Origin of the sequence: Ralstonia chuxiongensis, assembly GCF_024158925.1 — a bacterium.
GTDB classification, from domain to species: domain Bacteria; phylum Pseudomonadota; class Gammaproteobacteria; order Burkholderiales; family Burkholderiaceae; genus Ralstonia; species Ralstonia chuxiongensis.
In genome coordinates this window covers 973,145-1,029,055 of sequence record NZ_JAMYWC010000001.1, presented here as the reverse complement: position 1 = coordinate 1,029,055, position 55,911 = coordinate 973,145, and the positions used below count along the sequence as shown (strand labels likewise).

The 55,911-nt window shown below is 64.8% G+C and carries 54 protein-coding genes (2 of these 54 only partly in view); 24 read left to right on the top strand and 30 right to left on the bottom strand.

Features of this window, described 5'->3' with window-relative positions:
- On the top strand, nt 1-339 hold the 3' portion of the coding sequence (locus tag NKG59_RS04470) for a helix-turn-helix transcriptional regulator (protein ID WP_045205547.1). 189 nt of this gene lie to the left of the window's left edge; the window shows 339 of its 528 coding nt (coding positions 190-528); its start codon lies beyond the left edge, outside the window; it ends in the stop codon at nt 337-339.
- A gap of 163 nt (nt 340-502) precedes the next feature.
- On the opposite strand, the gene NKG59_RS04465 is transcribed toward NKG59_RS04470, so the two are convergent.
- The 15 genes from NKG59_RS04465 to sctU form a co-directional block, all read right to left on the bottom strand.
- The gene (locus NKG59_RS04465; protein WP_253535605.1) at nt 503-1,240 is read right to left on the bottom strand and encodes a response regulator transcription factor; all 738 of its coding nucleotides are present in this window, start codon (nt 1,238-1,240) and stop codon (nt 503-505) included.
- A 278-nt stretch (nt 1,241-1,518) separates the two neighbouring features.
- Complete coding sequence (locus NKG59_RS04460) at nt 1,519-5,241, bottom strand: hypothetical protein (protein ID WP_253535603.1); 3,723 nt, start codon at nt 5,239-5,241, stop codon at nt 1,519-1,521.
- A 133-nt stretch (nt 5,242-5,374) separates the two neighbouring features.
- On the bottom strand, nt 5,375-5,779 hold the full coding sequence (locus tag NKG59_RS04455) for a type III secretion system chaperone family protein (protein WP_253535601.1): 405 nt from the start codon (nt 5,777-5,779) through the stop codon (nt 5,375-5,377).
- A 176-nt stretch (nt 5,780-5,955) separates the two neighbouring features.
- On the bottom strand, nt 5,956-6,411 hold the full coding sequence (locus NKG59_RS04450; protein ID WP_045205543.1) for a type III secretion system chaperone family protein: 456 nt from the start codon (nt 6,409-6,411) through the stop codon (nt 5,956-5,958).
- Nucleotides 6,412-6,414: 3 nt separating this feature from the next.
- Nucleotides 6,415-6,657, bottom strand: coding sequence for a hypothetical protein (locus NKG59_RS04445; RefSeq protein ID WP_253535599.1), 243 nt, complete (start codon nt 6,655-6,657; stop codon nt 6,415-6,417).
- A 170-nt stretch (nt 6,658-6,827) separates the two neighbouring features.
- Nucleotides 6,828-7,028 (bottom strand): serine kinase/phosphatase, encoded by a 201-nt coding sequence (locus NKG59_RS04440; RefSeq protein WP_253535597.1) that lies wholly within the window; start codon nt 7,026-7,028, stop codon nt 6,828-6,830.
- Between the two features lie 208 nt (nt 7,029-7,236).
- The gene (locus NKG59_RS04435; protein ID WP_253535595.1) at nt 7,237-7,482 is read right to left on the bottom strand and encodes a type III secretion protein HrpX; all 246 of its coding nucleotides are present in this window, start codon (nt 7,480-7,482) and stop codon (nt 7,237-7,239) included.
- Between the two features lie 42 nt (nt 7,483-7,524).
- On the bottom strand, nt 7,525-8,499 hold the full coding sequence (hrpD5, locus tag NKG59_RS04430) for an HrpD5 family protein (RefSeq protein WP_253535592.1): 975 nt from the start codon (nt 8,497-8,499) through the stop codon (nt 7,525-7,527).
- Nucleotides 8,496-9,425, bottom strand: coding sequence for a type III secretion protein HrpV (locus NKG59_RS04425; protein ID WP_253535590.1), 930 nt, complete (start codon nt 9,423-9,425; stop codon nt 8,496-8,498). Before NKG59_RS04425 ends, hrpD5 begins: the two co-directional genes overlap by 4 nt.
- Nucleotides 9,426-9,434: 9 nt before the next feature.
- Nucleotides 9,435-9,695, bottom strand: a complete 261-nt coding sequence (gene sctS, locus NKG59_RS04420) for a type III secretion system export apparatus subunit SctS (RefSeq protein WP_024978147.1) — start codon at nt 9,693-9,695, stop codon at nt 9,435-9,437.
- Nucleotides 9,696-9,705: 10 nt separating this feature from the next.
- On the bottom strand, nt 9,706-10,356 hold the full coding sequence (gene sctR / locus NKG59_RS04415) for a type III secretion system export apparatus subunit SctR (protein ID WP_045205537.1): 651 nt from the start codon (nt 10,354-10,356) through the stop codon (nt 9,706-9,708).
- Nucleotides 10,343-11,386 (bottom strand): type III secretion system cytoplasmic ring protein SctQ, encoded by a 1,044-nt coding sequence (gene sctQ, locus NKG59_RS04410; protein ID WP_253535588.1) that lies wholly within the window; start codon nt 11,384-11,386, stop codon nt 10,343-10,345. The genes sctR and sctQ overlap by 14 nt, the downstream gene beginning before the upstream one ends.
- A 40-nt stretch (nt 11,387-11,426) precedes the next feature.
- Complete coding sequence (gene sctP, locus NKG59_RS04405) at nt 11,427-12,023, bottom strand: type III secretion system protein SctP (RefSeq protein WP_253535586.1); 597 nt, start codon at nt 12,021-12,023, stop codon at nt 11,427-11,429.
- 6 nt (nt 12,024-12,029) lie between these two features.
- The gene (locus NKG59_RS04400; RefSeq protein ID WP_253535584.1) at nt 12,030-14,042 is read right to left on the bottom strand and encodes an FHIPEP family type III secretion protein; all 2,013 of its coding nucleotides are present in this window, start codon (nt 14,040-14,042) and stop codon (nt 12,030-12,032) included.
- Nucleotides 14,043-14,052: 10 nt separating this feature from the next.
- Nucleotides 14,053-15,144 carry a type III secretion system export apparatus subunit SctU gene (gene sctU / locus NKG59_RS04395; protein ID WP_024978152.1) on the bottom strand — a complete coding sequence of 364 codons (1,092 nt, stop codon included), beginning with the start codon at nt 15,142-15,144 and terminating at the stop codon, nt 14,053-14,055.
- Between the two features lie 343 nt (nt 15,145-15,487).
- Between sctU and NKG59_RS04390 the strand changes: the two genes are divergently transcribed.
- From NKG59_RS04390 to sctC, 10 genes are all read left to right on the top strand, one after another.
- Nucleotides 15,488-15,973 carry an HrpB1 family type III secretion system apparatus protein gene (locus NKG59_RS04390; protein ID WP_045205532.1) on the top strand — a complete coding sequence of 162 codons (486 nt, stop codon included), beginning with the start codon at nt 15,488-15,490 and terminating at the stop codon, nt 15,971-15,973.
- Between the two features lie 20 nt (nt 15,974-15,993).
- Nucleotides 15,994-16,380, top strand: coding sequence for a type III secretion protein HrpB2 (locus tag NKG59_RS04385; protein WP_253535582.1), 387 nt, complete (start codon nt 15,994-15,996; stop codon nt 16,378-16,380).
- Nucleotides 16,380-17,189: a type III secretion system inner membrane ring lipoprotein SctJ gene (sctJ, locus tag NKG59_RS04380; RefSeq protein WP_420804015.1), complete on the top strand. Its 810-nt coding sequence runs from the start codon at nt 16,380-16,382 to the stop codon at nt 17,187-17,189. The genes NKG59_RS04385 and sctJ overlap by 1 nt, the downstream gene beginning before the upstream one ends.
- Nucleotides 17,186-17,824, top strand: coding sequence for a type III secretion protein HrpB4 (locus tag NKG59_RS04375; protein WP_253535578.1), 639 nt, complete (start codon nt 17,186-17,188; stop codon nt 17,822-17,824). The genes sctJ and NKG59_RS04375 overlap by 4 nt, the downstream gene beginning before the upstream one ends.
- On the top strand, nt 17,809-18,552 hold the full coding sequence (sctL, locus tag NKG59_RS04370) for a type III secretion system stator protein SctL (protein WP_253535576.1): 744 nt from the start codon (nt 17,809-17,811) through the stop codon (nt 18,550-18,552). Before NKG59_RS04375 ends, sctL begins: the two co-directional genes overlap by 16 nt.
- The gene (gene sctN / locus NKG59_RS04365) at nt 18,549-19,868 is read left to right on the top strand and encodes a type III secretion system ATPase SctN (protein WP_045205528.1); all 1,320 of its coding nucleotides are present in this window, start codon (nt 18,549-18,551) and stop codon (nt 19,866-19,868) included. Before sctL ends, sctN begins: the two co-directional genes overlap by 4 nt.
- Complete coding sequence (locus NKG59_RS04360) at nt 19,865-20,362, top strand: type III secretion protein HrpB7 (protein ID WP_253535573.1); 498 nt, start codon at nt 19,865-19,867, stop codon at nt 20,360-20,362. The genes sctN and NKG59_RS04360 overlap by 4 nt, the downstream gene beginning before the upstream one ends.
- A gap of 34 nt (nt 20,363-20,396) precedes the next feature.
- Complete coding sequence (gene sctT / locus NKG59_RS04355) at nt 20,397-21,245, top strand: type III secretion system export apparatus subunit SctT (RefSeq protein ID WP_253535571.1); 849 nt, start codon at nt 20,397-20,399, stop codon at nt 21,243-21,245.
- A gap of 130 nt (nt 21,246-21,375) precedes the next feature.
- Nucleotides 21,376-22,812 (top strand): transcriptional regulator HrpB, encoded by a 1,437-nt coding sequence (gene hrpB, locus NKG59_RS04350; protein ID WP_253535569.1) that lies wholly within the window; start codon nt 21,376-21,378, stop codon nt 22,810-22,812.
- Between the two features lie 69 nt (nt 22,813-22,881).
- Complete coding sequence (sctC, locus tag NKG59_RS04345) at nt 22,882-24,666, top strand: type III secretion system outer membrane ring subunit SctC (RefSeq protein ID WP_253535566.1); 1,785 nt, start codon at nt 22,882-22,884, stop codon at nt 24,664-24,666.
- 73 nt (nt 24,667-24,739) lie between these two features.
- Here the strand turns inward: sctC and NKG59_RS04340 are convergent, their stop codons facing one another.
- The 4 genes from NKG59_RS04340 to NKG59_RS04325 all read right to left on the bottom strand — a co-directional run bounded on the left by NKG59_RS04340 (nt 24,740) and on the right by NKG59_RS04325 (nt 32,225).
- Complete coding sequence (locus NKG59_RS04340; protein ID WP_253535564.1) at nt 24,740-26,827, bottom strand: leucine-rich repeat domain-containing protein; 2,088 nt, start codon at nt 26,825-26,827, stop codon at nt 24,740-24,742.
- Between the two features lie 109 nt (nt 26,828-26,936).
- On the bottom strand, nt 26,937-28,127 hold the full coding sequence (locus tag NKG59_RS04335; RefSeq protein ID WP_045205524.1) for a hypothetical protein: 1,191 nt from the start codon (nt 28,125-28,127) through the stop codon (nt 26,937-26,939).
- Nucleotides 28,128-28,197: 70 nt separating this feature from the next.
- Nucleotides 28,198-29,505: a hypothetical protein gene (locus NKG59_RS04330; protein WP_253535562.1), complete on the bottom strand. Its 1,308-nt coding sequence runs from the start codon at nt 29,503-29,505 to the stop codon at nt 28,198-28,200.
- A gap of 413 nt (nt 29,506-29,918) precedes the next feature.
- On the bottom strand, nt 29,919-32,225 hold the full coding sequence (locus tag NKG59_RS04325; RefSeq protein ID WP_253535560.1) for a TonB-dependent siderophore receptor: 2,307 nt from the start codon (nt 32,223-32,225) through the stop codon (nt 29,919-29,921).
- 668 nt (nt 32,226-32,893) lie between these two features.
- Between NKG59_RS04325 and NKG59_RS04320 the strand changes: the two genes are divergently transcribed.
- Complete coding sequence (locus tag NKG59_RS04320) at nt 32,894-33,796, top strand: SET domain-containing protein (protein WP_253535557.1); 903 nt, start codon at nt 32,894-32,896, stop codon at nt 33,794-33,796.
- Nucleotides 33,797-33,984: 188 nt separating this feature from the next.
- Here NKG59_RS04320 and NKG59_RS04315 read toward each other — a convergent pair whose 3' ends face one another.
- The 4 genes from NKG59_RS04315 to NKG59_RS04300 form a co-directional block, all read right to left on the bottom strand.
- The gene (locus NKG59_RS04315; RefSeq protein ID WP_045205521.1) at nt 33,985-35,289 is read right to left on the bottom strand and encodes an MFS family transporter; all 1,305 of its coding nucleotides are present in this window, start codon (nt 35,287-35,289) and stop codon (nt 33,985-33,987) included.
- Between the two features lie 191 nt (nt 35,290-35,480).
- A complete protein-coding gene (locus tag NKG59_RS04310; RefSeq protein ID WP_253535555.1) occupies nt 35,481-36,704 on the bottom strand; it encodes an MFS transporter in 1,224 nt (407 codons plus the stop codon).
- Nucleotides 36,705-36,804: 100 nt separating this feature from the next.
- Nucleotides 36,805-37,641, bottom strand: coding sequence for a GntR family transcriptional regulator (locus NKG59_RS04305; protein ID WP_253535552.1), 837 nt, complete (start codon nt 37,639-37,641; stop codon nt 36,805-36,807).
- A gap of 171 nt (nt 37,642-37,812) precedes the next feature.
- The gene (locus NKG59_RS04300; protein WP_253535550.1) at nt 37,813-38,355 is read right to left on the bottom strand and encodes a winged helix-turn-helix transcriptional regulator; all 543 of its coding nucleotides are present in this window, start codon (nt 38,353-38,355) and stop codon (nt 37,813-37,815) included.
- Nucleotides 38,356-38,489: 134 nt separating this feature from the next.
- On the opposite strand from NKG59_RS04300, the gene NKG59_RS04295 reads away from it, so the two are divergent.
- From NKG59_RS04295 to NKG59_RS04285, 3 genes are all read left to right on the top strand, one after another.
- Entirely contained in the window at nt 38,490-39,068 is a 579-nt protein-coding gene (locus NKG59_RS04295; RefSeq protein ID WP_253535547.1) for a GNAT family N-acetyltransferase, read from the top strand.
- Nucleotides 39,069-39,309: 241 nt separating this feature from the next.
- Nucleotides 39,310-39,744, top strand: a complete 435-nt coding sequence (locus tag NKG59_RS04290; RefSeq protein ID WP_024978174.1) for a VOC family protein — start codon at nt 39,310-39,312, stop codon at nt 39,742-39,744.
- A gap of 50 nt (nt 39,745-39,794) precedes the next feature.
- A complete protein-coding gene (locus NKG59_RS04285; RefSeq protein ID WP_253535545.1) occupies nt 39,795-40,670 on the top strand; it encodes a LysR family transcriptional regulator in 876 nt (291 codons plus the stop codon).
- Nucleotides 40,671-40,697: 27 nt separating this feature from the next.
- Here NKG59_RS04285 and NKG59_RS04280 read toward each other — a convergent pair whose 3' ends face one another.
- The 4 genes from NKG59_RS04280 to NKG59_RS04265 form a co-directional block, all read right to left on the bottom strand.
- Nucleotides 40,698-41,057: a hypothetical protein gene (locus NKG59_RS04280; RefSeq protein WP_045205514.1), complete on the bottom strand. Its 360-nt coding sequence runs from the start codon at nt 41,055-41,057 to the stop codon at nt 40,698-40,700.
- Nucleotides 41,058-41,124: 67 nt separating this feature from the next.
- Nucleotides 41,125-41,553, bottom strand: a complete 429-nt coding sequence (locus tag NKG59_RS04275) for a roadblock/LC7 domain-containing protein (protein ID WP_052672855.1) — start codon at nt 41,551-41,553, stop codon at nt 41,125-41,127.
- Nucleotides 41,550-42,065 (bottom strand): GTP-binding protein, encoded by a 516-nt coding sequence (locus NKG59_RS04270; RefSeq protein WP_045205513.1) that lies wholly within the window; start codon nt 42,063-42,065, stop codon nt 41,550-41,552. Before NKG59_RS04270 ends, NKG59_RS04275 begins: the two co-directional genes overlap by 4 nt.
- The gene (locus NKG59_RS04265) at nt 42,066-42,788 is read right to left on the bottom strand and encodes a hypothetical protein (RefSeq protein ID WP_045205512.1); all 723 of its coding nucleotides are present in this window, start codon (nt 42,786-42,788) and stop codon (nt 42,066-42,068) included.
- Between NKG59_RS04265 and NKG59_RS04260 the strand changes: the two genes are divergently transcribed.
- Nucleotides 42,787-43,005, top strand: a complete 219-nt coding sequence (locus NKG59_RS04260) for a hypothetical protein (RefSeq protein ID WP_253535543.1) — start codon at nt 42,787-42,789, stop codon at nt 43,003-43,005. The two genes, NKG59_RS04265 and NKG59_RS04260, sit on opposite strands and share 2 nt — an antisense overlap.
- Nucleotides 43,006-43,174: 169 nt before the next feature.
- The gene (gene modA / locus NKG59_RS04255) at nt 43,175-43,948 is read left to right on the top strand and encodes a molybdate ABC transporter substrate-binding protein (protein ID WP_253535534.1); all 774 of its coding nucleotides are present in this window, start codon (nt 43,175-43,177) and stop codon (nt 43,946-43,948) included.
- Here modA and NKG59_RS04250 read toward each other — a convergent pair whose 3' ends face one another.
- Complete coding sequence (locus NKG59_RS04250; RefSeq protein ID WP_045205510.1) at nt 43,949-45,247, bottom strand: MFS transporter; 1,299 nt, start codon at nt 45,245-45,247, stop codon at nt 43,949-43,951. It abuts the gene before it with no gap.
- A 171-nt stretch (nt 45,248-45,418) separates the two neighbouring features.
- Between NKG59_RS04250 and NKG59_RS04245 the strand changes: the two genes are divergently transcribed.
- From NKG59_RS04245 to NKG59_RS04215, 7 genes are all read left to right on the top strand, one after another.
- The gene (locus NKG59_RS04245) at nt 45,419-46,078 is read left to right on the top strand and encodes a TetR/AcrR family transcriptional regulator (RefSeq protein WP_045205509.1); all 660 of its coding nucleotides are present in this window, start codon (nt 45,419-45,421) and stop codon (nt 46,076-46,078) included.
- Between the two features lie 93 nt (nt 46,079-46,171).
- Nucleotides 46,172-47,134, top strand: coding sequence for an AAA family ATPase (locus NKG59_RS04240; RefSeq protein WP_253535533.1), 963 nt, complete (start codon nt 46,172-46,174; stop codon nt 47,132-47,134).
- Nucleotides 47,135-47,144: 10 nt separating this feature from the next.
- Nucleotides 47,145-48,227: a DUF58 domain-containing protein gene (locus NKG59_RS04235; RefSeq protein ID WP_253535532.1), complete on the top strand. Its 1,083-nt coding sequence runs from the start codon at nt 47,145-47,147 to the stop codon at nt 48,225-48,227.
- Complete coding sequence (locus NKG59_RS04230) at nt 48,224-50,257, top strand: transglutaminase TgpA family protein (protein WP_253535531.1); 2,034 nt, start codon at nt 48,224-48,226, stop codon at nt 50,255-50,257. Before NKG59_RS04235 ends, NKG59_RS04230 begins: the two co-directional genes overlap by 4 nt.
- Nucleotides 50,258-50,640: 383 nt before the next feature.
- On the top strand, nt 50,641-51,285 hold the full coding sequence (locus NKG59_RS04225; protein WP_253535530.1) for a carbonic anhydrase: 645 nt from the start codon (nt 50,641-50,643) through the stop codon (nt 51,283-51,285).
- A gap of 127 nt (nt 51,286-51,412) precedes the next feature.
- Entirely contained in the window at nt 51,413-52,990 is a 1,578-nt protein-coding gene (locus NKG59_RS04220; RefSeq protein WP_253535529.1) for a SulP family inorganic anion transporter, read from the top strand.
- A 285-nt stretch (nt 52,991-53,275) separates the two neighbouring features.
- The gene (locus tag NKG59_RS04215; protein WP_253535526.1) at nt 53,276-54,391 is read left to right on the top strand and encodes a collagen-like triple helix repeat-containing protein; all 1,116 of its coding nucleotides are present in this window, start codon (nt 53,276-53,278) and stop codon (nt 54,389-54,391) included.
- Nucleotides 54,392-54,489: 98 nt separating this feature from the next.
- Here NKG59_RS04215 and prpF read toward each other — a convergent pair whose 3' ends face one another.
- Nucleotides 54,490-55,677: a 2-methylaconitate cis-trans isomerase PrpF gene (prpF, locus tag NKG59_RS04210; protein WP_253535524.1), complete on the bottom strand. Its 1,188-nt coding sequence runs from the start codon at nt 55,675-55,677 to the stop codon at nt 54,490-54,492.
- On the bottom strand, nt 55,674-55,911 hold the end of the coding sequence (gene acnD / locus NKG59_RS04205; protein ID WP_253535522.1) for a Fe/S-dependent 2-methylisocitrate dehydratase AcnD. The gene runs 2,360 nt beyond the window's last position; 238 of the gene's 2,598 nt are visible here — the last part of the coding sequence; its start codon lies off the right edge, out of view — the gene reads right to left on this strand; it ends in the stop codon at nt 55,674-55,676. The genes prpF and acnD overlap by 4 nt, the downstream gene beginning before the upstream one ends.

The window sequence follows — 55,911 nt, the reverse complement described above, 5'->3', positions numbered from 1 at the left end:
GCGGCCGCCGGCGAAGCGCCGCCCGCCCAGCCCGTTACGCTGGAGCAGGCGCACGCGATGCTTGGGCGGATGTTGGAGTCCAGGCGGAAGGCCCCCGCCCGTTCGTCCGGCAAGGGGGCTTTGCTCTCCGCTCTGACGCCACGCCAACGCGACATCCTGCGAGAGGCGGCATCGGGAAAGTCCAATGTGGAAATCGCGCAGGCGTTGCATATCGGCGTAGAAACCGTGAAATCGCACGTGCGCCAAATTCTGATGCGCTTACAAGCACGCAATCGGACCGAATTGGCAGCGCTATATCAGCAATGTGCGGGTGAAATCCGCTCGCACGAAAGTCACTAACGCGATAACCATTAACAAGGCAATATTTTTTAAACCGGCACTGAATTTATTAAGCCGATACTGAAATTATCTGCCTTGAGGCGTTTTATTAAGAATTGCTAAAAGAATTTGCCGTGGGCGCAGCGGGCCCTGCGGCGAGCAATCGTTTGCGCAAAAAGGCCGCTTAAGCGGCCAGAATGGTGCGCGCCTGGGGGCCTGCGGGCTCGTTGCTGGCGGCTTGCACGGCGAGTTGATAGCCGCGTGCGTAGACGGTCTTGAGTTCCACGCCGGTCTCGGGGCCGAACTGCAGTTTCTTGCGCAGCTTGTAGATGTGCTGCTCGATCGAGCGCTCGACGATGCTGGCGTCTGCGCCCCACACGGCGGATGCGATCTGCTGGCGCGAGAGGAACGACCCCGGCGAAGAGAACAGCAGCCATGCCGTCGCAAACTCCCGAGCGGTCATGCGAATGGGGATGCTGTTGACCGTAGCCGTGCGGGTCAGGCGGCACAGGCGATACGGCCCCACCACGACGTGGACGCCGGCATTCTGGCGCACTGGCTCGGCACGGCGCAGTGCTCGTTGCACGCGGGCCTGCAGCTCTTCAGCGCTGAAGTGTCCGGTCAGCACGTCGTCCACGCCGGCATCGAAGGCCGACGCCATGTCTCCGCGGTCGACAAACTGCCCGAACACCAGGGTGGGCCAGCACATGTCGGCATTGCATTCGCGCCACGACAGCACAAGCTGCCCCGCTGTACGGAAATGCTGGGCATCGATCATCAACAGATCAAACGTTTCCGTGCGGCGCGCACGCAGCAACGACAGGGCGTCGTCAAAGCGGACGCACTCCGCCTCTTCACTGGATAGGCAGCTTGCCACGTAGGCAAAGCTGGATGGGTTTGAGGTCAATACGGCGAACTTCATGGCGCTCCCCTTCTTTCAAGCCACTGCGCTAAAGAATTGAATCGCTGCAGATGGCGCTTCAAACTGGGGCCAAGCATAACGTTCACGATTTGCTCACACATCCCTATAAAGAGTGAAATCGAGTTTAGATCTGATTGAGTTTTTTTTGTTGACTATGCAATTTTCATTTTGAGCATGCGAATGCCGCATTCTGCGTGAACGATTATGCGCATAAGCGCATAAAAAACCGGCGAAACAATTAATTTGCCGGCTTATATGACAATTTGATGAAATGATCTTCAGCCGAACTTGATGGCAGCGAGTTCGCGCGTGCCTTCCGCTTCCTTGCTGGCGCGTAGCTGTAGCGCGCTCGTCAGGCCACGGCTGCGGCTGGTGGATACCTGTTCGACGATTGCGAGCTTCTCCGGCACGCGGGACGTGGGCGCCTCCAGCAGCGCCTGCGCCAGCGCTTCGGAAGCTTGCGCGTCGGCAGAATTCGGATCGATGCTGCGATGCAGGTCCGCCAGGGCAAGGTGCCCCTCGATCTCGCGTGCGGCCGACGGCCGAAGCCGATGCCGATGCAGGTAGCGCTGGTTGGGGCGGGCGTGCGTCTCGACGGTCTCGCAGTAGGCCTCGAACTCACGCGCGGCTTTTTCCGGCGTACCGCCGGGCTTGTGGGCGAGCATGTTGATCCACGCATCGCGGTCGCTGCGCACGACAGCCAGGTATTCGCGCACGCTGCGGTACTCGGTGTCGAAGTAGCTGACGCGATCGGCAATCTTGCCGTTCTGGTAAGCCATCTTCACCTTCGTCGTGTGGCCGCCTTCGGAGAGCTTCCAGTTGAACCCGAGCGGCATGCCGCCGGTAAACGATTGTGTGAATTTGCCGCTCTCGCCGGCCTTGGCCGATGCGTTGTCGTCGGGGGCTGCCGTGTAGAAGGTGCGGCCCACCGAGAATGCCAGGCCGGCGCGCGCCGTCACCTTGTGCCCCGTGGCGACGCTGAACTGCTCCATGCGCATCGTGCCGGTCTTCTCCTGCAGGGTGGCCGTGTTGCTGAGCGTCTTCTCGCCGCGCAGCCGTGCCGACGGGCCGATCCGCACCGGGGTGTGAGGGCTGCTCACGCGTACGTTCATGCCAACGCTGGCATCCATTGACGCGCGCCAGCGCTTCTTGGTCTGGTCGACCCAGCTGATGGAAATGCCGCCGCTGCCACCGCTTTCGCCGAAGTGCTGTGCCAGCGTATTCCACAGCGTGTCGGCATTGGGCCGGTGCTCGGGCGCGGCGCTCGCCTGCTCGAACAGCAGGTTGGTGGCCTTGACGATGGCATCGGCCGCAGCCTTGTCGTCGTACTTGATGGGTTCCCAGTCGTCGTGGCCTTCCACCGGGCGCTGCGTGGGCCGTGTGGCCCGGATGACCACGCCGCGCGGCTCACCTGTCTCCAGATCGAACGGCGTGACCTTGACGGCGAACAGATTGGCGCGCAGGCGCTTGCCCCACGTTTTGAGGTCGTAGCCAACGGAGGCACCCACACCAACCGACGCGCGCATCGTGCGGTCAGTGCCGACGAACACGTCGCGCCCGTGTGAACTGCGGCCGATTTCCACCACGGCCTGGCGGCCCCTGCCGTAATTGGCGTCCAGTTGTACGGACACGGGCACCGGCAACGCCTTGCCGACGTGTGACAAGCCTGTCGATACGCCGGCCGTGCTGCCGCCAATCCAGCCACCGTTGGACAGGCGCACCTTGTTGCCTGATTCCATGGACGTGAGCAGCGTCTCGATGGTCTTGCGCGCGTCTTCGATGGTGGGCGCCTGCATCTTGAGGTCTTCCGGGTGCTCGAGTTTGTCGGCGCGCTCGAGCGCGCTTCGGAATGCGGGCGCCTCGGCGGCCTCGCCCGCGTGGGCACTCCAGTAGCGCAACAGCGTGGCCGATGGCTGCAGCCCCACCAGGTATTCCGGCGGCTCGCCCACGAGGCCGGCATGGTCGATGAGCTGCGCCACGTGGGCCTGCGCGGCGTTGACCTGCGGCAGGGTCAGCGTGTTCAACCGGTTTTGCGCCCAGGCCCGGCTGTCTGCATCGTCGGTCAGTCCGGTCAGGGCCACGAATTGTGCGAATTCCTGGTGGGCCGGTGAGCTGCCCGGCGTGCGGGCGACGGCGGTTGGCTCGGCGTTCTCGCGCTGCATGCGGCTGACAGCTGCGCCGACTTCCGGCTGCAGCGCACGCAGCTTCTCTGCCGTGAGTGCGTAGTCGCTCAACGGCGCGTTGGCGGCTGTCAGCTCGGCCCAATGCGCGAGGATCGTGCCGCGCCAAAGATCGCCCGGGTGCGCGATGGTGTGCAGCGGCGGTGCATTGCCAGCCTGCGCAAGCGTTTCGATCATCGATCGCAGCGCCGCCGTATAGGTGTCCATTTCCTTGACGAGTCCAGGCCGCTGTGCGCCGTGCATGCCGAGCGCAGCCGATGACAGCGGCGATTTCTTCTTGCCGATCATCTGCCAGAAATGGCTGCCCGTGGTTTGCTTTTCCACCCGCGGAATGGTGCGCCCGACAAACTTCGCCAGGCGTGCCTTGGTGTTGGCCAGATCCGAGCCCGGACCGTCTTCACGAAAGCCCTGGTGCCACGCAAAAAGGACACCGGCCTGTTGCGCGCTGACGGGCTCGCCGCGCAGCTTGAGCGCAGCGGCGTGCATGACGTTGACGGCGAGTGACTCGGCCTGGGTGCCGCTGCCAGCCGGGTGGGCGTGCAACAGGGCGGTGGGGTCGGCCGCCGTGGTGGCGGCCGTATGCACATGGTCGGCCGCTTGCAAGAAGGCGCGTGCGGTGTGCGCCTGCTCCGGTGTGGGCGGGGTCTGCATCAGGCCGGTCAGCGCTTCAAAGCCGTGATGGCTGCGCGAGAGCAACTGCGCCGTGCGCCAAGCCGCGCTTGCCACGCCCGCATCGCTCATGCCCTGCGGCATTGGCGGGACTGTCAGGCTGCGTGAAGAGCCACCGGAGCCGTCTGAGCCGTACTGGGCCGACAGGCTGGATTGCCGGGAAAGCGAACGCGGGCTTTGCTCGTCACTGGTTCGGCTGGCGCCGGTTTCGCTTCGCTGTGGCGACGTTTCACCCTCGCCAAACAGATGAGACAAGCCCAGGTCCGACGTGCTGGAGCGCTGCGACGACGTTGCCGATGCCGTCTCATTGAACAGGCGGCCCATGCCCAGCGAAGAGCTGCCCGTGGAACGTGTTGAGCCGTCATGGCTCGGCGTCGGTACAGGTGCCGCAAAGGCGGCAGCATCAAAGTGCACCGCATGCGAAACGTGCTGCAGCACCCGCAGCGCATCGCCTGCATTGCCGCCGCTGGTGGCCGCCAGCGCGCGCGCTGCCAACATCGGGCGGATGTAGCTGCCTGCTGCGGACGAGCTGCCCTGCGCTGGAGCCGCCAAGACGCCGAGCCGATCGGCCAGCAGTTCACGTTCGCTTGCGCTGCCCGCCGTGCGGAACAACTGCGCAATGCTCTGGCGGAACGCTTCGGCCGTAGCCGGAACCGTCAGCGCAGCGGTCGTTGTTGCCGCTTGGGGCGTCGGTGGCTTTCCGCGTTGGCGCAAGCGCTGCGCACCCTGTTCAGCGCGCTGCATCATGGTTGACGTTTTGCGCTGCGAACGTGCCGCGCGGCGTGTCTGGTGATGTTCCTGCACCTGCGGTGTGGCAGGGTGCGGGGTGCCCTCGGCGGCCTGCGGCGTTGCCTCGGGCGTGGTCGTCAACGTGCCGCGCGTGGGCGCCTTGTAGTTGTCCACCGTATTGAACGACGCGCCGGAGCGCTTGCGGTCGCTTAACAACGTGGCCAGTTCTGTCTCGTCACTCTTGGGCAGCTTTTCGCGCACGCGCGATTTCAGGTTGCCGAGCCAGCCACCTTTCTTGCGAGGCTGCGGAGCAGCGCTGCCCTCAGGCGGGGGCGATGGTGTGCGCGCAGCGAAGTCGTGGAGTGTCTCGTATTCCGACGGCGATGTCGGCACGTTGACGGGCAACAGGCGTGAAGGTGGCATGGCTCGGAATGTTCAGGCACTGGCGTGGTCAATCGGCATACCACTTTGATGCGGCCGAATGACAAACGCGCGTGCAATGCGAATCCGCCGTGACGATGGCGAAGCTGCATGCCACCGGCCCACGCGCAATCCGTCAGTGCACCGACCACTTTGAGACCGATATGGCTGAGGCAGCAAGCCCGGACATTGCGTCAACGAGCAGGGCGCCCGTCGGGTCGTCGTGAAGCGTGTAAGGAAAGCGATAGACCAGCGTGCCGGTGCGCGCCTGCTGCGCCACCACGCCCCGCGACGAAGCTGGCAGACCGAGGCAGAGCCCGAGGATCACGTGCAGTGCTTCGTCGACGTTGATCTCGAGCGGCTTGCCGAGGTCGATACAAACGGTGACCGACCCGGGATCAGCATCTGCATCTGCATCACAGGTGAACCAGAGCTGGTATGCGCCGATGAGGATGGGGTGCGCAGCGAACGGGAAGAACTCACCGGCGCGTAGAAGCGGGATGTCTATGGTTGGCAGATACGGTGTGCGTGAGGCGGACATGAACTTGGATTGGCGATGCCGCCGAGCCGACGCGTCAGCTTCAACGAGCACCTTGGCATGTAATGCCGCGAGCGTACGGCGTTATATGACAGCGGACGTTCGCGTTCACGAAATCATCACGGGTGCTGCGAAGCCGCTCGGGTGGAAGCGTTGTCGTTCGCGCCTGGCATTGCGCGTTAAGCGCGAATCCAGACGTAGGTGCCGTTCGCGAGGTTCTCGAACATGTCGTCGGTGGTCTGCAGGATGTTGTCGCGCCAGTAGCGGCCGTGCTCGGCATAGTGGCCCAGCAGTTCGGCTAGCTGTTCACCGTCGATGTCGGGGTCGTACGCCACGCGCACGATCAGGATGATGCCGCCCGTATCGCCATCCAGCCCCAGCTGGGCATGGTCTTGCGCATAGATGGTGACGTTGGCTTCAAGCATGAGGCGGAACACGCGCAACGTGCGGCCGCCTGTGACGATGCCGTAGTCGAAGTTCAGGTAGAACGCATCGAGGTCTTCCTCGACTGCATCGATGATGACTTCGAACCCTTCAACCGTGAGCCTGCCGGCGGCGATGATGGCATCGGCATCCGGAATCTGCAGATGCATGCACATGTCGCGGATGAGGCTGTCGCGCCGTTCGATGCTCATGCTTTACACCAGCAAGTCTTTGGCCGCTTTCGGGCCGGCTTCCATCAGCTTGGCGAATGCCTGTGTGCGGTTCAGCTCATCTTCCAGATGGGCTGCGTTCAGCATGTCTTGCATGCCGGCGGATACCACGGCTTGCAACGTGCCCGATGCGCGCGCACCTGTGTGGGCGTGTACAAGGCGCGAAGTGGATTCGTCCGGCGCAGGGGTTGCAGGAGCTGCGGAAACGTTGCGGTGGATCGGTGTCATGTCGGGATCGCGGTAGCAGGTCGGATTCAGTGAATCGGGCGGCGGCGCGATGGGCCGAATACAGAGAACAGCAGAAGCGCGCGGTGCGGTGTGTTGAAAAACCGCTCGGGAACGGCGCGGCCCCGTTCCCGAACGTTGGCGGCACACGGTGTGCCGTCCAGAACAGACCATTACGAGATCAGGTCCTTGGCGGCCTTCGGGCCCGCTTCCATCAGCTTGGCGAACATGTTGACGCGGTTCAGTTCGTTTTGCAGCTTGGCTGCGTTCAGCATGTCTTGCTCGCCTTCCTTGGTAACGGCTTCGTTTTGCGCGTTGAACGACAGACGGCTAGCGGCGTCGCCCAGGCCAGCGGCAGCGGTTTGAACGGTCATGGAAAACTCCTTTGCAGTGGATGAATGGTCTCGGGTGAGAGCCGGGTTTTTCAACAACACCCCGGTATGGGATGTCGCTGATTCGGTTTAGCGAACGTGCTGCTGTTGTGTTCGCCGTGAAGTCATCATCGTGGATTTCTCTGCGCTGGACTGGCGAGGAAGCGAAATGTGATGTCGTCTCGCGAAGCCCGTCTGCGCGGTGCGCTCGTTATGCCGGGATCAACCCCGAGCACACTTGTGCGGCGCTGGAAAAACCATGCGACAGCACGCGAAGCTGCTCGCGGTTGTTGACGTCCGTCGCACGAATGGCGCGCTGTTCCATGTCCATGGCGGTGCGCTTGAGCGCTTCGACGGCCTTGTTCAGCGGGCCGAAATCCTTTGGGCCTTCCTGCTTGGCAAAAGCCTGAATGCCGTCAAACGTTTCGATGATGTCGAGCGAGAAGTGATCAAACATAGGGGTCTCCTGAAGAGGGAATGGCAAGAACGTACAGGCGCCTTAACGCTGCGCAGCGAGAAAATCTTTGGTGCCGTCGGAGCTTTCGATATAGCTCAGTTCATCCACCGAAAGTGCGGATGTGGCATCGGCTTTGGGGTCACGCGTGCGTGCCTGCGTGATGTCCAGGGCGATGTCCTTGATGTTGCCGCCCAGGTCGCTGCGCACATGGTCTGCCGTTGCACGAACCCGTTCGGGGTGCATGGCTGGCCCCGTGATCGAGAACCGGTTGCTGCCCAGGTAGCTGATGCGCAGCCCCGGTTCCTGCAGCGATTCACGCAGGTTTTCAATGACCTCCTGCGCGATTGAAAGATCGGTGTGGACAGACGCTGACACCGCTCGCAGATCGCGCAGTGTGGCGAGCTCTTCGGCGGCTGAAGTCACGATGCCGTGCACGACGATCTCGTTATCGTGCTGCTCGATCTGCAAGCCGTCGATGCGGTGCAGTGCCAGGCATGTGCGCACACGTTCGATCAGCGGTATTTGTGCCGTGGCTGCGGAATGCGCGGCGGAGGATGTTTCGCGTGTCGATGCCAGCAGCAGTGCGCACGGCGTGAGCAGCGCGACTGCCGTCACGCCCATCCAGCCTTTGCGTGCGCGAGGCCGGGCAGGCGTGGGTGTGTCGGAAGCAGGGGCTTGCACAGCGGCAATGCTCTGGGTGCTGGCCTCGGTCGCTGCGGGCGATAGCACGCGCTCCAGCAGTGCGAGGTCGGACGGCCATGCCTCGCCGGCCGGCCCGACACAGAGAATGACCTCGCCAAAGCGGCGGGGGGTCAGGTCGTCCCAGGTGCTGCCGCCGTCGTCGGATTCAATCAGGACGCCGTGTTCCGTATCGACAAGCAGCGCGATCGGATCGCCCGCCCAATCAGAGATGCGGATGCTGGCTTGTACGTCGGGGCCTACCGTCCAGCGGCCCGGCGTCAGGTCGAGGCAGGCGCCGGCATGCGCGCCTGCCAACACGCGGATGTGCTTGTTCATGGTGATTGCGGGGAAGGATCAGGAAGCGGAGGCAGGGCCAGACCCAGCCCCGCCCGGTAAGACCAGAGTTCGGTTGTCCAGCGGCGTGCGACGGCGCTGCTGCGTGCAATGCTCTCGCCGCGCTCGCGGCCGATGCGCGGCCGCGAAGGACTCAGCAGCAAGAGCGGAAACAGCAGGTTGAACGTCTTTTCGCGGTCGGTCAGCGCGCTGGCGGCGTGTTGCGGCGTGGTGGTCGCCAGCAGCCGGTCTTTTACGGCGGCTAGCGTGCCTGGCGTGCCTTCAATAGACGCCTGTTTCAGATAGCTGCGCAGGATGTCGAACGCCATGCGCAGCGGCATCGGGTGGCCCGTATGCATGGCATGCCGCACGGCAAGCAACTCCTGTTCAAGGCGCTGGTAGCTGGACGACTCCACGTCTTGCAGCAGCGTGTCGGCTGGCAACGCGCCGGCTTCGGCGGCTGCGGCTTTCTGCGGTGCGGCGGCATCGGTCTCGGCGGCTTGTTCCTGCAAGTACTGCAGCAGCAGGGCACGGCGGCCCTGGGCGCTGCGGTGGTCTCGCGACTGTTCGTCATCGTCGTCGCGCTGGCCCTGCCGGGACGACAGCCCAATCACCATGGGCTCGACCTTGCGCGCGTGCTCTTCCAGCATGAGGAGCAGTTCTTCGAACGTGCTGTCGGTGATGGGCTCTTCGGGTGAACCCGCTGCGCTGCGCTTGCCTGTGCGCGGCCGGCGAACGCGCTTCGCAACCTGCGCGACGTGCTTGTGGCGGTGCAGTTGATCTTCGACCAGCTGCTCGGCCCAATGGTGGTGCCCGTGCGCGCCATGCCGATGATGCTTGCGATGGTGCGGCGCAGCCGTGTTCTGCGGTGCCTGTACCGGATCGGGCAACGAGAGAACGTTGGGCGTCGAGGCGGAGATACGTGTCATGGCACCCCCTTACTGGAAGAGCGATTGCAGGATCGTGTTGCCGAACTGCAGGATCGACGCAGCCCCCCACGGCGCAGCCACCACAATCACCACCGATACGATGATGAGTTTCAGGCCATGCGAGATGCTGCTGTCCTGCAGCGAGGTCACGGCTTGCACGAACGAGATCAGCAGCCCGGCAATGGCGGACACCGCCACAGCGGGCAAAGACACCAGCAGGCACAGCATGAGTGCCGTGCTGGTCAGGCGCGTGATGTTGTCGTAGTCCATGGCGGCCCCTTTAACGATAGGTGTTGACCAGGCCGTGAATCAGCACAGACCAGCCGTCCATCACCACGAAGAGCAGCAGCTTGAACGGAATGGCTACGTTGCTGGGCGTCACCTGCGACAGCCCCAACGCCATCAGCAGGTTGGCGATCACCAGGTCGATCACGATGAAGACGAGGTACAGGAGGAAGCCGATGCGGAATGCCGCCGTCAGCTCCGTCAGGGTGAAGGCGGGCGCGAGGATGATCAGGTCGTCTTCCTTGAGCTGCGCGGCTTTGGCGGGGGGCCACAGCTGCTGCGCAGAGCGCATGAAGAACGCTTTCTCGCGTGCATTGGTGTGTTTGTCCAGGAACTGCCGGAACGGCTCGCGCGCGGCATCGAGCAGCGGCATGACCTGGCTGACGTTCGCGCTGGAATCATTGAGCTGCATGTGGGCGCGCTGCATGGCCTCCATGCCAACGGGGGCCATTACGAAGCACGACACGATCATCGCAATGCCGTTGAGCACCATGCTGGGCGGAACCTGTTGCACGCCCAGCGCGTTGCGCAGCAGCCCGAGCACGACCACGATCTTGGTGTACGACGTGACCACCATGGCGGCAAACGGCAACAGCGCAATGGCGACCGCCGCAATGATGAGCGAGGCGAATTCAATGTTCTGCATGGCGCGCGCTCATGGCGGAGATCTGCAAGCCGAGATGCTCACCCACTGCCACGAGCTGCCCGTGGCCGAGCGTCTGGCCGTGGCAGACCAGGCGTACCGTGGCATCACGCAGCAAGACGGGCAACTGCAAGACGTGGTTTGGTGCCAGCGCGGCCAGCTCGGCCAGCGGTAGGCTCATCACGGCAACCTCAAGGTGCACGGGCACTTCCAGTGCTTCTACTGCGATGCCGTCAGTGCTTTCGGCTGTGGTGTCGTGTGCGGAGGTGGTGTCGTCGTCAGCGAGCGTAGGAACATCGAGGATCGTCACAGTGCCTTCCTTGTAGTGAGCATGGGCAGTGAAGTGGGCGCGTCGGCTATCTCCACACGTGAGGCGTACGGCGCCCTCATCGGTGGCGGGGCAATAGGCGTGCTGGCCCCAGCCGAGCAGAACGTCGCCGGCCGCAAGCGAAGAGAGCGTGTGCGTTGGGCATCGCCGGCCGGCGATACGAACGCCCACCGGCAGGCCCACCACGCCAAGTTGTGCAAGCACAGCGTTGCGATTGGCCACGGGTGGTGCGGGCGGGGCGGCATGCCAATCCAGCGTGGCGATGCTGCATGGCGTTTCACCATGCGGCCCATCCAGCCGCATCGGCAATTCCGGCAGATCGCTACGTCGCGCATCGTTGTGTTCGGGCGTGAATGTCGCCAGGGAGGCATCTCCCAACCCGGCGGCAGACAGCGTATCGAGCATCGGCGTCAGCCAAAGCCCGGCAAGCGCCGTGCGGCGTTGCGCATCGGCTTCGTGTGCGATGGCGTGGAGCGCGGGGTGGTTTGCACCTTCAACAACAACGTCAACCGCACACAGCGATGAGCGAATGCCTAATCGCATGGGCGCCTGCATGGGCGCGGTGTGGTCTACGGCGTGCAGTTGCCAGTGGCGTCCGTCGTCATCTGGGAACGGCGTGCCGATCAGCCGGGTCAACGCGGCCTGGGCCGGCGTGAACGCACGCAGATGCGCATCGAGCGGGGATGGCGTGAGCCCGGTGTCCATAGCGAGTCGGCGGGAGGTGTCGGGTGGGGTGTGGCAACGGTCACCACACTTCGAGTTCGATATCGATGCGCTGCTCCAGCAAAACGTGAATGCGTTGGCGCAGTGCATCGCCATGCTCGGAGAGTAAGTCGCGCGCCCGTGGGTGTGCCGCCAGGAAGCGAAGCCATAGCGTGTGGGGCGAAAGGCGCAGGGTGAGGCGGGTGTCGGGCAGCACTCGCGGGTCGAGGTCGAGCGTGACTTCCCAGCATTCGCTGTTGGCTTTTACAACGCGGGAGCCGCAGAACTTGGAGAGCAACTGCGCGAGATGTTCTGTCACGGTGCTCCCCACGCTGATCTCGGAGCACGTGCGCACCAGGCGGCTGGCCATGGCCGAGGTGTGCAGCGGCGGGGTCTCGGGCTGCGCTTCATCGGGCTGCGCGTCGGCGTGGTCTTGGGTGGGCGGTTCGTGCTCGGCGGTGTCTTCGCATGCAGCGTCGCCGTACGCATCGAGCGGTATCCAGCTGGTACTTTCAACCGCGCAGGGTTCGGCCTGCATGCCGGCCCGCCCGTCAGCGCTGCGTTGCGCTACGGGCCGCCGGACGGGCGTGGTCGGATGGACGATGGGCGGGGCTCGCCACAGGCGTACGGGTGTGGTCATGGCGGCTTACAGCGTGAGCTTGCCCACGGGCTGCAGATCAACGTACGCACCCAGCTCCTGGAACGAATACACGTTCAGTGCCTGCAGTCGCGGCTCGATCATGCGGCGGACATAGCGTCGGATGTCCATGGACGTGACAATGGCAAGCGCACCCGCCGGCGTTGTTGCCGACTGCGGCGCGCTGCGGCTCATGTGTTCGAGCCTCGTGACGATGGTGTCGACCTGCTGAGGATCGAGCGTCAGGAAGTTGCCTGCCGGCGTGGGTTTGATCGCCTGGCGCACCGTCTGCTCCACCGATTGGTCCAGCAGAATGGCGGGCATCTTGCGTGAGCCGCATGTGGCCTGGTGCGCAATCTGCCGCCCCAGATCGCCGCGCACATACTCCACCAGCATCAACGTGTCTTTTTCTTTCGGGCCCCAGATGACAAGGCTTTCCAGGATGGCGCGCATGTTGCGGATGGGCACTTGCTCTTCCAGCAGGCGGCGCAGCACGTCGGCCATGCGCTGCGCGGGCACAGCCTTCTGTGCCTCGGTGACCAGACCCGGGTAATCGGTGGTCACACGTTCCATGATCCATTGCGTTTCCTGCAGGCCGATGAACAGATGCGCGTGCTTGCGCAGCACGTGCACGACGTGGCCCGCAATCACCTGTTCAGCGTGGGGCGCGGTATCCGGGGTGGCGTCCAGTTGTGCGCGCAATGGTTCCGGCAGATCGGATACCGATACCTTGCCGTCGGACACGGCCACCGGCTGACCCGGGATGTCGTGCACCAGCACCTCATAGGCGTCTTCGGGTTGCGCGGCGCTCTTCCACACGGCAATGCCAGGGAAGGGCAGGCCCAGCTCTTCAGCCAATGCATGCCGCCCGCTTTGAAATGCGGCATCGAGTTTCGGAATGTCGAGCCCCTCTGCCAGCCGCGTGCCAAGGCGAACCCCCAGGGGTGCCGTGAATGACGGGGCCTTGTCGGCAATCGTCGGTGCCTTGTCTTTGGACCCTTCACGCAGCAGCGCGGGCAGGGTATCGGTGTCGGCCGTGCTGCCCGTGTTCAGGCGCTTGCGCAGCGTGTAGCCAAAGGCGAAGACCGCACCTGCCAGCGCGATAAACAGAAACGACGGAAACCCCGGCACCAGCGCAAAGCCGGCCAGCAACGCGCTGGCGGTGAACATGGCCCGTGCACTGGTTGAAAGCTGCCGCACGATCTCCTTGCCAAGCGAGCTTGGCTTGGCGCCGTGGTCATCGTCAGATACGCGCGTGATCATTACGCCGGCCGCGACCGAGATCAGCAGTGAAGGAATCTGCGACACCATGGCGTCGCCGATGGACAGCACGGCAAAGCGGTTGGCGGCTTCACCAGCCGTCATGCCGTGGTATGTGATCCCGATCACGATGCCGGCGAGGATGTTGACCAGCGTGATGACCAGGCCGGCAATCGCATCGCCCTTGACGAACTTCATGGCGCCGTCCATGCCACCGTGCAGCTGGCTTTCCATGGCAAGCAGCGCGCGGCGCTTGCGGGCCTCGTCTGCGCTCAGGTGGCCGGCGCGCAGGTCGGCGTCAATGCTCATCTGCTTGCCGGGCATGGCATCGAGCGTGAAGCGTGCGCCGACCTCGGCCACGCGCTCGGAGCCCTTGGCGATCACGATGAATTGCACAGTGGTGATGATCAGGAACACCACCATACCCACCACCAGGTTGCCGCCCACCACGAGCTTGCCGAAGCTCTCGATGATGTGGCCGGCGTCCGCATGCAGCAGGATCGATTTGGTCGACGCGATGTTCAGCGAGAGCCGCAGCAGCGTGGTGAACAGCAGCAACGACGGAAATGCCGACAGCGATGTCGCCGCGGGGATGTACATCGTCACCATCAGCAGCACGACCGATAGCGTGATGTTCAGCCCCAGCAGTGAATCGATCAGGACGGTGGGCAGCGGCAGCACCATCAATGCGATGACGGCAACCACCAACGCGGCGATGCCGATTTCGCCGCTGAATTCAGAGACGGCGGTCTTCTTGGCCATATCGGATGCCTCAGTTCAAGATGGAAGGGCTTGCGCCGGTGTGTCTGGCGCCGGTGTCTTTCGCGCCGATCTCGCCCACCCAGGCCAGCACTTCGGCCACGGTTTCAAACAGCGCTTCGGGCACGGGGTCGTTCAGCTTCACGAGGTAGAGCGCGCGTGCCAGCGGCGGGTTGCCGATGATCGGAATGCCCAGCGCCTGCGCTTCTTCGCGCAACCTCAGGGCTTCGTCGTCGACGCCCTTGGCGGTGATGCACGGCAAGCCGCATTCTTCGGGCGCGTAGCGAATCGCCACGGCGTAATGCGTGGGGTTGACGATCACGGCTTGCGCGCCGGCCACGCTCTGTTTGGGCTTGGCCTCGTCCACCATCTGGCGTGCCAGCTGCTTGCGCTGGCCCTTGATGTGCGGATCGCCTTCGCTGTTCTTGTGCTCGCGCTTGACTTCGTCCTTGCTCATGCGGTGGTCGCGGATGAAGAGCCAGCGCTGGATGCCAAAGTCCACCGCGCCGAGCAGAAGGAACAGCAGGCCGCCTGCACCTAGCAGCTTCACCAGCATTGACATGCCGATCTGCGCGATATCCATGACTGGCTGATACGGCGTGCCCACAATGGTCGGCAGCAGCATCAGGACCAGCTTCCACAGCGCGGCCCCAACGGCGAGCGCTTTCACCAGCATCTTGAGCAGGTCAATCATCGAGCGCATGGAGAAGATGCGCTTCAGACCCGATGCGGGGTTGATGGCGCTCATCTTCAGTTCGAGCGGCTTGGTCGAGAGCACGATGCCCGTCTGACCCCACGTGGCAATCCATGCGACCAGCGCAAACACCAGGCTCAGCGGCAGCGTCATCAGCGCCAGCTGAAGCGCGACGTGGCCGAGTGTCTGCTTGAGCGTCATGGCCGGGTGCCGGCTGTTGTTCACATCCAGCGCAAGGTCGACCAGCGCGCGCCAGCGGTCGCCCAGCAGCGATGCCGTCATGGCAAGCAGCAGGCAGCCCGCCAGCAGCACGACGGCGGCGATCAGGTCGGCACTCTTGGCGGTCTCGCCGTCTCTGTGCGCGTCTCTGAGTTTCTTGTCTGTGGGCTCTTCGGTTTTTTCGTCCGACATGGCGGTGCCCTGGGGTGTCGACGGAGGGGGCTGCGGCGTACGGTGCCTTAGCGATGCGAGGCATTGTGCAGACGTGGGCGCTACGCGCTTGGCGCTTGAGCGAAGGCGGATGCGCCGTTCCGAAACCCGGGAAAGAAAGGGGGGGCGCGGGGAGGACGCGGCGAAAGCGTGCGGGCTTGCGTTGTGCGCACTGGCGCACAGGGCCTTGTCGACTTCGGGGCGGAGCGCTCTTTTTCGGGGCGGTTGGCCGGCGCGCGGCATGCGGGCGTCTATGGTTCCACCCGAGGTCGGCCGGTCTATCAATGCCGGTATCGACATGACCCGACACGGAGAACCCTGCGATATGGAACCGATTCAATGTAGCAACCGCCTGCTGGGCGGGCTGCTCGAAGTCTTGATGTACGCAACGCGCAGCGGCCAGTTCGACAACGCGCAATCGCTGCTGACTGCATTGCGCACGTTGCGCCCGAATTTTCGCGAACTCGACCTGGTGGAAGGCTGGTTGCTGGTAGGCCGGCATCAATACGCCGATGCCGCGCGCATCCTGCGTGAGCTGCACAACGGCGAGCGCGCCGAGAGCGTGGTGCCGTTTGCCTCGGCCATGATGGCCCTGTGCCTGAACGCCCTGGGCGATCAGGAATGGCACGTGTATGCCAACGAGGTGCTGGCCCGCGACGAAGACCCCGATTCCGTCGCGCTGGTGCGCACGCTGATCGGTGTGCAGGAAGAAATGGATGCCGGCACGTTCGGCACCGCCACTGCGGCGCCCGCCGCTGAAAGCGTGGATTTGAGCGCCTACCACAGCGCGCATTACTTCACCCGCGCCTAACCATCCTCCCGGAGTCCATCATGATCCAAGGTCCGACCGCTATTCCGCCGGTGACTGCCGGCACGCCGGGCACCGGCATTGCCCCGGCTGAAGCCGCGACGCCGGCGCCCGAGCTTGTCGCACGCTTCGAATCGATGCTGCAGAGCGCCAAGCACAGCCAGCACCACAGCAAGGGCCCTTCGGCCGTTGGCGAGCTGGTGAAGAAAGAGGATGCCGCCGTGCAGGCGTCGATGGCGCGTGTGGAGGCCATGACCGAGGCCGAGCGCGGTATGTCGGTGCAGGAAGTGGTGGCCGAAGGCGTGCGCGTGCAAATGGAGTGCGCAGCCACCATGACGAAGATCCATCTGGGCAGCACGATTGCGCATTCCGGCAAGAACGCCGTGCAGACCTTGATGCGGAACCAATGATGCGAACCGCGCTTCCATCCTGCCGCGTGCGGCGCGGTGCGCTGGCACTGCTGTTCGTGCTGACTGCGCTGCTGGCCGGCTGCAACAAGCAGCTTTTTGCGCAGCTGAGCGAGGCTGACGCCAACGACATGCTGACCGTGCTGCTGCAGGCCGGTATCGACGCGCAGAAGAATTCGCCAGACGACGGCAAGACCTGGTCGGTGATGGTCGACCAGGACGCCTTTGCCCGCGCGATGGAAGTCCTGCACAGCCACGGCTTGCCGCATGAGAAGTACGCGAGCCTGGGCGACATCTTCAAGAAGGACGGGCTCATCTCTACGCCCACGGAAGAGCGGGTGCGCTTCATTTACGGCGTATCGCAGCAGCTTTCACAGACGCTTTCGCGCATTGATGGCGTGTCCGTAGCCAATGTGCAGATCGTGCTGCCCAACAACGATCCGCTGGCCACCGTGGTCAAGCCATCCAGCGCATCGGTGTTCATCAAATACCGCCCCAGTGCCAACGTGTCTTCGCTGGTCCCCAGCATCAAGAACCTGGTCGTGCATAGCGTGGAGGGGCTTACCTACGAGAACGTCAGCGTCACGCTGGTGCCCGGCACCGTGGATGCGCCCACCGCCGATGTCGCTAGCCGCGCGCCCGCAGGAGTGTCGTGGGCCACGCTCGGCGCCGTGGTGGGTGCGCTGGGCGTGATCGTCCTGCTGTGGCGTGCCGCAACCCGGCTGTCTGCTGTACGGACGCGGCTTGACGCAGCGCGCGCGCGCCTGGAAGACAAGTTGCCGGCACGCTGGAAGAAGCGCGCAACAGCATGATCGACACGAGCGCTGCACCCGATCCGGCCGCCGCCATGATCCTGCGCATGTTGCACGCGTATCAAGAGCGGATGCATGGGCTTGCGCACGTGCGCGATGCATCGGTGCTGGCCGTGCAAGGAGCCGATGTGCCGGCGGAAGCAGCCAAAGACTGGCGCCAGGTGTGCATCGCGCTGGGTGTGGGCCAGGTGGGCTTGCCGACATTGCTTTCGCATGCGCATCGCCTGGCGGTGCTCGATAAAGACGACCTCCAGCGCGTGCTGGCCGCTCGCATGCTGATCGACAGGCGCGCCGCGCTGGCGCGGTGCATTGACGGTGCTTACCTCGCCGGTCTTGCCGGTCTGTTGGGGGAGGCAGCGCTCACTGCTTTGACGCAACGCGAGCACTGGGCGCCAGACGCCGGTGGGCCGCTACCGGCGCTCGACCTGGCGCAGCTAGCCGAGGCCGGCCTGCATGCCCTGATTGCCGACGGCACGGTGTCGGATCCGTCGCTCGCGCAATTGATGCGCCTGACGATCGGCATGCAAGCGCCGGTACCGCCGTGCGCCGGCACTCCAACCGCTGAAACGCAAGCCGAAGGCTTCATGGCTGCGTTGCCTGTTCTTTTTCCGGAGTTGTCATGGTTATTTGGTTGAGGCGCGATGCCCCGCTCGGCATCAGCTCGGACGTGATTCGTGCTGGAGACTACGGGCACGTGGTCGAGCTGGATGCCGCGTGGCGCGCCGTGGAAGAGGCGCGCGAGGCCGCATTGGCGCAGGCTCACGCCCAGGCCGAAGCCGTCGTCGCGCAAGCCCAGGCCAATGCCGACGAGTTGCTCAGGCAAGCCGAGCAGCGCGCGCAGCGTAGCGCCAAGCTTGGCTATGCCGCTGGTCAGCGACGTGCGTTGGAGGATTTTCACGCGTCCATGGCCGCGCGTGCGTACGACGATGACGAGGCCACGCGCCGCGAGGAAGACCGCCTGATCGCCACGGTCATGCAGGCGGTCGAGCATGTGGTGCTGGAATCTGACCGCCAGGCGCTGTTCGCGCGTGTGGCCGCCACGCTCGGCCGCGTCTTGCAAAGTCAGGCACGCCTGACGGTGCGGGTGTGCGCAGACGAGATCGAACCGGCTCGCGCCGCCTTCGCCAAGGCCGTGCAGACGGGCTCGCTCAACGCTGCCTTCGAGGTGCTGGCCGACGATCGTGCGGAGCCCGGGCATTGCCAATGCGAATGGGACCACGGCGTGGCCGATGCGAGCCTGCGCGTGCAACTGGCGGCGCTGCGTCAGGCGCTTTCAGCGCGCAGGCGCAAGCCTCTTGAACATGCCGATACGCAAGAAGATTTCGCAGATGACGACGGCGGCTTTGACGAGGATGCGGCATGACCAAGGCCGCGCTGATCGACGCCATGGACGAGGCGATTCGTAGCGTGGCGCCTGTCCAGCGGCTAGGCAAGGTCGTGGAAGTGACGGGCACCCTGCTGCGTGTGGGCGGCGTGGACGTCAAGCTTGGCGAACTGTGCACGTTGACCACACCGGATGGCACGGAGCTTCAGCAAGGCGAGGTGGTCGGCTTTAGCGAGCACTTTGCATTGCTGGCGCCATTTGGCGGCGTGGTGGGTTTATCGCGCTCGACCCGCGTGGTGCCCAGCGGGCGCACGCTTTCGGTCGGGATCGGGCCCGGCTTGCTCGGCCGCGTGCTGGATGGCCTGGGCCGACCCGCCGACGGTGGGCCGCCGCTGGATGTGTATGACTACGTGCCGGTGTTTGCGCAGGCGCCTGACCCGATGTCGCGCCGCCTGGTGGAACAGCCGCTGGCCACTGGGGTGCGCGTGATTGACGGATTGGCCACCTTGGCGGAAGGGCAGCGCATGGGCATCTTTGCGCCGGCGGGCGTGGGTAAGAGCACGCTGCTCGGCATGCTGGCGCGCGGCACCGAGTGCGATGTCAACGTGATCGTGCTGATTGGCGAGCGCGGCCGCGAGGTGCGCGAATTCATCGAGCAAATCCTGGGCGAGGAAGGCATGCGCCGCTCCGTGCTGGTGTGTGCCACGTCGGATCGATCGTCCGTGGAGCGCGCCAAGGCCGCGCACGTCGGCACCGCCATCGCCGAGTATTTCCGCGACCAGGGCCTGCGTGTGCTGCTGATGATGGACTCGCTCACGCGCTTTGCCCGCGCACAGCGCGAGATCGGCCTTGCTGCCGGCGAACCGCCCACACGGCGCGGCTTTCCGCCGTCGGTGTTTGCCGAGCTGCCGCGCTTGCTTGAGCGTGCCGGCATGAGCGCTACGGGCTCCATCACCGCGCTGTACACCGTGCTGGCCGAAGACGAATCCGGCAACGACCCCGTGGCCGAAGAAGTACGCGGCATTCTGGATGGTCACCTGATCCTGTCGCGTGACATTGCCGCGCGCAATCGCTATCCGGCCATCGACATCCTGAACAGCCTGAGCCGTGTGATGACGCAAGTCGCGCCGGCTGACCACTGCGCCGCTGCCGGCCGCATGCGCCAATTGCTCGCCAAGTACAACGAAGTCGAGACGCTGCTGCAGATGGGCGAGTACAAGGAAGGCAGCGATGCCGTGGCCGACACCGCCGTGCAATGGAACGGCTGGATGGAAGACTTCCTGCGCCAGCGCACCGACGAGTGGTGCAGCCCAGACGAGACGTATCGGCTGCTGAGCGAGGTAGGCCAGACATGAAGCGCAAGCGCTCCGCGGTATGGCACACGCTGATCGAAGCCAAAACGCGCCAGCGCCGTCGTGTCGAAGCGGAGATCGCTGTCGCACAGCAAGCCGTGGCAGATGCACAAGCCGCCGCGCAAGACAGTGAAGACGCGTGCGAGCGCGCGCATGAGCGGCTGCGTGGCCATATCGGCCGCATGGATCAGCTGATTGCCGCCCCCGTGCTGCTGGCCGATGCATACCTGCGCTACGACGCGTTTCGCGGCGAACTGGATGATGCGGTCGTGCAGGCCGAGCACGACGTGGCGGCTGCGCACGCCGCCGTGGCTGAACGCGAGGCCGAACTCAAGGCGCGCCGCCAGGCCTTGGCGCGGCTCGATGCCATGCTCGACCAATGCCGCAAGACTGCAGAGCGGATCGACCAGCAGGAAGCCACCGAGCGCGAGCTTGCCACCGAGGAAGAGGCCGTGGAGGCCATCCTGGCGCGTCCGCGCCCACGCGCAGCGGCTTGATGACGAAACATTCTGACGATATTCACGCCCGCATATGGAAGCCATCGATACCGTTCTGCACGCCTGGTTTGATCTTGATGAAAGCGCGGAGGTCATCCTTGCGCTGCTCGCGCTGTCGTGCGTGCGCATCATGACCATCTTCGCGATCCTGCCGGCCACGAGCGATCAGTCGATACCCGGTACGGCGCGCAATGGCGTGGTCTACACGCTCGCCATCATCGTGGCGACGGCGCAGCCACCCGCGGTGGCGGAACATCTGAGCGCGGCCCGGTGGTTCCTGCTGGCGGGCAAGGAGATTTTTCTGGGTGCTTGTCTTGGCTATGCGGCGTCCACGGTGTTCTGGGTTGCGCAGACGGCGGGCACGATCGTCGACAACATGGCGGGCTTCAACAACGTGCAGATGAGCAACCCGTTGCAGGGTGACCAGAACACGCCCATCGGCAACACGCTGCTGAATCTGGCCGTGACGCTGTTCTATGCAGCGGGTGGCATGCTGTTCCTGCTGGGCGTGGTGTTCGAGTCGTTCCACTGGTGGCCGCTGGGCGCCACGCTGCCTGACATGAGCGCCGTTGCCGAGAGTTTTCTGCTGCAGCAAACCGATTCCATTTTCTCCACGGCCGTCAAGCTCGCCGCGCCGGTGATGATGACGCTGTTCCTGATCGACGCCGGCATCGGGCTGCTTTCGCGTGCGGCAGACAAGCTCGAACCCGCGTCGCTCGGCCAGCCCATCAAGGGTGCGGTAGCCATCCTCATGGTCACGGCGCTGGTGGTGGCCATGTCCAGCCAGGTGCGGGACACGCTTACATATAGCCAGTTGCTGCAGCGGGTCAAGAGCGGACTGGTGGGCGATGACACGTCGTCAAAACCGAAAAATATGCGGTGAGTATTGTTCAGCGCCTGACGAAGCTTTGTTGAGATTGTGGGTGCGGCGATTTCTTAGGATGTCCTTACGAAATCCAACACCAAGCGGCCAGCCCTTCGCCAGCCGCAATCTCTGACACGGGAGCGTCGACATGCTGGGAAACATCTACTTTGCCTTGGCCTCCGGACTGGCAGCGCGTGAGCGTCTGCCCGACTATGCGAAGGCCGTCTTCGCGGAGGATTTCGACCGCGCGTATCAACTGGTCGATGAGCATGGCGGCCTGCACGGCAAGGAGGCGGGCGACTACGCCGGCGTGCTGGCCATGGCCGATGCATCGATGCTGCTGGAGTGCGATGAAGACGCCGAAGAAGCATTCCGCACCGCGCAGCGTCTGATCCGCCATTCGGATGATCAACTGCGCGTGGTGTCGTGCCGCAACATGGGCTGGCAATCGCTGCTGCGCGATCGCTATTCGGCTGCCGCGGGCTGCTTCTCTCGCATGGCCGAAGACGATGGCGCGACATGGCTGCAGCGCATCGAAGGCATGATGGGCCTGGCTCTCGTGCACCACCAGCTTGGTCAGCAGGACGCAGCGGACGAGGCGCTGCAATCGGCTCGCGCCATTGCAACGGAGCGCAATGATGCCGGCTGGATCGCCACGCTCGATCTCGTCGTGTACGAGTTTGCGGTGCAGGCTGGCATCCGGTGCTCCAACCGCTTGCTGGAACATGCGTTCTGGCAGTCGGCCGAAGTGGGTGCTGCGATGCTGCACCACCATGGCGGCCGCGACGGATGGGCCCTCAACGGCAAGCACGACGCGAATGTGCCCGCGATGATCCATCGCCGCGCCGAGTACCTGAGCCTGCTGCGCCGCATGGCAGATGGCGATCGCGCGGCAATCGACCCGCTCATGGCGATCATCGGGCAGTCCCGCCGCATGGGCAGCCGCCTGTTGATGCAGACGAAGGTAGAGGTTGTGCTGGCAGCGCTCAGCGGCGAGCAGCACGACGTGGCCGGCAAGGTATATGACCAGATCTGCAATCGCGATACGTCTTTCGGCGCACGCCGCTGGAATTTCGACTACCTCTACTGCCGCGCCAAGATGGCCGCGCAGCGTGGCGACGCAGCCGGTGCGCTCAAGTACTACACCGCCTATATGCAGGACGCCCTGCGCTGCCTGCGCACCGAATCGCCCGGCGTGCGCCGCGTCAGCCAGACCACGCCCGCTGCATCACGTGCGTCCGATGACGTGAGCGCGCGGCTGTCTGCCAAGTACCGCCGGGCGTATCACTACATCCTCGACAACATTGAGCGCAGCGACCTGACCACGCGTGAAGTGGCCGCGCACATCAACGTGACTGAACGCGCGCTGCAACTTGCGTTCAAGAGCGCGGTAGGCATGTCGCCCAGCTCGGTCATCCGGCGCCTGCGTCTGGAGGGCATCCGCTCTGACCTGCTGGACGAAGGGCGCGGGCCGTCGAACATCATCGATACGGCATCGCGTTGGGGCATTCGCAGTCGCTCGGCGTTGGTCAAGGGGTATCGCAAGCAGTTCAACGAAGCGCCGTCGGAAACCATCTGGCGTTAAGCCGCAGGCGCTGTATCGCGTGGCCGCGCGCTGGTGCGGTCTGTCTTCTTCATTCTCACGAGTGCAACCATGCATCTGACTCGAATTGCGGGCCGGAAAGGTCGCGTGCTGGCCGCGTGCCGGTGCCTGATGGCTGCGGCCATCGCGGTGCTGTCGCTGGTCGGAAGTGCCGCTGCGGCGGTGATCCCCTGGCAGTCGCAAAAATTTGAATACGTGGCCGACCGCAAAGACGTGAAAGATGTCTTGCGAGACCTCGGTGCCAGCCAGCACGTCATGACGTGGATATCGCCGCAGGTCGAGGGCAGCGTGACGGGCAACTTCAATGAAACGCCGCAGCGGTTTCTCGATCGCATGGCCGCCACGTTCGGCTTTGCGTGGTACTACGACGGCGCCGTGTTGCGTGTGACGGGCGCCAACGAGGCGCAGAGCGCCACCATCGCGCTGCAGCGCGCGTCCACCGCGCAGGTCAAGCGTGCGTTGACGCGCCTGGGCGTGACCGACCCGCGCTTTCCCGTGCTGTATGACGATGAAACCGGCAGCGTGGTCGTATCCGGGCCGCCGCGCCTGGTCGAACTCGTGCAGGACATCGCACGCCTGATCGATCGCGGCCGCGAGGACGCCAACCGCACCGTCGTGCGTACTTTCCCGCTGCGCTATGCCTGGGCCACGGATCACACCATGGTGGTGGACGGCCAGTCCGTCACCATTCGCGGTGTCGCGTCCATCCTGAACAGCATGTACGGCAACAACGCACCGAGCACGGAGAACACGCCGCAGCGCGGCAGTGACCGCCGTGTCGACAGCGTCGCCCCCGGCGAGGCGAACGCAGGCCGCGCTGGCACGCGTGCGCTTTCGGGCCTGGGCGGCAATGATCGCAGTGGCGGCAAAGCGCCGCTGCCGCCTGGCGGTATCGGCCAATATGCCGGCGGCGGTTCTGTAGCACCGCTGCCCAGCGGCGAAGGCCGCAGCCGCACCGATGCATTCCAGGAAGACGGCGGCAGCGCCCCGATCATCCATGCAGACCCGCGCAGCAACTCGGTGCTCGTACGAGACCGCGCAGACCGCATGGCGGCCCACCAATCGTTGATTGAATCGCTGGACACGCGCCCGGCTGTGCTGGAGATCAGCGCCAATATCATTGAGATCAGCGAGAGCGCATTGGAAGACCTCGGCGTTGACTGGCGTCTGCACAACAGCCACGTCGACATGCAAACCGGTTATGGCACGAACACGCAATTGTCCAATCCGGGCTCGCTCGATGCGGTATCCACAACGGCCAACGCCGCTGCTGCCATTGCCGCTACGCCGACGGGGGGCGTGTTGACCGCCGTGATCGGTGGGGCATCGCGTTACCTGATGGCGCGTATCAGCGCGCTGCAGCAGACCAACCAGGCGCACATCACCGCGAGCCCCAAGGTGGCCACACTCGACAACACCGAGGCCATCATGGACAGCAAGCAGAATTTCTACGTGCCGGTGGCGGGGTATCAATCGGCGGATCTGTACAGCATTTCGGCGGGCGTGTCGTTGCGCGTGTTGCCGATGGTGGTCACCGACGGCGGCATCTCGCGCATTCGCATGAACATCCATATTGAGGATGGCCAGATCACCAGTCAGATGGTCGGCAACCTGCCGGTGGTGAACAAGAGCGAGATCAACACCCAGGCACTCATCAACGAAGGCGAAAGCCTGCTGATTGCCGGCTACTCGGTAGACCAGCAGACCAAGGGCGTGGATGCTGTGCCCGGGCTTTCGAAGATCCCGTTGCTGGGAGCACTGTTCCGGCACGACCAGACGACCGGGCAGCGGTTTCAGCGGCTGTTCCTGCTGACACCGCGTGTGGTAGCGCTGTAGTGCTTTTGCCAATGTAGTCACGACAAAGCCTCCGTTCGGGAGGCTTTGTCATTCGTGCCCGCCAGCCGCGCGGTCAGGGGCGGTTTGACGGCCCGGCGGTGCCTTGCTGAACAAGCGTATTCCAGTGGCGCTGGGCGATGGGAAGCAATGCCAGCGCAAGACCTTCGCGGCGTTCGTCTGCGGTGCCGTGCTGATCCTGCCGTGCCAACCGGTGGAGGGCCTGCGCATTCGGGTCGTGCGCAATCCGCGTCGCCAATTGCGGCAAAAGACGCCTGAGCGTACTCGTTCCCTTGGCCCCCTCGGCCACTTTGCTGAGGTCCAACACGAATTGGCGGCCAGCTTCTGATGCCAGCAGCGGTTTCAGTTCTGTCTGCAACGGCTGTGCAAGCGCTGCGAGTGTGGCCCGCGCCTGCGTGGCGGTCCATAACTGCTGAACAATCGGCACCAGCTGTGCAGCCACCTGGTGCGAAGGGTTGGTTGACGGATAGCGCCGTGCCTGCTCGCGCAGGTTCTGGATCTGCGCGTGGCTGGCAATCTTCTGAGCGAACGCCGGAAGCATGTGTTGCAGCCGGCTGGAGCCGCGCACGCCAAACGCGCCTTCGCCAATGGCGATCACCAGCTGGCGCCCCGCGCTGGAGGCCACCAGATCGGCAAGTTCATGCTGCAGGGCGCGCGGCAGCGCACGCGCGGCGGTAGCCAAACGTGCGGACACCTCGCGATCGGGCTCCATGTTGAACGCGTTGGCCAATGCATGCTGCATGGCGGTAGACGCATCGGCCTGCACGGCGGTTGGATTGCGCAGGACCTGATTCCTCACTTCGGGTAGCCGGTCATGGGCATTCTTCAGTCGAAACGCGACCGAGACCAACTGGCCGTCATTCATGTCGCTTGCCGAGCCGAAGACGGCATTTTCCATCTCTTCGTTCTTGCGCTCGATGTCGGCGCGCAGCAGTTGAAGGCGAGGCGCGTTTTTCATCGCCCAGTCTTCACGCACCTTGCCGATTTCGGTGTGCAGATGTTCCGGAAAGTGCACCTTGCGGCCGGGCATCGGAGTGATGAGCGATTTTGGCAGACCTTGCATCGTGAGCCCCGTGCAGCCACGCAGATCGATGGTCTTGAGTTGGCGCAGGTTTTCGACCGACGCCGGGACGGCGCGTAGCTGCGGACAGTGCGAGAGGTCGAGCGTTTTCAGATGACGCAACTGCCCAATGGAATCGGGTACCGAAGTCAGGCCTACGTTGTGGTGCAGATTCAGTTCGGTGAGCTTCGACAGATTGCCGATGCTGGCAGGCACCTCGCGCAGGTAGGTGTGTGCCAGAGACAGTGTTTTCAGCTTGCGTGCATTGCCAATGTCGCGCGGCAACCCGGTGAGCGGTGAATGCTGGATGGCAAGGTGCTCCAGGTTCGCCAGACCGTGCATGGTCGGTAACTCGCGCACGCCACTTCCCACGATCTCAAGATGTTTCAGGCTCGACAACTGCCCCAGCGTGTCGGGCACCGCGTGCAAGCGTTGGTTGTCGTGCAGCTTGAGCGTCTCCAGCAGGCCAAGGTTGCCCAGATCATGCGGCAACTCGCGCAAGTCGCAATCCGACAGGTGGAGCGCCTTGAGGTGCGCGATTTCGGAGACGAGATCCGGCAGATGGAGCACGGGCGTCGCCTTCAGTTCGATCTTGTCTGCTGGATCTCGACGCCCTCGCGCCACGTCTTCGATATGCGTCAGTGCAATGTCGAGCTGTCGTGCCGCATTGAAGTGAGCAGGAGGGTTTGCCGGACGGTAGTCTGCAATCCGGGCATGCATCTGCGCGTGCCATTCTTCCAGGGCCTGGCGGACGCCGGAGCCGGCGATGCGCGCATTTACGGCAGCGGCGCCATGCAGCGGGATTTCGGGCGCCGGGGCGCGTGCATGGAGTGGGCTGTTTGGTGCCGTGCGCGAAGTCCCGGGTGATGTGCCGGCGGTGATGTTGGGGCGTGCAGCGGAAGGCCCGCCAGCATTTGCAGACGAGCGGCGCAGCCCGAACAATCCGGCAATACCGCCGCGCCGGGGCTGCCGTGCCGGCTCCTGCCGTGGGGGCGTGGCGTAGGCGGGGACGTTGCTGCGCGCTGGAGTGGAATCGGCGGCCGGAGCCTGCGAAGTGCGGCGGAATGGATTGATCGAGGGCATTGAGATTCGAGTCGGGGGTGTACGACGTTGGCGTCGCACCGGTGGTGGAAAACAACGACCCCACGCCAACATCGCGTGGGGCCGAGGTGAAACAAACGCACGCGGTGGCTTATGCGGCCTTCTTATGCGTCGACGTGCTGACGTTGGCGCTAGCGCTCACCTGGCTCGAGCCGGAGGACTGCGGCGCCGATACGGGTGCCTTGGAGGTGACGTCGTCGCCGTCGTCATCGTCGTCGTCATTGCCGTTCGACTTGATGGCGTTCAGCATGCGTTGATTCGCGGACTGCTGTTGCAGGAGTTGCAGCTGCAGGAGCGCATCCTGCCCGGTGGGGTCGGCGCCGTTGGGTTGAGCCTTGTTGCTGCCGTTGCCGTTGCCATTGCTGGAGTCGACTTCGGCCTCGTGCTTCTTCTTGCCCTTGCGGCTCGCGTCTTCGTGGCCGTCTGCGACGGCCTGATGTTGCGTGCCGACGTAGTGCGCTTCAGGCTGTGTGGCGTGCCGGGTCTTGCGCGAGGCATGGAAATCTCCTGCCACGCCAGCGCCCGCAGCAGCAGCGCCGAGCAGCATGCCGCCGGTGCCATTGCCGCTGCCGCTCACCTTGTCGAACAGGTTCTGTGCCTGTGCGCCGGCCTCTGCCTTGGTGCCTTCCTTGGCGGCAAGCTTGACCGCATCCTTCAGGCCGCTGCGGCCGCCGGTCAGCGCGCCTTCCACCACCGAGTCGACCACCGTACCGCCCAGGTGCGTCTTCTGCAGTGTTGCCACGGCCGCGCTGGCGGCAAGGCCTTCAGGCGTCAGGTCCGAGGCCAACTGTGCGGCGTTACCTGCGGCTGAACCGATATCGCCCAGCGCTTCACCAAAGCGACCATGCGCGGCGGCTTTGCCGGCTGCGATGCTGCTGTCTGCGAAACCGTTGACGCTGTCACCAATGCCCTTGACCGTGCGGTCAGCGATGTCGTTGACGAAACCGCGCGCCTTGTCGACCTTGCTCAGGGCCTTGTCCAGCCCCTTGCTCAGGTGGGCGTTTTCCAGCGATTTTTCAGCCACGTCGAAGGCGGCGGTATTCAGATCCCGCATGCCCTTGAAGGTGGCTTCGCCAACGCCCACGGCGTCGTGCAGCGCTTTTTGAATGCGCAGATGCACCAGATCGTTGGTCAAGGCTGCTGTTTGTTTGGCGACGGCTTCCACGTCGTGGGCGAGGTTCTTGCCTACGCTCTCGGCGGCGTGGGCGATGCCCTTGCCGACCTTGGCGATGTCATTGCCCAAGTGCTGAAAGGCGTGCTTGATTTTGCTGAAGATACTCATGGTGAGTCTCCGTGCTTGAGATGGCAAAAATGACGGCCGTTACCCGGCCGTCAGGTTAAGTAGCCTGGCGTTACGCGCCCTGCACCTGGGACTGCTGCTGTTGCGCGCCGCCGGCCTTTTGGGCTTGCAGTTGCTCCAGCACCTTGATCATGTCTTTGAGCAGCGTCTCGAGCTGGGCCATGGGGCTGTTGGTGCCATTGCCGGTGCCGTCTGCGCCGTTTGCGCCATCCGCCGTGGAGGTGTTCGGCGTGCCGGATGCACCGGACGCGCCGTTTGCCCCACCGGCTGCCGTGCCGCCCGCTGCGCCGCCTGCACCGTTTGCCCCGCCGGCCGCACCAGCGTTGCCAGCGCCACCCGCGCCAGCGCCGCCGCCTTGCGTCTGGTCGCCGCCAAGCGCCTGTTGCTGTTGTTGAGCCAGCATCTTCAGCAGATCGTCCAACACCTTCAGCAGTTGTTCGATCATGGAGTCGTTGCTGTTCTGGCCGCTGGCCTGGGCACCGTTGGCGTTGTTCGCGCTGGATGTGCCATCGGCTGCGCCCGTGTTGTCGGCACCGTTTGCACCGCCGGCATCGCCCGTGTTGTCGGCACCGTTTGCACCGCTGGCATCGCCCGTGTTGTCAGCGCCGTTTGCACCGCTGGCATCGCCCGTGTTGTCAGCGCCGTTTGCGCCACCGGCATCGCCTGTGCTGTTGGAGCCATCGGCACCGCCTGCCGCGCCTGCGCCGGCGCCGCCGTCAGCGCCACCTGCCGCGCCTGCGCCTGCGCCTGCACCTGCGCCTGCACCTGCACCGGCACCGCCATCAGCACCGCCGGACGCGTTCGACATCATCTGCTGCTGCATCAGTTGCAGCGCGTCGTCGAGCATCTGGAGCATGTCGTCCATATTGAGGCCCTTGCCGCCGTTGGCGCCACCCGCGCCATCGACGCCCTTGGCGCCTTCGCCCGTGTCGAGCTTGTGCTGCATCTGCTCGCTGAGCGTCATGAACTTCAGCAGGTCTTCCAGCAGCTTCATGAGCGCTTGCATCGGGTCCTGGCTGCTGGAGTCGCCGCCGTTGTCATCGCCAACTTGCTGGCCCTTGCTGGCTCCCTGCGCGCCTTGTGAACCCTGGGCGCCTTGCGCACCTTGGCTTGCAGACGGGCCATGCGCAGCACCCGCGCCCGGGGCGCCACCGCCGGCTGCGCCACCCGAGCCGCCGCCAGCGCCTGCATTGGCGCCACCTTGTGCGGTGGCGTTGCGCAGCATGGCTTCAAGCACCTTCAGGATGTCTTGCACGAGATGCTGCAGCGGGCTTTCGGCCTGATTCTGTTTGCCGGGCTGATCCAGTTGGAGCTGGGTCGAGATGTTCAGTGAAGCGTTGTCTTGGACCTTCATATTCATGTGTCACCTCAGTGGGCAGGCGTGATGCATGGCACCGCCCAGGCCGCTGACTGGACGCATGCCGATACAAAGAGGAGAGAAACGCCGCACGACCGACGTCTGCAGAGAAACGGCGGCACGGCAATCGCTTCCGATTCCGGTTCGGGTCGCGGGGCCGGCATGGCCCTGCGCGTTCTGCCCGTGCCGGGCCGCGCAGCCCTGGGCAGCCGCGTGCCGGCACGCCGATCGCAAAGCGAAATGGCATGTCGGGCGACTTTGGTGGAACGTTAGGGAATGTCGGCCATCAGGCGATGCAGCAAGGCCGAAGCGCTGATCACCGAGACGAAATCGCAGGCCAGACAGATGCCCGCCGAGGCAAATTCAAAGGTGCGCCGCCGTGTCAGGTCATGCGGCGGGTGAATCGACGGTGGGTTTCAGAAGTTGTGCGTGACGCGCAGCGCCAGCGTGCGGCCGGGCAGGATCGGGATGTAGCTGCTGCTGAGCGTGTTGCCGTACATGCGCACGTTGAAGAGGTTGCGGGCAAAGACGTCGATGCGCCAGCTCTTTTGGTGCCAGAAGAGGCTGCTGTCGACGCGCACGGCGCCGGGCACCCGAAACGAGACATCACCATGGGCATCGGCTCGGCCTTGCGCGCTGATGCCAAGCCCCACGCCGGCACCTGCGAACACGCCGCTTTGTATGGTGTACGTCGTCCAGAGCGCGGCGTTTCGAGCTGGCACGCCGGGTACGTAGCCGCCCGGTAGCCTTGCCGACATACGAGAGGCCGACAACCACAACGAGGCCTCCCAGCCGCGCGCCACCGTGCCCTGCATCGACAGTTCCACGCCCTGGTTGGTTTGTTCGGCCAGTTGTGTGTAGTAGCCCGGGTGCGACACGTCGGCCAGGCTCACGTTCTTGGCATCGATGCGATAGAGCGCTGCCTGTGCCGTCAGCGTGTGGTGGGCGTTTTCCCATCGCAAGCCGGTTTCGACCTGGCGGCTGCGCTCGGGTTGCGTGCCGGTGCCGTCATAGAAGTAGCCGGTGTTGATCTGGAAGCCACGCATGTAGTCGGCAAACCAAGCCGTGGTGGGGGTGAGCTTGTAGAGCACGCCAACGGCAGGCGTCCAGGCCACGCCTCGCAACTGCGTATGGGGCAGCAGGGCGACGTAGTTGTTCGCGCGGATGGAGCCGGACATCTCCCATCTGTCGCCAATGGAGACGTGGTCGCGCAGGCGGAAGATCGATTGCCGCAACGTCTGCGACAACCAGTTGCCCGGAACGAACGTTGCCTCCGGCAGCGGTACGGGCGCAAATGGGTCTTGCGTGACCTGGGCGATGGACCCCGGTTTGATCAGGTTCTGCCGCTCCTGGATCTCTTCCCAGCCGAGCGTGAATGCATGGCGCACGGCGTTGTGCGACAAGGTGCTCGTCAGCTCGTTCGACATGGCCCAAAGGCGGCTCTCTGTATGGCGCAGCCCGCAGATGGTGTTGTTGGGCATGGCGTTATACGACGAGGCGGAGCCGAGGTCCCACTGGGCCGATTCCTCTCTTACGGATTCATAGCTCGCCCGCGAGTGGATGGCCCAGTCATCGGTCAGGTTGCGCGAGGCCGTGTAGTAGACCCGCGTGCCGCTGCCTTCAACGCGGTCGTCTACGTTGCCGAAGGGAAGCTGCACGGGCACGCGAGCAGGTGCGCCCCCCAGCGCGAAGGTGGCGGGCGGCACGGGCTGCCGGCTGGTGAGCGATTCGATGCCGGCGGTGATGCTTGTTGCGCTGTCGTTCCAGCCCAGCGCGGCGTGGCCGTAGCTGACGCGGTGGCCCGCGTATCCGGCGTCGCTGTCGGTCGTTGTGTCATTGAGCCCAACGAAGCGGTAAGACAACCCGTTGCCCCCGAAGCCGCCGGCCAGGTCAGCTACCACCTTACGCCCGGTGTGCGAGCTGATCTCCATGGCGATGCTGCGCTGCGCGACGGCGGTGGGCGCCTTCAGGCTGGCATTGATGGCGCCGCCAGCCATGGTGACGCTCGCCACGTCGGCGTTCGGCCCTTTGATGACGTCGATCTCTTCCAGTGCGTCCACGGGCCGCAAGGAGCCGAGCTTGTCGGGCAAGCCATCCACCGAAATTGTGTTGGTCAGGTAGCCGCGGATGGCGTAGAGCGGCGGTGCTGTGGGGTCAGCCAATACCGATGCCACGCCGGCCTGCGCCAGTGCCGCATTCAATGAGGTCGGCTGTTGGCTGGCCAGGAGACCGCGCGTGATCGTATTGACGGCGTGCGGCATGCTCGTCATCGGCATTTCAACGCGGGTGATGGCGCTGCTGGAGACCACCGCGAATCCTATGTCGCCTGCGCCATGGACTTCCGACGGCGGTAGCGAGCCGATGTCACGCGGTGAGTCGGGTGCGCCGGCGTTGTCGGCCGCCACGACGGTGAGCGTGCCGTCAGGCAGTACGGAGAGCGCCAGCCCGCTGTTTTGCAGTGCCAACCGGGCCGCGTCTGCGGCCGTCATCTTGCCGTCGATGGGGCCTGCCCAGCGCTCCTTCACAAGGCTGGATGCGAACGACACCGGTTGACCGCTCAACCGCGTGATTTCCATCAGGACATGCTCGAGCGTCGAGCGCTCGATATGCAGTTGCAGCGGCTCGTCAGCCGCCATGGCATGCGCCTGCTGTGCCATCGACAGTCCGATCAGCACGGCAGCCAGGCCAGGGAGGCGGAACCAGGTAAGAGGCAAGGGCGTCATGAGGGACAGCGCTGTCACCGTACGGCGAAGGTCTGCAAAAGACAGGGAACAAAACACGTCAGCGCAACCTGCGCGTGAAATTTCCATGGCGTTCTGCGGCATCGCAGAGGCAGGCGGACTTGGCGGCTAGGCGACCTCCCAAAAGCAGACGTTTACGCGCAACGCGATGTGTTTGGGGCTCAAAGCGGCACGAGGGATGCGCATGCCGTCGAGCAGGCTGCCGCAGATGCGGTCAAGGCTGTACCGCGATGTGTCCGGAAAGAAGCCTGGGTTGAGCGCGGATGCGCCCCCCGGTTTGCGCGCGGTTTCAGTACAACACCCATGCCGAACCGGCGTTCGCATTTCGCCGGCACGATCGACGGGATTCGCTTCTCGTTCATACCCCACCCGTATTTTTATTGTGGTGAAACGGGCGCGAATAACGCAGGAACCGTGCCACGTTTCCCCTCCGAAGTGGGGGGCGGATTTCCGCCGAGCCGCTTGACGCGGCCCATCGGCGCAGCGCAACGCAGTGACAGATCGGGCGAGCTGTTTCCTTTGCGAACATGATTCGATCGGCGGGCTGCGTTTCGCCCCGCAACGGTTCGTTTCGCGCCGTGGGGTCGCCGTGCGGCGCCTGCCCGCTATGGTTGTTGGCGTTTCTGACTCGTCCTTCTGCCGTGGTGCTTATGCTGTCATCAACGTCTTGCTTTGCCGATGCGCTGGCCGATCGTATTCGCTCGTCGCTCCAACAGACAGCTCAGACGAGCGGACTTGCCGCGCGGCACGAGCGCTTTTACGAAGTCGCCCAGGCGCTGCGATCCGAAATTCTGGAATTGGTGTCCGAAGAACCGGACGACCTCGCCGTGCTGAAGTGCGCTCAGGCCTTTCGAGAAGAGACGCAGTCATTCAAGCAGCGGCACGCCATTGTGCGACTCGCGTATTCGCCCGAGGTCGACCAGCGCTATCCGTTTCGCGATGAAATGGAGCAGCCCATTCTTATCACCACGCTTGAGCCGACGGGGCGATCCAGAGACCGCTTCGAGCGTTACCCGGCAGACGCCGTATGGCCGTATCTGCAGGCCGATGTGACGCCCAGCCAGCGTGGCGCGCTGTACCACCGCACGCTTGTGTGCCGGCGGATGCAGCGCGCTGACCTAAACGACGCGCGCGAGGAGGCGCTCATTGGCGAGCGCGGTGTATTTGCCGCCCGAGACATTGCCGTGGGCGAATGCCTTGGCGTGTACGGCGGCCGGCTCCTGACGCCCGCCACTTATTACACCTGCCTGGACGATTCCTTTGTGCTGAGCACCAGCGCTGGCGGCATCGATTCGTGGGTCGACGGTGAAAACATCCTGGCGATGGCCAACACCATCTTTGCTTACGAACGCGGCAAGGCGGATCGGCAGGCGGAGTCGGGCTACAACATGGAGGCTGCGGTGTTTGAGGCCACTTCACGTTGCGGACGACGCTTTGCCATCCGCGCCTTCTTTGCCACAGAGCGCGTGGCCGCCGGTGCCGAGTTGCGCTGGAACTATCGCTACGCGCCGGACCTGATTCGCCAGCGGTTTGGCGCGCACGCTGCGGTCTAAGGGTAGGACGCAGATGTCATTGCAGCGTCAGCGGCGTCGGTTTCCCCAAAACGCTTGCCGACTTCCTGTCCAGGAGCTGCGTGCCAAATCAACCCGGCGACCGGCAAGACCGCCTATTGAAATGGACATGAAAAAGGGCGCTCTACCAAATCAGAGCGCCCCAGCGTGCATCGATCAGCGGCGAGCCGTTACGGCTCGTGGCGCAGATACCCTTCCTTGCTCGGGTCTGGCATGAAGTACGTCACAACGAACGACACCGCGCACAGCGCTGTCACATACCAGTAGAACGTCGATTCGGTGCCGGCCTGCTTGAACCACAGCGCAACGTATTCCGCCGAACCACCGAACACCGCGTTGGCAATCGCATACGACAGGCCCACGCCCATTGCGCGCACTTCCGGCGGGAACATCTCGGCCTTGATCAGCCCGCTGATCGACGTATAGAAGCTGACGATGGCCAGCGCCAGCGTGATGAGGCCGAAGGCCGCGAGCGGAGTCGACACCGTGGCCAATGCCTTCATGAGCGGCACCGTCCCCAGCACCGAAAGGGCCCCGAACAGCAGCATCGAATTGCGTCGACCAATGCGATCGGATAGCGCGCCAAACACTGGCTGCAGCACCATGTAGACGAACAGCGCGCCCGTCATCACGGTGGAGGCAGTCTTGGTGTCCATGTGCGCCGTGTTGACGAGGTACTTCTGCATGTACGTCGTGAACGTGTAGAAGATCAGCGAGCCGCCGGCGGTAAAGCCGAGCACGCGCATGAACGCACCCTTGTGCTGCCACGCCCCGCGGATCGTGCCTGCGTGCTCGGCCTTGCGCGCCGAGGCGGTCTGCGTTTCGTGCAGCGATTTACGCAGGTACAGGGCGATCAGCGCCGTCAGCGCGCCCACCACAAACGGAATGCGCCAGCCCCAGGCTTTCAGCTCGGCGGTCGTCAGCAGTTGCTGCAGGATCACCAGCACGAGCACCGCGCACAACTGGCCGCCGATCAGCGTCACATACTGGAACGAGGCAAAGAAGCCGCGGCGTCCCTTCAGCGCCACCTCGCTCATGTAGGTGGCACTCGTGCCGTATTCCCCGCCCACCGAGAGGCCCTGGAAGAGTCGCGCTACGAGCAGCAGGAACGGGGCCAGCGCACCGATCTGCGCGTACGTTGGCAGTACCGCGATCAGCAGCGAGCCGCCGCACATCATCAGCACCGAGATCATCATTGCAGTGCGACGGCCGTGCTTGTCGGCAATGCGGCCGAACAGCCAGCCGCCAATCGGACGCATCAGGAAGCCAGCCGCAAATACGCCCGCCGTGTTCAGCAGTTGCGTCGTGCGGTCGCCGCTGGGGAAGAACGCCGGCGCAAAGTACAGCGAGCTGAACGCGTAGACGTAAAAGTCGAACCATTCGACGAGGTTGCCCGACGACGCGCCGACGATGGCAAAGATACGGCGGCGTGTGTCGTGCGGGTCAACCGCATGCGGGGTTGCAGTGCTATCCATGAGGGCGTCTCGGTGTGGTTGTTCTGTGGGCAGCCTAAGCTGACCTTCAGAATTGTAGCGACATGTCGCAGATTGTCGCGCCCCGGAATTGCCCCGATGGATGAGATGGTGTGTTGCGGGAGGTGTGGAGCAGGTGTGCGGAGGTTACGCAGAAATGGGTACGCTCAACGCGGGTACCCGGCCGATTTCGCTCACCGCGCCCCCTGCCGCACGTTGAACACCGCACGCAGCCCGAGCGCCACCAGGGCCGCCGCCGTGCAGAACGTCATCAGTCCCGTCCAGCGCGCGCTCGTCCAAGCCAGGCTCGCGCCATACGCACCCACCGACATGCCGATGAACAGCGCCGTCATGAACACCGCGTTGATGCGGCTGCGCGCTTCGGGGGCCAATGCATAAATGATGGTCTGGTGCGACACCAGCGCTGCCTGCACGCCCACGTCAAAGATGAGCGTGCCGATCACGATGGCGATAAGCGATTGCGGGAACAGCGCCATCGCGGCAAACGTCACCGCCATGAGCAACGCGCCGCCTGCCGCGATGTGGCCTGGCGCAACGCGGCCTGACAATCGGCCGGCAATGCTCGCGCCCAGCGCGCCCGCTGCGCCGGCCAGACCTAGCAGACCCGCTTGCCCCGTCGACAGGCCGAGCGAACCCGTCAGATGCAGTGTCACGGTCGACCAGAAGCCCGAGAACGCAATGCCGATGAACGCCTGCGTGATGGCCGACGCGCGCAGCCGCGGGTGCTGGGCGAACAGCGTGCCGAGCGAGCGCAACAACGTGAGGTACGGCTTCCGCATGGTCGCTGGCGGCGTCACGCCAAAGTGGGCCGCGCGCACGGCAATCGCCAGCCCGACAATCGCCACTGCCGACACGCCGAACGCCGCGCGCCAGCCGAAGTGGTCTGCAATGATGCCGCTGAATACGCGCGAGCTGACGATGCCGATCAGCAACCCCGTCATTACCGTGCCGATGTTGCGATTGCGGTTGTGGTCGGTGCTGATGGCGGCGGCGCTGGGCACGAAGTCCTGCGCGATGGTGGCCGACAGCCCCACCACAAAGCCCGCCGCAGCCAGCACTGGCAGGTTGGGCGCAAGGCAACTGGCGACGAGCGCCAGCGTGAGCAGCACCGCCTTCCACAGGATGACGATGCGACGGTCGTACCGGTCGCCCAGCGGGCCGAAGAAAAAGATGCCGCTGGCATAGCCCGCCGCCGTGAGCGTCGGCAACACGCCCAACGCGTGCGGCGCGATGGCGAGGTCGCGGCCAATGAGGCCGAGCAGCGGGTGGTTCAGGTAAATGCATGCCACGCTGATGCCCGCACCGGCCGTGAGCAGGCGGATCAACCCTTGGGTGTCAGGTGCGGCTGGAGCGGTGGCGGCGGTGGCGGGCGTTGGGGACGCAGGCGAGGTCGACATGGAAACCTCATGGAGGAAATTGCTGCATCGCAGCGAAGCGGCGATGCTAACAACTTTCCTCTGGGCTTGCTGGCGGCCAATAACCTTGCTGGGGGTGGTGTCAGGCGCGCTGTCCGGCGGGGTCGGGCGCTGAGGCAGGGGCCTCTTCCACGTCTTCGCTGTGGCCGCCCTGCACGTCGTGGCCGGCGTTGTCGATCCACAGGCGAGCGCGGTCTTCGCCCACGCGCGACAGCTCCATGCGGTATTCGTAGCGGTCGGGTCGGTAAAGACCCTGCAGCAGTTGCACGGGCCGCCCGCTCATCTCGCGCACGATGCGCTGGACGGACAGCAGCGGCGCGCCCACTGCCACATCCAGGTACTGCGCCGTCGCCACATCGGCCAAACGGGCAGACACCACTTGCGACGCCCGATCGATCCGCACGCCCGAGCCCTCGATCAGCCGCAGCAGCGACTGGTTCGCCAGGCGGTCCAGCGTGAGCTTGCTTGTCACGTCCAGCGGCAGCCACGTGGTGATCAGCGCCATGGGCGTGTCTTCCAGGTGGCGCACGCGCACGAGTTTCTTGATCGGCGTGCCGGGTGCGATTTCCAGGCATTTGGCCTCGTCGGGCGGGGCCAGCACGTCTTCAAATTCGACGACGACGGCGGAGGTGCGCTCGCCCACGTCGATGATGTTCTGCAGCAGCGTCTGGGCGCCGCCGCCCATCGTCACCGGGTCATCGGGTTTGACGACAAACGTGCCCATGCCGCGATGGCGGCGCACCAGACCTTCCTTGACGAGGTAGTCGAACACGCGCCGCATCGTGACGCGCGAGGCGCCGAACTGGCGGGCCAGCTCGATCTCGCCCGGCATCGGGCCGTCACTGAACCGGCCCTCAAGAATCTGTTGGCGCAGGACGACGTAGATCTGGTGGTAGAGCGGTACCACGGCATCAGGCATGGCAGTCGTGGTTCCGGGCGTGAGCAGCGAGGTCGAGGGCGAAATCAAGAGGGGCGGCCATCAGCCGATGGCACAACGGCGCGGAATGCGTTGGAAAGGCGGGTCGAACGCGGCCGTTTGCCCATTCATCCGCGACGATAGGGCGTTTTTCCGGGCCTGTAAAGTTGTGTGTTACCCGTTGGCAGGCGGTGTATCAGCGGCCGTTGCAGCGGGACTTTCCCCCTGCCCATAACGGGGATTGCGCTCGCGCATCGAGTTCTTGGGCGCAACGGGCTCGCCCAGCGCATTGACCAGCGCCACGTGGATCGGCGTGCCGCTTTCGCGGTCGCGCAACAGGATCGGGCCTTCGCCGTCGGGCGTGAGGTAGCGGTCGCCCCATTGCATCAGCGCGACGATGGCGGGCAGCAGGTCGACGCCCGCCCGCGTGAGCCGGTAGGCATCGCGCACGCGGTCGCCCGGCTCCTGATACGGCACGCGCCGCAGGATGCCGTACGTCACCAACGCCTTGAGCCGCGACGACAGGATCGCCGACGAGCACCCCGTGCGGCGCAAAAACTCATCAAACCGCGTCACGCCCGAGAACGCCTCGCGCAGCACGAGCAGCGTCCATTTCTCGCCGACGATCGACACGGCGGCCGCGATCGAGCAGGGCTCTTCCATCGACGTCACAAGCTCCGACGCCGCTGGGACGGGGAAGGGTTCCGGGATTCTCATGGCAAAAGCATAGTCAATTCTGACTTTACTTGCAAAAGTCAGGGTTTCTGCTAATCTAGCTTCAAATTAGAAAGTCAGGCGGTGATCCCGTGCTGGCGGTCAATAACAACGATCCATCGCGTGAGGAGATCCCCATGCTTTACACCATCCACCGTTACCCCGCCGAATGGATCGACCGCTGGACCATGCACGACGGCTCCATCGCCACAGTGCGCCCGATTCTGCCGCAAGACGCCCCGCTTGAGGCTGCCCTGGTAGAGGGGCTGTCGTCCGAGTCGCGCTATGCGCGGTTCCTGGTGGGCGGGGGCCGGCTGACCGACGAGATGCTCGCCGCTTACACGCAAATCGATTACGTGAACCACATGGCGCTGGTCGTGAGCGTGGCGCGCCCCGACGGCACCGGCGAAGACCTCATCGCCGATGGCCGCTTCGTCGTGGAAGACGGTGTGGCCGAATTTGCAATGCTGGTGGCCGATGCGTGGCAGGGCAAGGGCGTCGGGCGGCGCCTGTTTGCCACGCTGGTCCGTGCGGCCCGGGTGTGCGGCGCGCGTGAAGTCTTCGGCGAGGTGCTGTCCATCAACCGCCGAATGATCAGCCTGGCGCGCGATGCGGGTTTCCACGTTGCCAATGTCCCGGGAGATGCCACCGTCTGCACCGTGCGCCTGCCGTTGGCCGATGTTGAAACGGTCATGACGCCGTTCGTTTTCGCCTGAAATTCCGAGCTTTGCGGCCCTGCACCTCATGCAGGCGCGCTTACCGTGTGTCTCTTTCGCCGCCGTTGGGCGGCTTCTTTTTTGGCTGATTCATCGATATTTATGGTGCTCATCGCAAAAAATCATCGCTTTTGTGGATGAATGGATGCGCATAGACTCATCCGCGTGGCCTGGTGTGTGGGTGCCCCGCACCTGCGTGCCGGTGCCGCCTTGTTCAATCCCTGCCGCCTTTGCCCCCACCATGAGCGACGTCACACCCGTGCTTGCACCGTTTCACCTGGCTTTTCCTGTCCACGATATTGCTGCGGCGCGCGCCTTCTATGGCGACATCCTCGGTTGCCCGGAGGGGCGCAGTTCGCCGGACTGGGTGGATTTCAATTTCTACGGCCACCAGATCGTTGCCCACCTCGCGCCGGACGAAATCGGCCACCGCAAGACCAGCGCCGTCGACGGCGACAACGTGCCGGTGCGGCACTTCGGCGTAGTGCTGTCGATGCCTGAATGGGAAGCGGCAGCCGACAAGCTGCGCGCAGCCGGCATCGAGTTCATCATCGAGCCGCACATCCGCTTCAAGGGTGAAGTGGGCGAGCAGGCCACGATGTTCTTCCTCGACCCCTCGGGCAATGCCATGGAGATCAAGGCGTTTGCCAATATGGCGTCGCTGTTTGCCAAGTGAGCCGGCGCGGCGCGCGTATCCTTGCGCTTCTCCACTGATGCGCGCGCTCCATGCTTCGAGAACTCAAGACCTTCATCGCCGTTGCCCGGCACGGCACCTTTGCGGGCGCAGGCGATCGTATCGGCCTGACGCAGTCGGCGGTGAGCGCGCAGATCCAGCGTCTGGAAGCGTCGCTCGGCTTCCCGCTCTTTGACCGCACGGGCCGCTCAGCCACGCTCAACGCCGCCGGGCGCGATGCGCTGGCGCTGGCAGAACACATCGTCACGCTGTATGCCCGTCTGGGCGACCAGGCAGGCGGCAACGAGCAACGCGGCCTGGTGCGCGTCGGCGCGATTGCTTCGGTGCAGACGTCGTTTCTGGTGGATGCGCTGGTGCAGTTTCGCAGTGAATTCCCGCATTGCCGTGCACGCATCGTGCCGGGCGTCTCACTTGACTTGCTTGGCTTGGTGGATGCCGGCGAGATCGACCTCGCCGTGCTGATCCGCCCCCCGTTCGCGGTGCCGGCCGATCTGGAGTGGCGCACGCTGGTTGCCGAACCGTTCGTGCTGCTGGTGCCCGCCAGCGTGCCCGGCGATGACTGGCGCGCGTTGCTCACGCGTCAACCGTTCATCCGCTACGACCGCCGCTCGTTCGGCGGCCGCCGCGTCGACCAGTTCCTGCGCGACCAGCGCATCACCACGCACGACGTGATCGAACTCGACGAGTTGCAAGGCATGACGCAGCTCGTCGCACGCGGGCAGGGCGTCGCACTTGCCCCGCAGACCGCCGCGCAAGCCACCTGGCCGCCCGGCACACGTGCCATCAGCTTGGGTGACGACACGTTTTACCGCGAGATCGGCCTGATCGAACGCCCCCGCCACAGCCGTCAGCCCATTGCTGGGCGGCTTGCCGATTGCATTGACGAAGCCGCCCGTCCGCATCAGTGATGCGGTGTGCCGCGGGCACCCAACCGATCAAAAGCTCAGGGCCTGTTCGATTTCCTGAACCTTGCGCCGCGCCAGCGCCAGGTTCGATTTGTTCTTGTCGAGCACGACGTAGAGGAACAGTCCGGGTTTGCTCGCGACGGGGCGAATGATGTGGTACTGCTTGCTGAGCGTGATCAGGATGTCGTCAATGACATCGTCCAGCTTGAGTGCCTGCATGGTCTTGAGCTTGGCGCGAACCACCTCGGTATTGCCCGCCGCGGCGAGTTCGAGGTCGATCCCATCGCCTGCCGATGCGAGGATCATGCCGCTGGCGCTGTCGACCAGCATGGCGCACATTGCTCCGTCGAAGGTTGCGAGATGGGTAATGGAACTGTTGAGATTGCTCATGATTTGACTCCCCCGATGGTGTGAGTAGGTTGTGGCGATGAAATCGGTGCGACCGCGGCCAGTGCGGCTAGGCGGGTCGGTGCAGCAAAGACATGGCGGGCAGCGCAGCGAGTTCTTCTGCGATGCGCTTGGCCTCCCATAGGGCGCGCCCGAGCACGGCATCGTGCCGGTTCGCCATGCACACTTGCACGATCGCGGACTGGCGGACCGGCTGGAACACCATGGTCCCCATGTCGGTTTCAAGCACCATCCGGTGGCAGGTGCTGAAGCGCATTTCGCGCCCCAGTGCACGGACCACCGACATGACCGTGCTCGTCATGGCCGAGAGGCGCGCCGCGCTATAGCGTGTTGGGTCCAGTGCAGAGGCAATCGTGAAGCCGTCGAGCGTACAGAGCGTCGCGGCGGACAGGTCGGGTAGCGCATCGGCGTACCTGGTCAGCACCGCCGTGGCGGCGTGCGTGAGTTCGGCTGGAACGGGGGATGCTGCTGCGTTCATGTTTGCAGGGTGTAGAGCATGATTTCGACGATATCGAGCATCTGTGCCCGCTCGCGGACATCGGCCATGACCACCGGAATGGCTCGCCCGAGCACCTGGCTGAGCTGGGCGGAGAACGCATCGACCCGAGCGGGCGTGGCCGGCCGCGCCACAAGCACCAGCGTGGATGGCTGCGCGGGTTCCGAGGCGATGCGACGCAGCAGGGGAATGCAACGCTCGCCCACGTCGGGCGCGTTGACGTCAACCATGACGATCGCGCCGGCGATGACGGAGATGAGCCAATCCCGCAGGAAATCGAAACGGTCCTGCCCGGGGCTGCCGTAGATCTGCAGCAGTTCGCCATTGCCCAGATCCACCTCGCCGAAGTCGACGCCAACGGTTGTGGTGGCCTTGGCGGACGCGTGGCGATCAAGATTGGGCACATCGCAATCGATGGTCACCTCACCGCAGAGCGTGCGAATGGCTGTTGTCTTGCCGATGCCCATCGGGCCGAAGATGCCAATGCGATGCATTCAGGGTCGGCCTTGTAGCTGATGGCGAGACGTTCGCAGCCAGCGCCCGACGACGTCGAAGAAGCGGCTGTGGGAAACGCTTGCGTTCGCGGGCGCGGTCGCCAACGGGGCATCGCGGTGCACGTCGATCTGCAGGGCGCCAAGCCGATTGAGCGTACGCAGCAGCAGGCGGGCCTCTTCCTGTTCGAGTCCGCCGTCCGTCGTCAGCCAACGCAGGCTGACCGCGCGATTGGTCATGGTTGCCATCGCTCGCCGGAAACGCAGCGCCTGCAGATGCATCTCGAGCGTGACCCAGCGCAGCAGGCGGTAGGTCGGCTCGGGGCTCGCCTCAGTGATTTGCGTGGGGAGAGATTCGACGGCTGCGGGGCTCGGACGCGCGGGTTTGTCCATCAGACGCAGCGCGACGCGATCCAGCGTCACCCAGAGGTCCGGTAGGCTGAACCCAAGTGGTAAGTGGAACGCGTCGTCGCCGTGGCTGGATTGTGGTGTCTCGTCGAGCCAGATCTTAACGGGGGCCGCAGCGACCGCATCGGCCGACCCGGGGGCGAGTACCACCACATCGGCCTGGCCGGGCAGGACTTCATCCCATTGATAGAGCGAGCGGCCGACAAGCGCGCTGATTCCTGCGCGCAGCCGGCGTTGCAGACCTTCATCAAGATGCTGCAATGAGATGCTGCCACGTCGGTGATCCACGCGCGCGTGGCCCGGTGCGAGCGGCTCCATGCCTGTTCCCCCCAATTCAGATATCCCGAACCACGAGAACGGCCGGCGCATTGCTCGGTACTTCTGCGTGGAGATGCGGCATGCATGCCGGGGCTTTGATCAAGCCACTGGTGCGCTGCCTGCTGTTGTTTGTGTCTCGATTACGGCGCTGTTCTGGCGCCCGTCTATCGGTAAGCGAGAGGCTAGCATCGTCATTGCCGCCTTTGCGCAAGCCTGAGGAATCTTGAGTTTTGCTTATGAATCGCTGATGAGTCCGCGGCGGTAGCGAGGTGACGAGACACAGGCTCGGCATCGGTGATACCGGACATGTGCCACCGCTCATTGACCGAGCGTTATATCGACTCGTATATTACGGGCGGTCATCCATCCACTTTCCCGGGTCTGTCATGCAACGTTTCTTGCCGCGCGCGCATGTGCGCACCATTGGTCTGGCCGCCGCGTTGTCGCTGGGCTTGGCAGCGCCCGCGCATGCGGCGGACCTTGTGGTTTCGGCGGCCGCCAGCCTGACCAACGCCTTCAAGACGATCGCGCAGCAGTACGAAGTGCTGCACCCGGATACCAAGGTCGTGCTCAACTTCGGCGCGTCCGACGTGCTGATGCAGCAGATCGTGAAGGGCGCCCCCGCTGACGTATTTGCCTCCGCCGATCAGGAGGCGATGAACAAGGCCGTGGCCGAGAAAGTCATCAAGGCCGAGACGCGCCACGACTTTGTTGCCAACCAGCTCGTGCTGATCGTGCCCGCCACGGGCACGGTGCCCGTGCATGCGCTGGCCGATCTCACGAGGCCCGAAGTGAAACGCGTGGCGATCGGGAATCCAGCGTCGGTGCCGGTGGGCCGCTATGCCAAGCGTGCGCTGGAAGCGGCCAAACTGTGGGAGCCGGTGGAGGCCAAGGCGGTGCTGGCGCAGAACGTGCGGCAGGCGTTGGACTATGTGTCCCGCGGCGAGGTTGAGGCCGGCCTGGTGTTCTCCACCGATGCCGCCATCGCCGCTGACAAGGTGAAGGTGGCGAGCCCCGTGCCGCTGAATGTACCGCTCACGTACCCGATCGCTGTGACCTCGGGCACGAAGCAGCTGCAACCGGCGGCCGACTTCGTGGCGTATGTGCTGTCGCCCGCCGGCCAGGCGGTGCTGGCCAGGTACGGTTTTCTGAAACCTTGATTACGCGGTAGCCGGTTGACCCGCGCGCTCGGCATCTTGCTTGGGCGTGCGGTGAATGCGCAGCACCAGGAAGGCGCCCGCCACGCACAGCCCGCCCGAAATCATGGAAGCGAGCGTGTAGTTGCCCAGCGAAGCGCGCATCATGCCCGCACCCAGCGTGGCGAATGCCGCGCCCAACTGATGCCCCGCGACGATCCAGCCGAACACGATGGGCGCTGCGGCCTTGCCGAACACGTCGTTGGTCAGGCGCACGGTGGGCGGCACGGTGGCAATCCAATCCAGGCCGTAGAAGATCGCGAACACCGGCAGGCCGAAGAACTCGAAGCCGAACGCATACGGCAGGTAGATCAGCGACAGGCCGCGCAGGCCGTAGTACCAGAACAGCAGCACGCGGCTGTTGTAGCGGTCGGACAGCCAGCCCGACAGCGTGGTGCCCACCAGGTCAAAAATCCCCATCGCGGCGAGCAGGCTCGCGCCCTTCACTTCAGAGAACCCGTGGTCTGCGCACATGGCAATGAAGTGCGTGCCGATGTAGCCGTTGGTGCTCGCACCGCAGATGAAGAAGCTGGCAAACAGCAGCCAGAAATCGCGCTTGCGTGCGGCCTGCACGAGCGTCTGCATGGCCAGGGTGATCGGGTTGGCGCGCGGGCCTGGATCGACTTCCGGCGTATCGGCAGGTTCGCCATAGGTGCGCAGGCCGACGCTCTTGGGCGATTCCGGCAGCAGCAGCCACACGACCGGCAACAGCAGCGTCAGCGCGCCGGCCACGATCAGCACCACCGGGCGCCAGCCGTAGCTCTCGACCACTGCGGCCATCATCGGCAGGAACACAAGCTGCCCCGTGGCCGAGCTGGCCGTCAGGATGCCCATGGCCAGCCCGCGATGCGAAGTGAACCAGCGATTGACCACCGTTGCGCCTAGCGTGATGGCCGCCACCCCCGTGCCCCCGCCCACCATCACGCCCCACAGCAGCACCATCTGCCACGGCTCGTGCATCATCGCCGAGAGTGCCGTGCCGGAAATCAGCACCGCCAGCGCACCGAGCACCGTCGGGCGGATGCCGAAATACTGCATCGACGCCGCTGCAAACGGCCCCGTCAGCCCATACAGGGCAATACCGATTGAGATGGCCAGCGAGATCGTGCTGCGGCTCCAGCCGAATTCGTGCTCGAGCGGCAGCATCATCACGCTGGGCGTGGCGCGCGTGCCGGCAGCGCACAGCAGGATCAGGAACACCACCGCCAGCGCAAGCCAGCTGTAGTGGAAACGGGGGGCGATGAGGCGGGCAAGTCGCTGCATGGGCTGTCCGATTCTTTCGATTCTTGTTGGGGCGACAATATCGCATTCGTTACCGGTCGGTAACAACGTGGTTGCGATAGTAGGTACCGGTCGGTAACATGTCAAGCAGCATTCGAATGACACCGGCGTAGCTGGGGCTTTGTGCCCCACCGCGCTTGCAGGAGCATCACCATGGCCACGCCCAACCGCCGCGGACCTCGCGCGCTGTCCACCGTTGATCAACCCAAACCGACGCCGCGTCGCATCAGCGGCGAGGACGCGCACGCCAGCCTGCTCGAAGCGGCTCGTCAACTGTTTTACTACGAAGGCGTGCGGGCCGTGGGCGTCGAGGCCGTGGTGGAGAAGGCCGGCGTCAACAAGATGAGCCTGTACCGCCAGTTCAAGTCGAAGGACGATCTCGTCATCGCTTACCTGGAGCGCAGCGACGAGAGCTTCTGGGGCTACTTCAACGCGAGCGTGGCCAAGCACCCGGACGACGCGCGCGCGCAACTGCTGCAGTTCTTCATCGATGTATCCGAACGCGCCTCACGCCCCGGCTATCGGGGCTGCCCGTTCGTGAATGTGGCGGCGGAGTTTCCGGATCTGACGCATCCGGCGCGGCAGTTTGTCCAGCGCAACAAGGCGCTGCTGCTCACCCGCCTGCGTGACCGTGCCCAAGCCGCCGGTGCGACCGATCCCGATGCGCTGGCCGACGACTTGGCCTTCCTGATCGAAGGCGCCTACACCGCCAGCCAGACCTTCGGCACCGATGCGCCGCGCCTCATCAAGAGCCTGCCGCGCACGGCACGCGTGTTGCTCGATGCGGCTATCCCCGCGCGCAAACCGGACTGATGTTGTAGCGCACTCACGCACACGAGATATGGGCGCGCGGGTGTCGTGCGATGCCGCTACACTCGCTGGCATTGTTGCCTTGGCTGCACCTTGATGACGCCCAACCAAGTCCCGCTGTCTCCCGTTCGTACGACATCCGCTACCCCGCTCACCTTGCCGGCTGCGTTGTCGCAGGCGCAACGCGCGCTCGATCGCATCGTGCTCGGCAAGCCACTGCAGATCCGTCTGGCGCTGGCGTGTTTGCTCGCACGCGGGCACCTGCTGCTGGAAGACCTGCCGGGCGTAGGCAAGACCACGCTGGCGCATGCGCTGGCTCGCACGCTCGGGCTGCAATACCAGCGGGTGCAGTTCACAAGCGATTTACTGCCGACCGACCTGATCGGCGTATCGATCTATGTGAAAGAAAAAGGCGCGTTCGAATTCCACCCGGGCCCGCTGTTCGCGCAGGTGGTGCTGGCCGATGAAATCAACCGCGCCACGCCAAAGGCGCAAAGCGCGCTGCTCGAAGCGATGGCCGAAGGGCAGGTCACGCATGACGGGGCGACGTATCCGCTGCCCGAGCCGTTCTTCGTGATCGCCACGCAGAACCCGCTGAACCAGATCGGCACGCATCCGCTGCCGGAATCGCAGCTGGACCGCTTCACGATGCGGCTGTCGCTGGGTTATCCCGATCAAAGTTCCGAACGTGCGCTGTACCTCGGCGGTGGTGCGCCGCAAGACATCGAGCCGGTGCTAAGCGCCGCGCAGGTCATCGCCTTGCAGACGGCTGCCGATGCCGTGCACGTGGCACCGGCGCTGGTCGACTATGTGCTCGCACTGGTGAATGCCACGCGCACCGATGCACAGGTGCAGATGGGTCTGTCGCCGCGCGCCGGGCTGGCGTTGCTGGCGGCCGCGCGTGCCTGGGCGCTCATCGATGACCGCGATGCCGTGCTGCCCGAAGACGTGCAAGCCGTATTCAAGGCCGTGGCGGCGCATCGGTTGCTGCCCATGGGCGGCACGCTGTCGGCCACCGCGCTGGCGCAGCGGCTGCTCGACACGGTCGCCATTCCCTAAGTACAGCGCCATGGCGCGGTTCACTTCTCTGCTGCTCGTGCCATTGCGTGTGCTGGGTGCGGGCTTGGCGATGCTGCCCGGCATCCGCTTTGCGCGGGCGCGTGTGCAACGCTTTCTGCAACGGCCGCGCACGCCGCGCGAAGGCCGCATCCGCCTGGACCGCAATCACGTCTACATCCTGCCCACCGCGGCCGGCGGCGGCTTTGCGCTGCTGCTGATGGTGATGCTGCTCACTTCGCTCAACTACAACGTGAGCCTCGGTTTTCTGCTGACCTTCGTGCTGGCCGGCGTGGCCGCGTCCGCCATGTGGCAGACACATCGCAACCTCGTTGATCTGGAAGTGCGCGGCGCGGCGGGCGATGCCGTGTTTGCCGGGCATGCTTTGAATGTTGGCGTGGCATTGGCCAACGTCACCTCGTGGGCGCGTGTGGGTGTGGATGTGAGCGCCGCGCAAGCCGCCGCGGTGGAAACATCGCTCGATGCGCAGGACGCCATCGTGGCCGCGTTGTCTTTCGCCGATCAGCCGCGCGGTTGGTTCAAGTTGCCGCGCCTGACGGTGTCGACGCGTTTTCCGCTCGGTCTGTTTCGCGCATGGAGCTATGCAGACGCGCCGCTGACATTGCTCGTCTATCCGGCGCCGGAACCTTCCGCGCCGCCGCTGCCCGCCAGCTTTGCGCCCGACCCTGGCGACGAAGACGACACGCGCGCCGCCCGTACCCATGTCGAAGAGGCCGCAGACCAGCTGCGCACATACCGCCCCGGCGACGCACTGCGCAGCATTGCCTGGAAACACAGCGCGCGGCTCGACACATGGATGAGCCGCACCGGCCAGCAAGCGCGCCACGCGCAATGCGTGCTCGCGTGGGAAGCACTGCCGCCCTCGATGAACGTGGAGCAACGCCTGTCGCGCCTGTGCGCCTGGGTGCTGGCCGCCGAGCATGCGCCTGCCGGCGATGAGCCCGAATACACGCTGAGCCTGCCGGGTGTTGTCATTGGCCCGGCGCGGGGTGTTGCGCATCGGGATGCATGTTTGCGTGCATTGGCGCTATGGGGCAAGCCTGCGCTGCCGGAAGCGGAAGGCGAAGCCACATGACCACTGCCACCATCGGCACCGAAGCGGCCGCCTTTGGCTCGGCCCGCGCGCTGACCCATCGCGAGCACGGTTGGCTGATTGCGCAGCTTGCTGTCGTGCTCGTGCCGCTGTTGCGTGCGCTGCCACTGGTGACCTGCGCCGTCTTCGGCGTGCTGCTGCTCTGGCGCGCGCTGCTGTGGGTGCGGGGCGCGCCGTTGCCGGGCAAGTGGTTGCTGGGGCTGACGGGCGTGGCCACGCTTGTCGTGACGCTCGCACTCGCCATGCGCACCGGCGGAAACATCGGGCGTGACTTGTCGGTGGCGCTGCTTGGCGCGTTTCTCGTGCTCAAGCTAATGGAGTCGCACACCGTGCGCAACGGCGTGCTCGTCACACAGTTGTGCTGCTTCCTGTTGCTCTCGCAGGTGCTGTTTGATCAGCCGCCCTGGCTGGCCGCCACCATGCTGGCGACCGTGGCGCTGCTGTTGCGCAACTGGCTGTTGCTGCTGCATCCGCAGGCGCGTGCGCGCGTATCCCCCGCGCGTGTGCTGGCGCGTTTGGTGCTCATGGGTTTGCCGTGCGCGGCGGTGCTGTTCCTGCTGTTCCCGCGGCTGGATCATCCGCTGTGGCGCCTGCCGCAAACTGCTGATACCGCCGTCAGCGGCCTGTCTGACCGCATGGCGCCCGGCTCCGTCGGCCAGTTGATCCTTTCGGACGAGCTTGCCTTCCGTGTCGATTTTTCCGGCGCGCCGCCACCGCTCGATACGCTCTACTGGCGCGGCATGGTGCTGTGGCGTTTTGACGGCCAGACATGGACGGCCGCGTCGATGCGGCAACGTCCTGCAGCAGAAAGCGTACCCAATTCTGCGGACGCAATTAGCGGCGCGCCGGGCGTATTCGACTACAACATCACGCTGGAGCCGACACGCCAGCGCTGGCTGTTTGCGCTCGATCGCGGCCAGTCGATCGAGGCGCGCGACGGCACCGGCCGCAGCATCGACGGCGAGTTCATCAGCACGCAACCGCTCGACCAGCGCGTGCGCTATCACGCGCGCTCGCGTCTGCCGGAGCGCAGTCGCACCGACGACGCCCGCCCGCTCGACCCGCTTACGCAGCAGATGGCGCTGGCGTTGCCGGCGGGCAATCCGCAAGCTCGTGCACTGGCAGCGCAATGGGCAGAGCTGCCGCCGCCTGAGCGCGTATCGGCCGCACTCAAGCTGTTTGGCCGCGCACCGTTTGCCTACACGCTTGAGCCGGAACCGCTGCAGGATCAGCAGATCGACGATTTCCTCTTCCGCACGCACCGTGGCTTCTGCGAGCACTACGCAGGCAGCTTCGTCTTCCTGATGCGCGCGGCAGGTGTGCCGGCGCGTGTGGTGGTGGGCTACCTCGGCGGCGAGGTGAATGCCGTGAGCGGTGACATCATCGTGCGCCAGTCCGATGCACATGCCTGGGCTGAGGTGTGGCTCGACGGACGCGGCTGGGTGCGTGTGGACCCAACCGCCGCCGTTGCGCCGCAACGCGTCGAACGTGGCCTGGCCGCCGCCGTGCCGGCCAGTGAATTCCGCTCGCGCCGCGCAGAAGAGCCCCGCTGGCTGCGCAGCGTGCGCTGGGGGCTCGATGGCCTCATCAGTGGCTGGAACAGTTGGGTGCTTGGCTACGACCGCAGCCGCCAGGCGCGCCTGTTTGCGTGGCTGGGGCTGGATGCTGCGGACCCTCGCGCGGTGCTGTGGGGCGTGTCGGGTTTGTTCCTCCTCGCTGCGCTGCCGCTCTTGTGGCAGCAGCGCAAGCCCAAGCCCGACCCGGTGCAGGCCCAGTGGCAGCGCCTGTGTGACCGGCTGGCGCGGCATGGTTGCGCGCGCGGCCCGGCAGAAGGCCCGATGGCCTACGCCGAGCGCGCCGCCGTGCAGTTTCCACAAGCGGCGCAGGCGTTGCGCAATGCAGCCGCCGGCTACGTTGCCCTGCGCTACGGCCGCGACGATGGCGATGCGCAAGCGCGTGCCCAGCGGTTCACGCAATGGCGCGAAGCCGTTGCGCAAGTTCGCCTAGGCTAAGGCGCAAGCTGTTGATCGGCTTAGAAAACGTGCCCCAAATGCGGGCACCCACGCGGTGGATCGACGGGGCTGGTCATTCACCTGTGATGGAATATTTTCCGATCCAGGAATTAAATATTTCGGATAGATAACTTGGGCAGTGGAATAACTGCACGCAGTTTCCCGATTGCAGATAATCGGTGCGACACAGTTACGCAGGGCATGCGCATTATCGGTGCATATTCAATCCGATTTGGCGTCGATGCCCTCACTGGCACAGCGGGAACCTTTCTCATACGATGGTTTTCGTAACGTTTCCGCTGCACTGCAACGTTGCCGAGAACACCCGCCCAACTGGGTTTCCGGCCTGCAGCGGTCTCGCAGATTCCGCAGGAGCCATACCAATGCATCGACCGAAACGCATGCTTGTCGAGAATGTCGCGTGGGCGCACGAAACTGCCGCACGTGATCCCGGATTCTTTTCACGTTTGGCCCAAGGCCAACAACCCCAGGTGTTATGGATCGGCTGTGCAGATAGCCGTGTGCCTGCTGAAACCATTACGCATTCCAACCCGGGCGATTTATTCGTCCATCGCAATATCGCCAATCTTGTTTGCCCGGCGGACGACAACACGATGAGCGTGCTGGAATATGCGGTGCGCGTGCTCAAAGTCGCGCACGTGATCGTGTGCGGGCATGACGGCTGTGGTGGCGTGCGCGCGTCGCTGCTGCCGCCGCCCGACGGTTTGCCGCACGTGGCGCGCCGCATTGCGCCGCTGTGCGCACTGGCCGGCCGTCACCGCACAGAACTCGATGCCGTGTCCGATCTGGATGCGCGCGTCAATCGCCTGGCCGAACTCAACGTGCTCGAACAGGTGCGCTGCCTGCGCGAGAGCCCCATCGTGCGCGAGGCAGAACGCCCGCCGCGCATACACGGCTGGATCTTCGGCCTGGCCGATGGACACATCCGCGTGCTGGCTTCGGGCGATCCCGATGCGGAACACGCCACCCGCGGCGACATCCTGATGCCCGCCGAGGCCATCGCTTAACCCGACCGGCGGCGGCGTTTGTGGCTGCCGCCGTTTCCTGACGCTTTCTCTCCTGACGCATGCCGGCGGTGCCCCCCGCCCGCAGGCAGGCGTTCGCGCGTGCGCAGTTCATACAACTCCAACAACCATGCAGACACCAACCTCACCGGCTTTCTTCCCGCGCGACATGCTCGCCGGGGTCATCGTGTTCTTTGTCGCCCTGCCGCTGTGCCTGGGTATTGCCAATGCATCGGGCGTTGACCCGCTTGCCGGGCTGCTCTCCGGCATGATCGGCGGCCTGGTGGTCGCGCTGCTCAGCGGCTCGCAACTGAGCGTGAGCGGCCCGGCCGCGGGCCTCGTCGTGATCGTTGTGGACGGCATTGCCAAGCTGGGCGGTTTCTCGGCATTTCTGATGGCCGTGGCGCTGGCGGGCGCGCTGCAGTTTGTGTTCGGCGTGCTGCGCGCCGGGCGCTTTGCGGCGTATGTGCCGTCGTCGGTCATCAAGGGCATGCTCGCGGCGATCGGGCTGCTGCTGATCATCAAGCAGGTGCCGCTCGCACTTGGGATGGCAAGCGGAGATGCCGCTGCCGGCGCCGGCACGCTCGCCACGCCGTTTGGCGCGTTCTCGGTCACGGCGATGCTGGTGACGCTGCTCTCCGCCGCCGTGCTCATCGGCTGGGATACGCCGATGCTGCGGCGATTCACGCTGGTGCGCGCGCTGCCTTCGCCGCTTGTTGTGGTGGCACTCGGCATTGGCGTGACGTCGCTCCTTGAGGTGGTGGCGCCGGGCATTGCAGTGCCGGCTGAGCATCGTGTCGATCTGCCGTCGCTCGCGTCGTTCGGGGCGTTTCTCGATGCGCTTGAGTCGCCCACGCTCGGGGCACTGGGCAATCCGGATGTCTGGCGCCTAGCGATGGCGCTGGCCATCGTGGCCAGCCTCGAAACGCTGCTGTGCCTGGAAGCCGTCGAGCAGATCGACCCAAAGAAACGTGCCGCATCGCCAGATCGCGAGCTGAAGGCGCAAGGCGTGGGCAACCTGGTGGCTGGCCTGCTTGGCGGGCTGCCGATCACGTCCGTCATCGTGCGCAGTTCGGCCAACGTGCATGCGGGCGCGCAGAGCCGCTGGTCGGCCGTCGTGCATGGCGCGCTGCTGCTGGCGAGCGTGTTTGCGCTCACCGCCATCGTCAATCTGATTCCGCTGGCGTGCCTGGCCACCATCCTGATCTTCACCGGCTACAAGCTGGCCAAGCCGTCGCTGTTCGTGGCGGTAGCGCGGCAGGGGTGGGATCGCTTTGCGCCCTTTATTGCCACCATCGTCGGCGTGCTGCTGACGGACTTGCTGATCGGCATCGTGATCGGCATTGCGCTGAGCATCGCGCTGGCGATTCGCGCCAACCTGCGCCGCACGATTGTCATGGCGCGCCATCATGACCACTTCCTGCTGTCGTTCCGCAAGGATGTGTCATTCATGGGCAAGGTGCCGCTCAAGCGCTATCTGGCGCAGGTGCCGGATCACGCCACGCTCATCGTCGACGGTGCCCGAGCGGATTACATCGATCCGGACGTGCGCGAGATGGTCGAGCACTTCATCGAGGGGGCGCCCGCACGCGGCATCGTTATCGAGCGCCATCACTTTGATGCCGCCGCCCCGAAACGCCCCGCCGGTTTGCGGCTGCCCCGCCTGCCATTCGTTCGGCAACCCGATAATCCAGTCGCCGGTATTTAACTCAATTTGGGTAATTTAGAACGCTGCCTCAAAACACATGCAAGTGCCCGCGTATATCGAGAACGTTTGCGGCCCCCGCTATGCCCGGTTTTACGTGGGTATCCTACGTAAATCCGGCGTCGGGGCGCGGTTTCTCCGCGTTTTACAATGTTTGCAATTGACGCAGAATCGGTGAATAGACTTAATTTGAACGCGCTATCCAGTGATTCGGATAGCGCACCGATAAAGTATCGAATCACGCAAAAGTGCGCATTATCAAGCGCATTTTTAAAACGGGAGGCAGACATGAAGACATTGCAACGAGGGACACTGGTTTCAGCGGCCTTGGTGGGCCTGCTTGTGCTGGGCGGTTGCGCCAGCTCCGGCTCGGGCGACATGAGTGGTACCTCCGGCAGCGATGGCAGCTCTGCCAGCAACGGTGGCGGCTCCGGTTCCGGCGGCTCGGGTGGCACGACAACGACTGCATCCACCACGCCCACCGGCGACATCGCCTACAAAAGCGGCGGGGTGGTGACGGCCACGGGGGACGCCATCAGCAGCCTGGGGTCGACGGTCGGCGGCAGCAATCTGCCGGGTGCGTCGTCGCTGGGCAATGTGGTCGACAACGTAGGCAATACGGTGTCGGCGCTCGGCACGGGGGTGCAATCGGGCCTGGGTAGCATCGGCACCAGCTCGAATCCGGTCGGCACCACGGTATCGAGCACCGGCAACGTGGTGACGCAGGTCGGGAACACCGTCGATGCAACGGGCGGCCTCGTGAGCAGTCTCGGCTCCGGACCGCTGCAACCGCTGTCGCCGGTCACGTCGCCGGTGGGCGGCGCGGTTTCGCAGGTTGGGCAGGCGGTGGCGGGCGCGGGCGGCACGCTTGGCACGGCCTTGTCGACCGGGCCGGTGGAGCAGGTCACGCAGCAGGTCAGTTCCGCTGTGGTGCCGCTCACCTCGCAGGTGACCACCGCCACGCAGACGCTGGGTAACACAACAGGCCTGGGCGCGCCCGCCAAGAACCTGTTGGAGACGGTGGGCGACGGTGTGGCCCACGTCGGTACGTCGCTGACCGCCACGAACGCCCCGGGCGTCTCGGGCCTGGGCGGCGTGGTCACGGCCACGGGCAACACGGTGGCGGCACTGGGTGGCCCGCTGTCTGGCGGTAGTGCATCGGGCAGCCCGTTGGCACCGATCACGAATGCCTTGGGCGGCGCAGGAGGCGGCAGCAGCCCGCTGGGTGCGGTGACCGGCGCGTTGGGCGGAACACCGACTGCTGGCGGCACGGCACCGATCGGCTCGCTGGTCACCAGTGTGGGCACCTCCGTCACGTCCACGGGCGCCACCACGCCGCTGGCACCGGTGACAGGCACGGTGGGCGGCGCACTCACCACCATAGGCGGCGCCCTGACGCACTGACTGCGTTCCTGCAATGCAAATGGGCCAGCAAGGCTGGCCCATCCTTCAAGCCGTTCTGCGCGATGCTGAACGGCTTTTTCTTTCCCGCTCCCTCTGGCTCAAGCGCCCGGCACGCGCACCCAGCCTTCCATCAACACGCGCGCGCTGCGGCTCATGATGGCCTTGGTCACGGTCCATTCGCCGTCCACCAGCTTGGCCTCCGCGCCCACGCGCAGCGTGCCGGACGGATGTCCGAAGCGCACTGCACCACGTTCTCCGCCGCCAGCCGCCAGGTTGACCAGCGTGCCAGGAATGGCCGCTGCCGTGCCGATGGCGACCGCTGCCGTGCCCATCATGGCGTGGTGCAGCTTGCCCATCGACAGCGCGCGTACGAGCAGATCCACATCGCCCGCGCCGACCTTCTTGCCGCTCGACGCCACGTAGTCCTTTGGCGGCGCAACGAACGCCACCTTGGGCGTGTGCTGCCGTGTGGCGGCTTCGTCGATGCTCTTGATCAGGCCCATGCGCACCGCGCCGTGCGCGCGAATGGTCTCGAACATCGCCAATGCCTTCGCATCGCCGTTGATGGCGTCCTGCAGCTCGGTGCCGGTGTAGCCGATGGCCTCTGCGTTGATGAAGATCGTCGGGATGCCCGCGTTGATCATCGTCGCCTTGAGCGTGCCCACGCCGGGCACGTCCAGATCGTCGACGAGGTTGCCGGTGGGGAACATCGCGCCGCCACCGTCACCGTCTTCCTCGGCTGCGGGGTCGAGGAATTCGAGCTGCACTTCGGCTGCCGGAAACGTCACGCCGTCCAGTTCAAAGTCGCCCGTCTCCTGCACCGCGCCGTTGGTGATGGGCACGTGCGCGATGATGGTCTTGCCGATGTTGGCCTGCCAGATGCGAATGACGGCGACGCCGTTTTGCGGCACTCGGCTCGCATCGACCAACCCGTTGCTGATGGCGAACGGGCCGACCGCTGCGGAGAGGTTGCCGCAGTTGCCCGACCAGTCCACAAACGGCTTGTCGATGGAGACCTGGCCAAACAGGTAATCCACGTCATGGTCCGGGCGCGTGCTTTTGCTGAGGATCACCGTCTTGCTGGTGCTCGACGTGGCGCCGCCCATGCCGTCGATCTGCTTGCCGTACGGGTCGGGGCTGCCGATCACGCGCATCAGCAAGGCGTCACGCGCGGCGCCCGGCTGCTGAGCGGCCTCGGGCAGGTCTTGCAGACGGAAAAACACGCCCTTGCTGGTACCGCCACGGATGTACGTGGCAGGAATCTTCACTTGCGCCGGGTGGCTCATGCCGCCTCCTTGTTCGATTCCAGGAAGTCCTGCGCAAAGCGCTGCAGCACGCCGCCGGCTTCGTAGATCGACACTTCCTCATCGCTATCCAGGCGGCACGTCACCGGCACTTCCACGCGCTCGCCGTTTTTGCGATGAATCACCAGCGTGAGGTCTGCGCGCGGCTTGCGTTCGCCGATCACGTCAAAGGTTTCGGTGCCGTCAATGCCCAGCGTGAGGCGCGTGGTGCCCGGC

Excerpts from the sequence above, each read along its gene's own strand:
- NKG59_RS04465 (WP_253535605.1), bottom strand. The coding sequence starts at position 1,240 with ATGAAGTTCGCCGTATTGACCTCAAACCCATCCAGCTTTGCCTACGTG.
- NKG59_RS04460 (WP_253535603.1), bottom strand. The coding sequence starts at position 5,241 with ATGCCACCTTCACGCCTGTTGCCCGTCAACGTGCCGACATCGCCGTCG.
- NKG59_RS04455 (WP_253535601.1), bottom strand. The coding sequence starts at position 5,779 with ATGTCCGCCTCACGCACACCGTATCTGCCAACCATAGACATCCCGCTT.
- NKG59_RS04450 (WP_045205543.1), bottom strand. The coding sequence starts at position 6,411 with ATGAGCATCGAACGGCGCGACAGCCTCATCCGCGACATGTGCATGCAT.
- NKG59_RS04445 (WP_253535599.1), bottom strand. The coding sequence starts at position 6,657 with ATGACACCGATCCACCGCAACGTTTCCGCAGCTCCTGCAACCCCTGCG.
- NKG59_RS04440 (WP_253535597.1), bottom strand. The coding sequence starts at position 7,028 with ATGACCGTTCAAACCGCTGCCGCTGGCCTGGGCGACGCCGCTAGCCGT.
- NKG59_RS04435 (WP_253535595.1), bottom strand. The coding sequence starts at position 7,482 with ATGTTTGATCACTTCTCGCTCGACATCATCGAAACGTTTGACGGCATT.
- hrpD5 (WP_253535592.1), bottom strand. The coding sequence starts at position 8,499 with ATGAACAAGCACATCCGCGTGTTGGCAGGCGCGCATGCCGGCGCCTGC.
- NKG59_RS04425 (WP_253535590.1), bottom strand. The coding sequence starts at position 9,425 with ATGACACGTATCTCCGCCTCGACGCCCAACGTTCTCTCGTTGCCCGAT.
- sctS (WP_024978147.1), bottom strand. The coding sequence starts at position 9,695 with ATGGACTACGACAACATCACGCGCCTGACCAGCACGGCACTCATGCTG.
- sctR (WP_045205537.1), bottom strand. The coding sequence starts at position 10,356 with ATGCAGAACATTGAATTCGCCTCGCTCATCATTGCGGCGGTCGCCATT.
- sctQ (WP_253535588.1), bottom strand. The coding sequence starts at position 11,386 with ATGGACACCGGGCTCACGCCATCCCCGCTCGATGCGCATCTGCGTGCG.
- sctP (WP_253535586.1), bottom strand. The coding sequence starts at position 12,023 with ATGACCACACCCGTACGCCTGTGGCGAGCCCCGCCCATCGTCCATCCG.
- NKG59_RS04400 (WP_253535584.1), bottom strand. The coding sequence starts at position 14,042 with ATGGCCAAGAAGACCGCCGTCTCTGAATTCAGCGGCGAAATCGGCATC.
- sctU (WP_024978152.1), bottom strand. The coding sequence starts at position 15,144 with ATGTCGGACGAAAAAACCGAAGAGCCCACAGACAAGAAACTCAGAGAC.
- NKG59_RS04390 (WP_045205532.1), top strand. The coding sequence starts at position 15,488 with ATGGAACCGATTCAATGTAGCAACCGCCTGCTGGGCGGGCTGCTCGAA.
- NKG59_RS04385 (WP_253535582.1), top strand. The coding sequence starts at position 15,994 with ATGATCCAAGGTCCGACCGCTATTCCGCCGGTGACTGCCGGCACGCCG.
- sctJ (WP_420804015.1), top strand. The coding sequence starts at position 16,380 with ATGCGAACCGCGCTTCCATCCTGCCGCGTGCGGCGCGGTGCGCTGGCA.
- NKG59_RS04375 (WP_253535578.1), top strand. The coding sequence starts at position 17,186 with ATGATCGACACGAGCGCTGCACCCGATCCGGCCGCCGCCATGATCCTG.
- sctL (WP_253535576.1), top strand. The coding sequence starts at position 17,809 with ATGGTTATTTGGTTGAGGCGCGATGCCCCGCTCGGCATCAGCTCGGAC.
- sctN (WP_045205528.1), top strand. The coding sequence starts at position 18,549 with ATGACCAAGGCCGCGCTGATCGACGCCATGGACGAGGCGATTCGTAGC.
- NKG59_RS04360 (WP_253535573.1), top strand. The coding sequence starts at position 19,865 with ATGAAGCGCAAGCGCTCCGCGGTATGGCACACGCTGATCGAAGCCAAA.
- sctT (WP_253535571.1), top strand. The coding sequence starts at position 20,397 with ATGGAAGCCATCGATACCGTTCTGCACGCCTGGTTTGATCTTGATGAA.
- hrpB (WP_253535569.1), top strand. The coding sequence starts at position 21,376 with ATGCTGGGAAACATCTACTTTGCCTTGGCCTCCGGACTGGCAGCGCGT.
- sctC (WP_253535566.1), top strand. The coding sequence starts at position 22,882 with ATGCATCTGACTCGAATTGCGGGCCGGAAAGGTCGCGTGCTGGCCGCG.
- NKG59_RS04340 (WP_253535564.1), bottom strand. The coding sequence starts at position 26,827 with ATGCCCTCGATCAATCCATTCCGCCGCACTTCGCAGGCTCCGGCCGCC.
- NKG59_RS04335 (WP_045205524.1), bottom strand. The coding sequence starts at position 28,127 with ATGAGTATCTTCAGCAAAATCAAGCACGCCTTTCAGCACTTGGGCAAT.
- NKG59_RS04330 (WP_253535562.1), bottom strand. The coding sequence starts at position 29,505 with ATGAATATGAAGGTCCAAGACAACGCTTCACTGAACATCTCGACCCAG.
- NKG59_RS04325 (WP_253535560.1), bottom strand. The coding sequence starts at position 32,225 with ATGACGCCCTTGCCTCTTACCTGGTTCCGCCTCCCTGGCCTGGCTGCC.
- NKG59_RS04320 (WP_253535557.1), top strand. The coding sequence starts at position 32,894 with ATGCTGTCATCAACGTCTTGCTTTGCCGATGCGCTGGCCGATCGTATT.
- NKG59_RS04315 (WP_045205521.1), bottom strand. The coding sequence starts at position 35,289 with ATGGATAGCACTGCAACCCCGCATGCGGTTGACCCGCACGACACACGC.
- NKG59_RS04310 (WP_253535555.1), bottom strand. The coding sequence starts at position 36,704 with ATGTCGACCTCGCCTGCGTCCCCAACGCCCGCCACCGCCGCCACCGCT.
- NKG59_RS04305 (WP_253535552.1), bottom strand. The coding sequence starts at position 37,641 with ATGCCTGATGCCGTGGTACCGCTCTACCACCAGATCTACGTCGTCCTG.
- NKG59_RS04300 (WP_253535550.1), bottom strand. The coding sequence starts at position 38,355 with ATGAGAATCCCGGAACCCTTCCCCGTCCCAGCGGCGTCGGAGCTTGTG.
- NKG59_RS04295 (WP_253535547.1), top strand. The coding sequence starts at position 38,490 with ATGCTTTACACCATCCACCGTTACCCCGCCGAATGGATCGACCGCTGG.
- NKG59_RS04290 (WP_024978174.1), top strand. The coding sequence starts at position 39,310 with ATGAGCGACGTCACACCCGTGCTTGCACCGTTTCACCTGGCTTTTCCT.
- NKG59_RS04285 (WP_253535545.1), top strand. The coding sequence starts at position 39,795 with ATGCTTCGAGAACTCAAGACCTTCATCGCCGTTGCCCGGCACGGCACC.
- NKG59_RS04280 (WP_045205514.1), bottom strand. The coding sequence starts at position 41,057 with ATGAGCAATCTCAACAGTTCCATTACCCATCTCGCAACCTTCGACGGA.
- NKG59_RS04275 (WP_052672855.1), bottom strand. The coding sequence starts at position 41,553 with ATGAACGCAGCAGCATCCCCCGTTCCAGCCGAACTCACGCACGCCGCC.
- NKG59_RS04270 (WP_045205513.1), bottom strand. The coding sequence starts at position 42,065 with ATGCATCGCATTGGCATCTTCGGCCCGATGGGCATCGGCAAGACAACA.
- NKG59_RS04260 (WP_253535543.1), top strand. The coding sequence starts at position 42,787 with ATGCCTGTTCCCCCCAATTCAGATATCCCGAACCACGAGAACGGCCGG.
- NKG59_RS04265 (WP_045205512.1), bottom strand. The coding sequence starts at position 42,788 with ATGGAGCCGCTCGCACCGGGCCACGCGCGCGTGGATCACCGACGTGGC.
- modA (WP_253535534.1), top strand. The coding sequence starts at position 43,175 with ATGCAACGTTTCTTGCCGCGCGCGCATGTGCGCACCATTGGTCTGGCC.
- NKG59_RS04250 (WP_045205510.1), bottom strand. The coding sequence starts at position 45,247 with ATGCAGCGACTTGCCCGCCTCATCGCCCCCCGTTTCCACTACAGCTGG.
- NKG59_RS04245 (WP_045205509.1), top strand. The coding sequence starts at position 45,419 with ATGGCCACGCCCAACCGCCGCGGACCTCGCGCGCTGTCCACCGTTGAT.
- NKG59_RS04240 (WP_253535533.1), top strand. The coding sequence starts at position 46,172 with ATGACGCCCAACCAAGTCCCGCTGTCTCCCGTTCGTACGACATCCGCT.
- NKG59_RS04235 (WP_253535532.1), top strand. The coding sequence starts at position 47,145 with ATGGCGCGGTTCACTTCTCTGCTGCTCGTGCCATTGCGTGTGCTGGGT.
- NKG59_RS04230 (WP_253535531.1), top strand. The coding sequence starts at position 48,224 with ATGACCACTGCCACCATCGGCACCGAAGCGGCCGCCTTTGGCTCGGCC.
- NKG59_RS04225 (WP_253535530.1), top strand. The coding sequence starts at position 50,641 with ATGCATCGACCGAAACGCATGCTTGTCGAGAATGTCGCGTGGGCGCAC.
- NKG59_RS04220 (WP_253535529.1), top strand. The coding sequence starts at position 51,413 with ATGCAGACACCAACCTCACCGGCTTTCTTCCCGCGCGACATGCTCGCC.
- NKG59_RS04215 (WP_253535526.1), top strand. The coding sequence starts at position 53,276 with ATGAAGACATTGCAACGAGGGACACTGGTTTCAGCGGCCTTGGTGGGC.
- prpF (WP_253535524.1), bottom strand. The coding sequence starts at position 55,677 with ATGAGCCACCCGGCGCAAGTGAAGATTCCTGCCACGTACATCCGTGGC.